Source organism: Synechococcus sp. UW69 (assembly GCF_900474185.1).
Lineage (GTDB): Bacteria > Cyanobacteriota > Cyanobacteriia > PCC-6307 > Cyanobiaceae > Parasynechococcus.
On the sequence record NZ_UCNW01000008.1, the window covers coordinates 497145 to 552572 of the forward strand.

Below are 55428 nucleotides of genomic sequence, written 5' to 3' on the forward strand. Positions count from 1 at the left end.
TCGCGTCCTGGAAGACATCGGCGCCATTCCCTGCCGCAAGGAAAGCGAACTCAATGAAGGTGAAAGCCTGGCCACCGTGTGTGAAGAGGATGGTCCGACTAGGGCTGAGATTCTGAACAGCACGGATTTCACCTTCACGGCAGGCAAAACACCAAGCCGAACGGAGCGTCAACCCGGACTACGCATTGAAACCGACACCAACTACAAATTGGTGAAATTCATTGACCCGACGGAAACTGGCGAGGGTCAAAATGAAGATACCATCACCGAAAGCTTCATCAACAAGCTCGGCGTTGGTGACAAGCAAGTGACCTACCAACCGCTTTATTTCACCGCCTTCGCACGTGCCGACAAACGCGTTGACAACTTCGGGGAAGGAGACCAAGGAGGGCCTCTTAACGGTGCTTTCTTCCAAAACATTGCGAGCAGCAATGTTCGCTTTGTGCTCGACGGATCAGGCTCCATGAGTGCCTGTGTGATGTGGGGCGATGGCTACGGGGCCTGGAGAACCTTCTACGATCCAAACAAGAAGAGATATCGCGATACTCGAAAAATTTGCGCACTGACAAGAATGGAGGCTCTTATCAGTGAGATGACAATGATCCTAGAACAATTGCCAGACAACACGAATATCGGGATCGCAGCTTTTAGCTCTGGCAGCTACCAAAACAATAAAGAGTGGGCAGAATCGTCCGACGGTTTGGTTCGCCTAGGCGACGCCGGCAAACGTGATTCAGCCTTGGCATTTGTGAACAGTCTTGATGCAGGAAAAGTCAGCAGATGGGGAGGAACAGACCCGTGGTTATCCATTGAAAATGTCTTCAACGACAAACAAACCGATACCCTTTATCTACTCACCGACGGCGAACCCGATCAAGACCCTGATGGTGGAGACTGGAAGAACAACGATCATGAGCCCACGGCCATTAAATACGCTGAATTCAACAACAACAGAAGTTACGGAGGCAAGGATCAACCGCTGATCGTTAACACCACATCAGTGGATTTAAAATCCAACTGGCTGATGAAGCTTTCAGAATTAACACGCGGTACTTATCTGGAAGTCGGGAAAGACAACAACGGCCATGGAAATAATCTCGGAGATTGTGACCCAAGCAATCCAAGCGCGAACTTCGATCACTGCAACGACGCAGACGACATTGAACTCAACGGAGGCCAAACGCCTTGAGCCTCTGCCCAACAAACGTCAGCCTCAGCTCCCCCCACCATCATTTAGCTTCAGCACCGCCATGAAGGCCTCCTGGGGCACATCGACCTTGCCCATCGCCTTCATCCGTTTCTTGCCCTTGGCCTGCTTCTTCAGCAGTTTCTTCTTCCGAGAGATATCGCCGCCGTAGCACTTGGCGAGCACATCCTTACGGATGGCGCTGATGCTGGTGGAAGCAATGATTCGGCTGCCGATCGAAGCCTGAATCGGAATCTTGAACTGCTGGCGGGGGATCAGTTCCTTGAGTTTCTCCACCAGCGCTTTGCCCACGTTGTAGGCCTTGTCTTGGTGAACGATCGTGGTGAGGGCATCGGCCCGATCTCCGTTAATCAGCACATCAAGGCGCACCAGCTGGTTCTTGCGGTAGCCAATCAGGCTGTATTCCATTGAGGCATAGCCCTGGGTGCGCGTCTTCATCTGATCGAAGAAGTCGGTCACCACTTCCGCTAGCGGCAATTCGTAGATCAACGTCACCCGATCGGTGGTGATGTACTTCATATCGATGTATTCACCACGCCGTTCCTGGCAGAGGCCCATCAGCGCGCCGTTGTATTCATTCGGTGCATAGATCTCCATCTTCACGTAGGGCTCTTCGATCGACTCACGCTTTTGCGGATCGGGAAGCGTGGCGGGGTTGTCCACCATCACCTCGGAACCATCGATCATGTTCACCTTGTAGATCACCGATGGCGCGGTGACGATCAGATCGAGGTCGTATTCGCGCTCAAGCCGCTCCTGCACGATCTCCATATGGAGCAGGCCCAGGAAGCCGCAGCGGAAACCAAAGCCCATGGCACTGCTGGTTTCCGGCTCGTACTTCAACGCCGCATCAGACAGCTGCAGTTTGTCGAGGGCATCGCGCAGATCGGGGTACTGATCAGCCTCAGTGGGGAACAGGCCGCAGAACACCATCGGCTTGGCCTCGGTGTAACCGGGCAAGGGCTCATCTGCCGGTGCATTCACCAGGGTGATCGTGTCGCCCACACGGGCATCAGCCACAGCCTTGATGGACGCCGCCAGGTAGCCCACCTCACCGGCATGGAGCTCATCCACCTTCTTCTGATCCGGCGCCATGATCCCGATCTCATCGAGCTCATAGGTCTTCTTGCTGGCCATCAACAGCACTTTGTCTTTGCAGTTGATCCGGCCACTCATCACCCGGAAGTAGACGATCACGCCCCGGTAGGGGTCGTAATAGGAGTCGAAAATCAGGGCCTTGGTGGGTTCCTCCACCGCATCCTTCGGCGGGGGCACCCGGTCCACCACCGCCTGCAGGATCTCGGGCACACCCATGCCCGTCTTGGCCGAGCAGGGGATGGCGTTGCTGCAATCGAGGCCGATGATCGCCTCGACTTCCTCCTTGATCCGATCCGGATCCGCACCGGGCAGGTCGATCTTGTTGAGCACCGGGATGATCTCGAGATCGTTGTCCAGCGCCAGATACACGTTGGCCAGGGTCTGAGCTTCCACGCCCTGGCTGGCATCCACCACCAACAAGGCCCCTTCACAGGCCTGAAGGCTGCGGCTCACCTCATAGGAGAAGTCAACGTGCCCAGGGGTGTCGATCAGGTTGAGGACGTACTCCTCCCCATCGGCCGCCGTGTAGTTCATCCGGGCGGCCTGGAGCTTGATCGTGATCCCCCGCTCCCGTTCCAGATCCATGTTGTCCAGGAACTGGTCCTGCATGTCCCGGTTGGCCACGGTGCCCGTGTCCTGCAGCAAGCGGTCGGCCAGGGTCGACTTGCCGTGGTCGATGTGGGCAATGATGCAGAAGTTGCGGATCCGTGAGACGGGGGCGTCGGTCATGCAGCGGCGGAATCCCGTCTCGGGTCCAGAGATCGTCGTTGTCACAATCCTAAGGAGTGGCGATCAATAGAAAGGCAGGCCTTACAGAAATTGGCTTGCTCGAGTGGATGTGCCGCCTGGTACGGATGAATGATCAGCTCACGTAGTAGCTGAGGGGCTCCTCCGGCGTTCCTTCCCGGTCAATCTGCATCTGGATCTTGGCCAAATAGCGACGGGCCACAAAAGCATTTTCCATCTCATAAGAAGCAAAACGCTCCAGCTGACAGCACTGGCTTACCACCACATCGGCACGATCGAAATGGAAGCCAGTCTCAGCCGCCAGGGCAATGACTGCATCCAGGTCAATGTCGAGAGGCAAATGGGTGTCTCCCCATTGGTCCACGCGAAACGTGACAAGTTGCTCCTGCAACTTGACATCCGAACGTACCCTGGCGAGAAAACCCAGAAGCTGCTTTTGACCACTCATCCAGGAGCTCCTAGAGGCAAGAAACCACCGATCCACTCGACTGCCAAATCGGAAAGCTGAAGATCACCCGAAAGACCTGACAAGTACTGATACGACGGACCATTGGTTCCACTGATGTTGGGAACAAGTAAATCTCCGACGCTAACGACAAGATTGCCGGCGTCATCAATTTGCCGCTGAAGGGCTACCAGGTTGTAGCTCTGGCCAGCTCGTGTGTTGAAGGCAAGCTCCAATGCTTGGGTTCCACCGTCTTCGGCCATTAACCGCACAATGCGATCACCATCTGTATACGCAGACTCATCTCCTGAAGAACCTCCGCGATAGCGGGTGATCGTCGGTGCCTTTGATGGCCACGGCAACAAAGGGTTAAGTCTCGACTCAATTTGCTCATCCAGAAGTTGCGACATCTGCGTATAAGCAAACCTTTGCCCTTCGGTCGCAAGAGGATCTTCACCATTGAGCACTCGCAATGCTTCTGCCTTGGGATCCAGATTTCGCAGCTCTAACGGAGCAGCCTTGAACGGATTCAATTCACCAGTGAGCGGATCCACATTGGGGTAATAGTCACCCCCTCGAGGGCGCAGGTCATAAAGCTCACCTTGCCAATTAGAAGGTTCATACTCCTGATCACCAGAGAAATAACGCACATATTTAAAGTCCTTAGTATGAACAGCCTGCAAACGATTTGGCCCAGGTAGAAGACCATGATCCCAAGCACCCTGAGGCATAGAATCGCGAGGATCTTGCCCAGCATAGATATCATCGTAGGTGTAAAGGAGCGATGACTGCACATCAAGCTGATCAAACGAAAGCGAAGAATCTGATGCAGCCCTGCGGATGATTGAGGAGTAATCGACACCACTAAAGTCATAACCATCTAATTGCTCTTCACTGGAGCCATAGAGCCCTGCAACAGTGGGGAGGAAGTCAACAAGCGAGACCAAAGCTTCACTAGACTGTCCACCTTTAAAGTATTGAGGATTCGACCAGATCATCGGGACCCTGATCGATTCGTCATAGGCATTGAACATCTTCTGCACCATGCCGCCATGCGAAAGCCCCATTTCACCATGATCACCCGTGCTCACAAACATGGTGTCGTCAACAGCCTGATGGCGAAATAGAGTTTTAATCACATCCCCCATCTGCGTATCAGCTATTTTCATGAGATTGCCATAGAAATTAAGGTAATTGAGTTTCATCTCGTCCGTCGGCAAGGGCTGTGCAGCGGCCTGCGCAAGCAGCCACTCTCTTTGCACCTGAGGCTTATAATTACCTGCAAAATCAATTCCATTTTCCACAAAAACTGGATCAGAGATAGGCTCAACAACAGTCGGAGGAAGGATATTAATATCTCCCTTAATCATGTTCTTATCGTAACCAAAATACTCATCAGGATCGCCCTCACCCCAACTCTTTGGATACGACAACACATCGTGGGGATTCACCAACGACACAACCATGGCGAAAGGTCGATCATTTCCGGAATCAAAACGATCATCAAGCCACTTATTGGCCTGATCAATAAAGCGAGAGTCATTATCTGCATACCCTCCTCCTGCATGTTTGGGATTCATGTCCTGACCAGCATCCGGCCCTTGCCAATTACTGAACCCATACGGCTGCATGTCCTGATACACCACCTCACCATCTTCAAGGGTGATGGTCTTACTTAAATGTGTTTTACCAAAGTAAGAAACGTCATACCCTTGATCCAACAGAACATCCCCAAGCGTGGACAAATCAGGATTAAGCTGAACTTGAGAATCAAGAATAGGATTGTCAATATCACTCAAGAGCAATCCAACCTCATGCTGAGCTGGAAATTTGCCCGTAAAAAAAGTAGCCCTGGCTGATGAACACATCGCTGTGTTCGTGAAGGAGTTCTCAAATGACAGACCGTTGTCGAGAAGCCACTGGCGGGTTGGGAGATTTTCCTTGGCCCAGTCGCGAGGAAGCCACAGATCCTCTGGCTTGACTTGATCCCTAATGAAAACAACAAGATTTTGAGGTCGGTCCGCCGCAGACTCAGCATCCGTGATGGCCTGACGTACCTGTTGGATTTCTTCCGAGGTGCGCAACTCCTCTAATCCGATCTGCTCGGCAACATTCAAATAATCACGGCTGGTCAGAAGCTCTGCATCGCCCAGCTGCTCAGGATTGAATCCAACCAACTCGGCAACACGCCGTTCATCGTTAGTGGCCTGCAAACCCAATGGATCTTCTTGCAAAGCCTTTTCTGCCAGAAAATCACGGATCTCTTCTACTTCGCGCCGCTTATCAAGCCGCCTGATTTCTATGTCTTTGGCAACACTCAGGAGTTCTTGCACCTCCTGAAGATATTCGTCTTTAAATGAGTTTCTTTCGTAACCGATCAGACGAGCAACTCGACGCTCATCTGAGCTGAGAGATGACCACATCAGTGAAGAGGCAACTAGGCCCGATCGACTAACTAAACAGTAGTCATAGGGACATAACTGTCAATTGGAATCTGAATAAACCAGCATTTTGTTGAATGGGTGATCTCTGCCCTGAAGTCCGATGCGTACGCCATGGACCCTGCTGCTACTTGCGATCAGCGCTGAGGTGATTGGCACCTCTTGCCTGCGGTTGTCGGAAGGCATGACCCGACCGCTGCCCACCCTTCTGGTGTTCAGCGCCTATGCCATCGCCATGGCCCTGCTCTCCAAGGTGGTGCTGAGCATTCCCTTGGGCATCACCTATGCCCTCTGGAGCGGCATCGGCACCGTGGTGATCGTGCTGGTGGGGCGCTTCGCCTACAGCCAGATGCTGCAGCCCACCCAGTTGATCGGCATCGGCCTGATCACCGCCGGGGTGGTCTTGGTGAATCTGGCGAAATGAGCTTCAGGGGGTGAGTCCCAGCAAGTTATCGCTGCGCTCCCGCATCCGCTGCAGCACCTGCGGATCCTGCTGAGGGTCTTCATTGATGCTGGGCAACAGTGCTTGCAGCCGCTGCTGCCAGGCGTCGCTGTCGAGGCGTTGCTTGAAGCAGCGCTTCAGCACCTCCAACATGATCGTCACCGCCGTGCTCGCTCCCGGGGAGGCCCCCAACAACGCCGCCAGGGAGCCATCACCGGAGGCGACCACCTCCGTCCCCAGCTGCAGCCGACCACCCTGCTTGCTGCGTTTGATGATCTGCACCCGCTGACCGGCCACCGAAAGGGTCCAATCTTCAGCGCGGGCGGTGGGCATGAACTGCTGCAGGGCCTCATGCCGCTCGGCAGGACTCTGGCGCAGCTGATTGATCAGGTATTGCACCAGTTCGAAATTGGTGGCGCCCACTTGCAGCATCGGCACCAGATTGGTGGCGCGAACGGAGGCGGGCAGATCCAGCAAGGAACCCTGCTTGAGGAACTTGCTGCTGAAACCGGCAAAGGGGCCAAACAACAGCGACCGCTTGCCATCGATCCAGCGGGTGTCGAGGTGGGGCACCGACATCGGCGGGGCACCCACCGCTGCCTTGCCGTACACCTTGGCGCGTTGCCGGTCGGCCAGCTGCGCATCGCCGCAGACCAACCAGAGGCCACTCACCGGGAAGCCAGCAAAATCGTCCGCCTCCGGAATCCCAGAACGTTGCAGCAGCGGCAGGGCTCCACCACCGGCACCGAGGAAGACAAAGGGAGCCCGCACCTCCTTCTTGCCGGAGGGCCCCTTCAGCACCACGCGCCAGTCGGCTTCGGTCATGTCGCTGCGGCGCAAGCGCTTGAGGTCTTGCACCTGGGTGCCGTACACAACAGTGAGTGCTCCGCTCTGCTGAAGCGGCATCAGATAGGCCCGGGTGAGGGTGCCGAAATCCACGTCGGTACCCCGATCAATCCGCGTCGCCGCCACCGGCTGCTTGAGATCACGCCCCGCCATCACCAGGGGCATCCATTCGGTGAGCTCGCTTTGCTCCTCGCTCCAGCGCATCCGCGCAAAGGCCGGCAGCTCCTTCAATTGGCTGAAACGCTGACGCAGAAAAGCGATGTTTTCTGGCGTCCACACCGCGCTGATGTGCGCCGCTTGCTGCAGAAAGCTGCCGGTGTCGAGCTCGCCCCGCTCCCGCAGCGACCCCCAGAACTCCAGGCTTCGTTCAAACGACGCATTGATGGCCACCGCTTTAGCCGTGGCGACGGTGCCATCCGCCTGGAGAGGGGTGTAATTGAGTTCGCAGTTGGCGGCATGGCCGGTGCCAGCGTTGTTCACCGCGGCGCTGCTTTCCAATGCAGGGGCTTCGAGCCGCTCGACAAGAAGAATCCGCAGTTGCGGGTCCAGTTCGTGCAGCAAGGCCGCCAGGGTGGCGCTCATGATTCCGGCACCCACCAGCACGGCGTCGTAACGAGCCTCTGGGTTGAACGAACCGTCGTGCTGCACCGGAGCTGGAGGGTTAACCGCTCTCGTCACCCTATGGGGCCACTCCGTAACCTTGGGACCCTGATGTCTGGTTCATCCCAATGAGCACTGAAACCATGGCCCTCACGCTGGAGAACGTGGAGAAGGTGCTGGATGAACTGCGCCCCTTCCTGATGGCCGACGGCGGCAACGTTGAAGTGGTGGAACTGGATGGCCCGATCGTGAAGGTGCGTCTGCAGGGAGCCTGCGGCAGCTGCCCCAGCAGCACGATGACCCTGAAGATGGGCATTGAACGCAAGATGCGCGAATCGATTCCCGAAGTGAGCGAAGTGGTGCAAGTGCTCTGAGAAGCATTTCGGTGAAAGCCGAATAAATTTGAAGAGGTCAAGTCGGCTGAATGGTCACCGAGGAACAACTCGCAGCACTCGATTTGACCCTATGGCTGGGCTCGACAGAGCGAGCAGCGGAAGTTGAGTTCTCGAACCAGAGCACGATTTCTCGGCGCCACCACAAGGTTCTGCGTCAATTCGGAATCGAGCTGAAACGCACCAAGGGTGAGTTGGAGGTGTCAGGCGACCTTCAGCTTCTGGATCTGGAACGCCAGGTGCACCAGATGGCTCGACTCAAACGCCGGCTAGGTCTTCGCCTCCAGGCTCCCTTCTGGCTTCAGAACAGTCCCGGCGTTGTTCCACCCGAGGGCTGGACAATGAACCCGCAGCGAGTGGACCTCAACTGCACAGATCCCGTGACGCTGTTGAGAGAACACGTCCTGGACGCCTGTCTGGCCACGCCGACGCAGATTCCCGACGATCGCGACGATCTCTTCATCCTCAAGCTGCACAACCGCCCGATCGAGCTAACCCTTCTGAACCAGAACAATCAGAGCGAATGCGACCTCGCGGATCGTTTCCAATGGAGCTTGGAAAGGGGCAATCTGCAGCTGAAGCTGATGCCCTTCCTCCCCGCCAGTTGTCGCGAGCGCTCCCAAGAGTGGTTTGAAGAGTTGCTCACGATCAACCAGCCAGAGCGGCACAGAACCATGGCCCTGCGGCCGTCAAGGCATTCGGGACAAAGCTTCCAGATGGCTTATCTCACCCCAGAGATGCGAGTAGCTCAACCACTGCCCTGGCTAGTGGATCAAAACTTCGAGCCGTACACCTACACCGAACACCTTCTGGTTTTGGCGCAACATGCCAATGAACCGGCCGTACTGGCCTTGATTGAGAGCCTTCATCAGCAAATCGGCCAATAAAAGATTGGAGTTCCAAGCAAGGCTTCTGTCTTGTCGCTGGACGTTCATCACGCTCTACGGACAGCTCCGTAGAACGAAATCGCACCCAAACACCGCTGGTTTTTGCCAGCTCAGCGGAATCTCCAGCAGATCCCGCGTGCCAGTCGCGCCCTGCATGAGAAACAACACAGCCGCCAGCACCGACGCCGTGACATGCAAACGGCGCAGGCGGAGGTCTCGCAGGATCTCAGGCAGGGCCGCTATGGACAGTCCTGTGACCGCTATGCCAGCCCAGTCATGGAACTGCCAGGGCGGGATGGAGAATCCAGAGCCAGGCGGATGTTGTCCCAAGGCTGTTGTCACAAGTGCGTTTCTATGCCCTTCAAAGCTCAAGCATGGCCAGCAGCCTTGATGCCTCAAGTGGCCGCCCTGCGAATTAAATTAATCGATCAAATTAAAATCAACAAAGCGCAAAGTATCGCACTGCATATTTACAGAAAATAAAAAATGAATGTCTTAGACCACAGGCATGCCTAGCGAGCTGAACCAATGCGGACAGCACCCAAGCCGATCAACGAAGCAGCCAGGCTGAGATCACTCAGTGAATATCGAATTCTGGGAACAAAGCCTGAAAAGGCTTTTGACAACATCACCAGAATGGCCTCAGAGATTTGCCAGTCGCCGATTGCTCTGATCTCTCTGGTGGACGAAAAACGTCAGTGGTTCAAATCAAAGGTGGGACTTGAGGCCAGCGAAACAGACCGGGACATCTCCTTTTGCGCCCATACGATTCTCGATTCCAAACCGCTTGTTGTTGAGGACGCACTTTTTCACGAAAAATTCCGCGACAATCCCCTCGTTCAGGAAGAACCCCACATCCGCCTCTACGCAGGATTCCCCCTCAAAACCGATATCAATCACCGCATCGGAACGCTTTGTGTGATTGATCGCATTCCCAAATCACTCACCAATTCGCAATACAAGGTGATGGAAGGCCTGGCTGATCAGGCCACCACTCTTTTGGAACTCAGGCGCCGCTCACTGGCCCTGATGGATGAGTTCTGCCAGATGCATCACCATCAGGGCTTGGTCACCACCTGCAGCTACTGCAAGTCCATCCGCGACAGGGAAGGATTCTGGCAACCGATCGAACGGTTCCTGATGCAGCACAGCACGCTGAATTTCAGCCATGGCATCTGCCCCGAGTGCATGAACGAGCACTTTCCAGATGTCCCAACGAGCTGACTCGATTCCTCCTCGAACAGTCTCGGTTGAGCCCATTGAAGATGAGTGATTGAGAGAAGCAACACCACGAACACTTGACATCACCGGAAAATAAACTTGATGTTCTGGTGATGCGTTATGCGAATTGCAGATTTTCTGTATCGCAAGCTCGGGCTCAATATTTTCAAAGCTGCGCCACACCTGCAAACGCAGACCCAAGATATTTCCACATCTCCAGTGGTCGAAGCAGAACGCTTGGAACCACCGACCCCAATCCACACATCGCTATCGGATGTGATTCACATCGGCCCTCGGGGTGGTCGATACAAAGTGGACGCTAAAGGTCGCAAGGTGTACCTCAAGGCCAGCTGAAGCTTTCCAGGCCCACAAGATTGCGATGCAAACTGAGTTGAAATACTGATCGATTGCGTTTGGTATCAAATAGAACCATCACGCAACCAACCTGCAAGACAGGGTTGGTTCACATCGGGATAACTAGGTGAACGCTGGTCCTACTTGCCCCATCCGATTTGCCACTCCGGCGTACCAACATGAATCGCTCGCCGATCAATGCCTGACGGCAGCTGAGATCGAATGGCGACGCTGGTCTGGATGGCAGATGGAACGCACAGCGGAAAAACTGTTCAGAAAGAAGTGGTGCTGAATTCATTGACCCAGCCCTGAAACGATCACGCAGCAGGCTCAGCGTCTAGCGCCTGGCTACGACCCAATGGTCTTGGCAACGTGGTGGCAACCCATCCTTCGGCTCACGCCAGTGCCGTGACCATGCGCGACCTCTGTCCTGCCCTGCAGAACAAGACGTACTTCAACTACGGCGGCCAAGGGCCATTGCCCAGGCCTTCCCTCGAGGCAATCACCGCGAGCTGGACACGCATTCAGGAGTTGGGACCGTTCACAGCAGATGTTTGGCCCTACATCGCCACGGAGGTGAACAGCACCCGACGCCTTCTGGCCCAGTGCTGCGGGGTCCCGGCCCATCGGTTGGCCCTCACCGAGAACGTCACCAGCGGCTGCGTGCTGCCGCTGTGGGGTCTGCCCTTCGCTGAAGACGACCGACTGCTGATCAGCGACTGCGAACACCCAGGTGTGGTCAGCGCCTGCGTTGAGTTGGCCAGGCGCCAGAACCTCGCCATTGACCTGCTGAAGGTGAAGCATCTGCGTGGTGATCAGGCCCACTGCGATGCCGCCGTGATCAAAGCGGTCGCACAGGCTCTCACCCCACGCACCCGACTGGTGGTGCTGAGCCATTTGCTCTGGAACACGGGACAGGTGATGCCGATTGCCGCCGTCGCCGAACAGCTCAATCAACACCCACAACAACCGTTTCTGCTGGTGGATGCCGCCCAAAGCTTCGGGCAGATTCCCGTCGAAGAAGCTGCTGCCGCAGCTGATATCTATGCCTTCACCGGGCACAAGTGGGCCTGCGGGCCAGAAGGCCTGGGAGGCGTGGCACTTTCAGAACGTGTGCTGGCTGAGGCTGCTCCGACCGTGATCGGCTGGCGCAGCTTGCGCGATGAAAGCAAGGCCGATCTGAACTGCAGCGATCTGTTTCACCACGACAGCCGCCGATTTGAAGTGGCCACCAGCTGCGTGCCCCTGATGGCCGGCCTGCGCTGCTCCCTTGAACTGCTGGAACGACAGGGGTCAGCCGACCAACGCTGGGACAGCATTCGAAAACTCAGCGGAAACCTCTGGCAGGCACTCCAAGGGCTAAACCACGTCACACCCCTGCTGGAAACGGCGCCCGCCAGCGGACTGGTGAGCTTCCAGATCAACGGCGAAGTATCCCCCGCTGAGCATGTGAAGCAGTTGGGTGCCCAAGGGCTTTGGATTCGCGATTTAGCCGACCCCAGTTGCCTACGCGCCTGCACCCACATCAGTACAACAACAGACGACATCAACACCCTGGTGGCAGCGATCAGCGCCCTTTGATCGCTTCACAGCAACCGCTTCAGAGCAACTTCTGGCGCAGGGCTTGTTCCGCTTCCTCGCGGTCGTCAAAGTGCACCTTCTCGGTGCCGAGAATCTGGTAGTCCTCATGCCCCTTGCCGGCCACCAGCACCAGATCATCGGCCTCAGCCTCTGCAATGGCTGAGGCGATCGCACTGGCCCGATCGCCCTCCACAAGGAGATCGATTCCGTCCGGAATCCCCGTCACCACGTCATCGAGGATCTGCTGAGGATCCTCCGTTCGCGGGTTGTCGGAGGTGACCACCACGCGGTCAGCCAGGCGGGCTGCAATCGCGGCCATTTGGGGACGCTTGCCCCGATCCCGGTCACCACCACAACCGAACACACAGATCAGCCGGCCGGTGCAGAACGGACGTGCTGCTGAAAGAGCATTGTCCAAGCCATCCGGGGTATGGGCGTAATCCACCAACACCGGCGGCAGCACTTCATCGTTAACCCCGTCCACGATCACCCGCTCCATCCGTCCAGGCACACCGCCGAAACGGCCGATGGCCTCCAGCAACACCGGCAAGGGCAACTGCTGCTGAAGCAGCACCCCAACCGCCTGAAGCAGGTTCATCAGGTTGAAGCGTCCCAGCAGGGGCGAGCGGAAGCGTCCCTCTCCCACAGGGCTGATCAAGCGTCCCTCCACGCCAGCCCCCGTCATCTGCAGGTCGGTCATGTGCAGTTCAGCCGATGGATCCTCCAGCGAGCTGCGCCAACAAGCGGAGCCCAGGCGTTCGGCCAAGCGCGCACCCCAGGGATCATCGCTATTCACGACAGCGCGCCCCCCACCATCGAGCAACAAAGGATCGGCAAAAAGCGTTGCCTTGGCCTCGAAGTAGTCCTCCATCGAGGCGTGGTAGTCGAGGTGGTCCTGCGTGAGGTTGGTGAACACGGCACCGCCAAAGCGGCAGCCCGCCACCCGCTGCTGCGCCAGGGCATGGGAACTCACTTCCATCGCCGCCAGGGAGCAGCCAGCAGAGGCAGCCTCCGCGAGTTGCCCCTGCAGACGGTCGGCAAATGCCGTGGTGTGGGTGGCCGTGATGCTGTGACCGGGCCAGCGGTTGACCAAGGTGCCGAACAAGCCCACGGGCTGGCCCGCCGAGGCGGCCAGATGCTCAATCAAATGGGTCGTGGTCGTTTTGCCATTGGTGCCCGTCACACCAATCAAGGCCATCCGGCGGCAAGGGTGATCCCAGTACGCAGCAGCAATCTCACCGATGCGGCGCGCCACCGGCTCTTCAATCACCACCACAGGGTCATCAGCTCCAGGAGGGTGCGCTGCAGCAGCCCCAGGTCCGATTACCGCGGCGGCAGCACCTGCCTCGAGTGCTTGAGCCCAGAACGTCCCCCCATCGACTTGCTCCCCTGGAAGCCCAAGAAACAGACTCCCCGGCCCAACCCGGCGTGAATCAGTCGTGATCGCTTCCAGTGTGGGATTGGCCAGGCCTTGCGGCACCGCAATCCCTGCATCACTCAACAGGGCATGCAACGCCTGAGTCATCCCCTCTCCCCGGTTCTTGAGGGAGTTTTAAGCCGTTCAGAGCGCCGTGGACAGGCAGCGTTGCAACCAATTCAACAGTCCCTCACCAGTAAGACGCGGGGAAACCCGGGGCAGCTCACAACCATCGAGCGCGAGCACAGGCACTTCGAGGTCGTAACGCGCCCTTTGTTCCTGGGGAGTTTCTGGCGCATCGATATCAATCACCTTCAACGTGATCGATATCCCCACAAGATCGAGGGCGCGCAAGCGGGATTCCAGGCCTTCACACAAACAGCATCCTGTGCGGCTGAACAGCGTGAGCTCATGCATCAATCGGGCACCGGATCACATCCGCAGGGAGTGAAGGGATGGCACCGCAGCAGCCGTTTCACGGTCAGCCAGCCTCCCTTCCAAGGACCATGCTTCTGGATGGCCTCCAAGCCATAGGCACTGCAGGTGGGCGTGAAGCGGCAACGGGGCCCGATCATCGGGGAGATGAAGCGCCGATAGAAGGCGATGCCGGCCAGGAGAACAGCAGCGAGAGCCTGATTCATCGCCCGTCGCAGGTGGTCGGCGAGTCCGCCAGATAGAATGCTCGATTCGTGCATCGCGGGAGATGCCTGGGACTGTTTCGGTTCCAGCATGCCCAACAACTGCACGATCTCAACAAACACCTTCCCACTTATGTCTCGTTACCGCGGCCCTCGTCTGAGGATCACGCGGCGCTTGGGAGACCTCCCCGGTCTCACCCGGAAGGCCGCAAAACGGTCCTATCCCCCCGGTCAGCACGGCCAAGCCCGTCGCAAGCGCTCTGAATACGCGATCCGTCTCGAAGAGAAGCAGAAGCTTCGCTTCAACTACGGCGTCTCCGAGCGTCAGCTCGTGCGCTACGTGAAGAAAGCGCGCGCCCAGGAGGGTTCCACAGGAACCAACCTGCTCAAGCTGCTCGAGAACCGTCTCGACAATGTTTGTTTCCGCCTCGGCTTTGGTCCCACCGTGCCTGGCGCCCGTCAGCTGGTGAATCACGGGCACGTCACCGTGAACGGTCGTGTGACCGACATCGCCAGCTACCAGTGCAAGCCTGGCGACGTGATCGCCATCCGCGAGCGCAAGTGCAGCAAAAAGCTGGCTGAAGCCAACCTCGAGTTCCCCGGCCTGGCCAACGTGCCAACCCACCTGGAGCTCGACAAAGCCAAGCTGAGTGCCAAGGTCACCGCCCGCTGCGAACGCGAGTGGGTTGCCCTTGAGATCAACGAACTGCTGGTGGTGGAGTACTACTCCAGAAAGGTCTGATCCAGATCCTCAGTTCACAGGCCCACGATGCGCAACCCTGGGTTCAGGGTTGCGTTTTTTTTTGGCTGATCCCTTAGCACTGCAAGCGCTCACCAGCAACGACTGGCTGGGACTGATCCATCCCGTGCTGATGATCCTGTTTGTCTACCCAGTGGTGGGGGCCACGATCCGACTGGGGATCTTGGTGCGGGAAAAGCGATTGAAGATCAACCCGATCGCCGACACCGTGCCGGTTGAGCATGCGCAGCATGGGGCCTGGGTGACCGGCGGAGTGCTAATGGCGGTGCTGATCGGCCTCAGCCACAGCCTTTGGGCCACCCATCCCCTAGGTCTGCTGCTCACTGGAAGCGCTGTGCTGTTCTGCTTTGGGCGCCTGCTCTCGAGCCGAATCGTCTGGCAGCGCCTGCTGTGGGCTGCCGCCAGTGGGGGCGGCCTGCTTCTGCTGGGACTACAACCTGCCGTGGAACGGTTCAGCGATGTTCCCTGGAGCCCCTTGTTTTGGCAGTCCCATTTCTGGATGGGCCTGTTGCTCACTGGCCTATTGCTGAGCTCTACAGCGCTGCAGCCCTTAATTGGTCATTCCGTGACTGCGCGACGCCTTCACATCAGCAGCAATCTGCTGGTGGCCTTGCTTCTGGCCATGCAAGCGATCTCAGGCACAAGGAACCTTCTGCTGAGCGGGTTCTGAAGCTTGCATTATTTGGGCGAGTAGCAAGAGGGGCGGAAAGAAAGGACTGCTTGGAAAACATGCAGCGCTACGCCCGCCTTGCCCGCATCTAGCGCTAGCCAACCCGTTACCAGAACCACCGACCCGCAATGAGTACCGCAGCACTTCACGGCAAGGACATGGAGGCGTGGTGGACTGCAACCTCACCGCTCCGACAGCTCAAAACAACGCAGGGGTGGGGATTGGCAGCCTGATTGCAGCATTTGGTACACCAGAAGCCCTAGATCGCTTGTATGGTTGTTACGTTTTTTAATAACACTATGGGCAGCAAGTTCGGCTTCTCTTCTTTCGCTGAAACCTGGAACGGTCGCCTCGCAATGATGGGATTCATCATTGGCTTAGGGACTGAGCTGCTCACTGGCCAAGGGATCCTCTCTCAGATCGGAATGGGCTGATGCCCAGAGAGGAAAGCGATGTTTGGGTGCCCGAGACACGTCTCGGGTACGTCAAGCTCTTTTACTTCGGGATGATCGTGGGAGCGATTTGCGTTGGATGCAACACTGCAATCAGCTCCCTATGGTCAGCCGTAGCCCAGTCTTCTGTGGCTTTTTAGGGCTCAACCTCAGCACCCCAACGAGGGTCAGTGGTTGACCAGCCCAGTACTCAACATCCCGTCAGCAATGGCAAGGATGTTGAGTACTACCCAGGTGGGGGAGCGAATCAATCACTCGGATTGAGCCTCGCGGTCCGACCTAATCGCTGCAGCGTTGTTGCATGCAATCCGCTCTGCCTCTGTTTTGGCATTCTCCAAACAAGCTTTGCGCTCGGGAGACAGACCTTCGCCACTGCAAGCAGCCATCAGCGAAGCAAGCAATAGGACAATCCAGGAAATCTTCATCGCAATAATGCAGAGATAATCATGTGATAGCAATCCAAAACTGAACAGCCAGGTCACGCTCTTAGGGCATCAAAAAAGCAGGATGCAACACCAGCACAGTGAGACCTAAGGAAGCGGAGCAAGCTCTGGGCACCGACCCAAGCCAGCTGAAGCAAGGGGCTAACGGGTACCGGGATCAACAACTCTTGAAGAGGAAAGGTCTAAACCGTCCGCTAATAGAACCCCACGGCGATGCAAGGCCCGGAGGGCACGGCGTTGGAATTCGCGCTCAGTGGTCCACTGCTCACCTGCTTTGGTGATCAACAACACCTGCATATGCACGCCGAGGGCAGAGGTGCGCTTCACCCCCCGCAGCACCGGCTCACTGATCAACCGACTTCCCCAGACTGGGTCGTGACGGAAGGCGTCAATCTCAGCGTCGAGAACGCGGTACACCACTTCCAGATCAGGCTGGCGATGTGAAATCAACAACGTCACCAAGCTGCCGGATCGCAGCTTGGTGTGATTGCGCATCTGCAGGATGGATGCGTTGTTGAGGATGTTGACCCGCTGATCCAGGCAGCGGATCTGGGTGCCAAACAGGCCAACATCGATCACTTCCCCATCGATGCCATCCACCTCCACCCAATCGCCGATGGCACAGCGGTCCTCCAGCAGCATCAATAGGCCAGCCGAAAAATCACGCAAAACGCCCTGAAACACGAACGCCAGTGCACCCAGCAGTGCACCTCCAGCGAGTAACAGCGATGCCGACGTGGAGCGGACACCGGGAATATCCAGCACGATCCAAAGGCTCACCAACAACACCCCCATCACATCGATCAGGCGATGGATGACCCGCACCAGACTCCGGTAGCGCTGCTGACGGCGGGCCTGCTCCTGCGGCGGCACATCCACATCGGCCATCCACTGCCGCAGCAGAAACATGCTGAGGCTGCGCAGCAGGAATGTGGCCAAGGTGAGGACCAGCAACTTGGCGACCGCCAAGGAGGGCTGAAGCATCAAATCAATACCCAAAGGGACCTGGCCGGGGATCGCACTGACGCCCAACGCCAGCATCAACACCAATTCGGTGATGATCAGCATCAGCAAAGCGATCGTGAGCGCCTGCTCGGCATGCAGGCGAATCTCCACCCGCTTTAACCGCTGCCGCTTCTCCAAGAGTTCCCGCTGCAGGCGCGTAATCCTTTGCCGCATCCGGTTCCAAAGGATTGTGGTGGCCACCACCAGCAGCCCCAACAGCAGCTCCAGCACCAACGCCATGCGGAAGCGGCGGATCAACTGAGCCGGCGCATACACCCTTCGGGCATGGTTCAAGCGTTGCTCCAAACGTGCGCGCCAGGCCTGGGCCAGCGCCAGCTCCTTGGCACCATTGATCTCGGCATCAGCGGTGGTAACCGTCAGCAACGGGAACGGCTGATCACGACCTGGCAGAAGTGCAGCCAGTTCATAGGGTCCTCGACCTTCGCGCAGCACCACCAGCTTCAGAGGATCACCCGAGCGGACCAAGCCGTAACGCTGACCGGCACTGCAGATCTGATCTTCAACCTGAAGGAGAGAATCCAGCATCCATTCGCTGACGCGCTCGCTGAAACTGCACAGCTGATTGGGGTCGTACAGGGCCCGAAGGTTGCCTTCAATCACCCGAGCTCGTGTGGATGCCGCGATGGTGGTGCGATCACCGAGAGGAACCGGGCTGGCAACACTGATCGCCGGCACTCCAAGAATGCGAACTTTGGCGAGCTCAAACTTGCCTTCCAAGGTTTGATTGAGCTGCTCCTCGACCGAACCCTGGCCTTCCAGCTGCGGCATCAAATCCATCAAGGAGGCTCGACTGGCCACAGGGCCGATCAGCAGTGCCAGCACCAAAGCCAATCCGAGAGTGATCAGCCGCCGGAACCAACGCACCACGGGCAACAACTCAGTGGAACCCCATGATGCGCACTACGCCAGCTGTTGTCCCAAGACTGTTCGGAGCCAAGGAAGGCTGAGGCCGATCACGTTCGAATAACAACCCTCCAAGCCATCAATACACAGTCCGCCGCGGCCCTCGAGGGCAAAACCACCGGCACATTGCAAGGGTTCTCCACTGGCCACATAGGCCTCGATCTCGGCCTGATTCAGCGGCGCAAACCGCACCACCGTCTCCACACACGCCAGCACGTCAGGTTGTCCTCGACGCATCAGGCAATGGCCCGTCAGCAGGGATCCACAACCACCAGCCATCCGCTGCCAACGCTCGATCGCTTCGCCTCGCCCCGTGGGTTTACCGAACACCTGTCCCCCAAAACTGAGCACGGAGTCGCATCCCAGCACCGCTGTGATCTCGGCATCGCCAACAGGATTAAGCGCCTGAGCCACCGCCTCAGCCTTGGCCTGAGCCAGCAATTTCACCAGCTCTGCTGGATCTGAATGGTGGATCTGCGCCTCATCCACACCGCTGACGCGCACCCGATGCGGAACTCCCGCCTGCTCCAGCAAGCGGCGACGCGCCGGCGAGGCGGAAGCAAGCAAGAGCACGGAAACACACCACAGAACAACGCTCCTTAGGCTGCCAGGGACGGGAGGCTTCGCCATCGCTCACCCCACAGACCTGCTGGATCAACGCAGCCGCGACCGGGCCTGCAGGGCGATGGGATGTCTGCCCTTCTCGGAGGCCCTCTACCGAGATCTTCAGCAGCAAGGCTTGGATGCTGGCGACCTCTGGAGCGAGCCGGGCCGCTACAGCCGCAAGGAGCGCTGGTTCCGCAACAGCGAGGCCCTCGAAGACGATCTCCGTTGGCTGATCAGTGTGGGCGTGCTGCGCCGGGAAGTGGATGGGCAGGGGCTGACCAGCCGCTTCAGGCTCACCCCCCTGGGTCGCCAGCTTCTGGATGAAGATCCTGCAATCCTGCAGCGTCAGATCCCAGTGCTGGATCGACTGCGTCACAGCCTGCGTCGGCACTGGCCGTTGTAATGCAAACCACTCCTCGCCCTCTCATGGTGCTTGGCACCTCAAGCGGGGCTGGCAAATCACTGATGACGGCGGCGTTATGCCGGGTGCTCCAACGACGGGGAGAGCAGGCGCTGCCCTTCAAGGGGCAAAACATGAGCAACAACGCCTGGGTGGATGCCGATGGCGGGGAGATGGCCTACTCCCAGGCCATGCAGGCCTGGGCGGCCGGTCTTGAGCCCTGCTGCGCCATGAATCCAGTGCTGCTCAAACCCCGGGGAGACAGCACCAGTGAGGTGATCCATGGGGGCCGGAGCGTGGGGACAGCCCGCGCAGAGCACTACTACCGCGACTGGTTCCGACCGGGTTGGCAGGCCATCCGGACCGGGCTGATGCAGCTCCAGCAGCAATGGCCCCAGGGTCGGCTGGTGCTGGAGGGGGCGGGAAGCCCTGTGGAGGTCAATCTGCAGCGCCGCGACCTCACCAACCTGCGCCTGGCCCAGTACCTAAGGGCCAACTGCCTGCTGGTGGCCGACATTGAGCGAGGCGGAGTTTTTGCCCAGGTCGTCGGCACGCTCGCCCTACTGCGACCGGTGGAGCGCCCCCTGATCAAGGGCATCCTGATCAACCGCTTCCGCGGCCGTCGAGAGCTTTTTGATGAGGGTCGAAGCTGGCTGGAGGCCAACACAGGGGTTCCAGTGCTGGGGGTGATGCCCTGGCTCAACGATCTGTTCCCGCCAGAAGACTCCCTCGATCTGCTGGAACGCAAACCCACCCGCGGGACCACCGATCTGGAGATCGCTGTGCTGCGGCTGCCCTCCATCAGCAATTTCTCCGACCTCGATCCTCTGGAGGCCGAACCCAGCGTGAGGCTGCGCTGGATTCAGCCCGGTGAACCACTGGGAGAGCCCAATGCCGTGATTCTTCCGGGAAGCAAACAGACGCTGCGCGATCTGGAGGCGTTGACCAACAGCGGACTCGGCGACCAACTCAAGACTTACGCCCGCGCTGGTGGCTCCGTCCTGGGCATCTGCGGCGGAATGCAGATGCTGGGCCAAACATTGAACGATCCTGAGGGGCTCGAGGGCATGGATCAGATGGGGCTACAGAGCGGATTGGGACTCCTGCCCTTGGCGACCACGTTCACCGGCACGAAAAGCCTGCGCCAGCGCAGCATCCAAAGCCTTTGGCCCATGGACACGCAGCTGACGGGATTTGAACTGCATTACGGAACCACCATCCCAGACCCCGGTCTTCAGCCGCTGAGCAGCGACCCTGGCTTGGGTTGGTGGACTCCCGGCCCGAAGGAATCGAGCGTGGTGGGCACCTACCTACACGGTCTTCTCGACAATGGCCCTTGGAGACGAGCCTGGCTCAACAGCCTTCGCCGGCAGCGTGGTCTCCAGCCGTTGCCCAACGAGCCCAAAAACCACAGCGTGCACCGTGACCTTTTGCTGGATCGATTGGCCGACGCCTTCGAGCAGCATGTGAACCTTGCACCATTGCTCCAGCCATGACCTCGATCCCCGTGCGCTGGCCCGATGGCCGCACAACTCAGGAACGCATCGGTGACGACTGGTTGGTGGCCGCCAATGGAGCAGGCATCAACATTCCCACCGGCTGCCTAGGAGGCAGCTGTGGGGCTTGCGAAATCGAGGTGAATGGAAAGGTGGTGCGCGCCTGCATCAGCACCGTGCCCGCTTCGAAATCAGCGAAACTCTCCGTTGACTTCGCCACCGACCCGCACTGGTGACTCCCTTTCGACTCAGCCTGATGGCTCTGCTCACCGGAGCCTTGAGCGGCGCCGGTGTCGCTCTTGGTATGGGCTGGATCGACAGCTTGAGCCGGATGCTCTGGGGAGACCCAATCCTGGAAGGGTTGGACCGCGGCCTGCCCCTGGGCTGGTCGCTGCTCATCTGCGGCGGCTGCGGCTTGATCTTGTCGCTGCTGCATCGACCAGGCCCCACCACATTGCTGCCTGAGCTCAGGGAGACCCTGAACGATCTGAATCATCCGGACCAGGCTCCGAAGCGCGATGAAGGCCGTGGTCTTCTTGGAGCGGCCTTGGCCCAGATCGGTGGAGGTGCCGTCGGGCCGGAGGCCCTGATGAGCCGCCTGGCCGCACTGATCAGCCAAAGGATTTGGCGCGGGCGAGACCAGAAACTCCAGGCGGCAACGGTGGCGGGAAGCCTCGGGATGTTCGGGGCGCCACTGCTCGGGGGTGCTGTTGTTGGCGAAGCCCCCCAACCGAACAGAAAACAGACTTTCCTCGACCGCTGGCTGCCAGGAAGCCTCGGCGGCCTGGCTGGTTTTGCTGCATTTCATGGCATCGGTGCCGCCAGCGGCGGATCGCTCCAACGGCTCCCCTACATCTGGCCCAGCACTCTGGGGGAAGACCTCGGCACCCTGAGCGCAGGCGCACTGGGTGGAGTAATCGGCTGCGGGCTGGGTTGGCTGCTGCTGCGCTGGCAAGGCTGGCTCAAGCGTCGCCAACTCATGGCCCACTGGCCCTGGTGGCCGCTGCTGACCGGTTTACTGCTGGGGGCCTGCATGCATTGGCTGCCATTGGTTCCCTTCGCAGGAGAAGACCAGATGCGGCCCCTGCTGGAAGGCCAGAACTCGAATGAGGCCTGGCTCCTACTGCTCTCCGCGATGGTGAAACTGCTGATGCTGGGCCTGTGTCTGGAAACCGGTTGGCGCGGGGGGGTGTTTTTTCCCCTGTTCCTGGTCGCCTGCGCGATCGGGATGGGGCTGCATCTACTCCTCCCGGATCTGGGCAGTCTTGGCAGCTGGTGCGGAGCACTCACCGGTGCCTTGTACCGCTACGTGCTTCCTGCGCCGTTGGCTGTTCTGGTGCTGGGGCTCGCCCTACTGCAGGGGCACGGCGCGGCAGGCCTGCTCATTGGCCTCTGCATGGCTCAACTGATCAGGCTTCATGTTTCCCCGGATGGTGGCCCTCCACCTCGCCATTGAACACACGACTGGCCCGGATATCTGCCGCCTCAATCGTGGTGAGATCCAGCCTGGTCAGGGACTCCCCCATCCGCGAAAACAAACGGTTGGCCTGACGAAGACGGGCCCGATCCAAGGCATTGCGTATCGAGCGCGCATTGGCAAAAAAGGGCAGTTGACGCCGGCGCGACACGTAGTCCCAGAAAGCTGTTTCGGCCTCAGCGCTGAATTGGTAATGCTGTTCATCCAGAAGCAAGCCTGCGATCGCCATCAGCTCGTCGTCGCTGTAATCCGGAAAATCCAGATGATGGGCCACCCGTGAGGACAGTCCGGGATTGGAGCTATAGAACGTCTCCATCCGATCTTTGTAACCCGCAAAGATCACCACCACGTCGCTGCGCCGGCTCTCCATCTCCTGCAGCAGAATTTCAATCGCCTCGGCGCCGTAGTCGCGTTCGTTATCCGGTTTGTAGAGGTAGTAGGCCTCATCGATAAACAGCACACCGCCCTGGGCCCGCTTGAGCATCTCTTTGGTTTTAGGGGCGGTATGGCCCACGTACTGACCCACCAGATCGTCACGGCTGGCCGTGACCACATGGCCTTTGCGCAGGTAGCCCAGGCGGTGCAGGATTTGCGACATCCGCTGCGCCACAGTGGTCTTGCCGGTACCGGGGTGCCCGGTGAACGACATGTGCAAACTCGGCGCGGTGCTGGGCAGATCCAATTGCTGTCGAGCCTGATCCACCAGGAGCAGGGCAGCGATCTCACGGATCCGCGTCTTAACAGGGGCGAGTCCGATCAGCTCTTGATCGAGTTGGTCCAACACCTCAGCCACCCCGGAATCGGCATAGGCCGATGCCAGATCAACGGAGGAGGGCATCGATCTCAGCGGCAAAGGCGCGATCGGCCTCGCTCAGCTGTGCATCGGGGCTGTCCTCTTCAGGACGAAGGGTGATGTTCACGTAGGTGCGCCCGAAGCTGATGTCGGGGAAGCGTTGGGTTGCCTCGCTGTGCTCGCCAAGCTTGTCAAGGAAATCACGGGTGGCGTCGTAGCTGTCGAACTCAAAGCGACATTCGAGGCACACGGGTCGTTTCCGCTCCTGCCACTGATTCATCAGAGCCCCCCGATCAACCTGAACCTGTTGAAAACCTAGAGGAGCGCCACCCGCTGGCAGCCCATCAAGCGCCCGGCCCAGGACTCCGCATAGGCCCGATTGGCCGCCTGCTGCTCAGGATCATCGCTGTCGAGCGGATGGGGCATCGTTCCAGCGATGGCGGCATTGGTAACGCAGAACATCGACTTCTGGAAGCTGACGCAGATTTGCACATGCACATCGGTCTGCCCCCGACCGTGGTCGTCGTACCAGAGGCTTAGTTCCTCAGGCAGATGGCGGTACATATCCTGCATGCAGAGGCTTGGGGGAATCCCCGCACCCATGCTCGGAATCGGATCGGCGTAAAGGGCGCCGTACTTGAAATCACTGATGTCTGGTGAGATCTGACGTGCCTGGGCGTTGTACGACACCGTTCCCAAGAAGGGCATGCCTCGGAAGAAGACAGCCTCCACGTAGGGCACCGCCACATCCATCAGGAAGGTGAGGCCGGCTTCGGGCGGCAACACCCAGATCTCTTCACCGCCGATCGACACCTTGTATTCAATCGGGCTTCCCGCAGCCGCCACCAAACCGTCACGGATGTGATGCACCACATCGTTGACGCAGGTGACTTCCTTAATCGCATAACGGCGCGCCAGGTCGATGAAGATGTCACTCATCACCCGCCAAAACAAGCCGAGGCAGTAGATCGTGGTGAGCGAGCGAATGGCCTCAGGCGCGAAGTCGGGATAGAGGCGGTTGTTTAGAGCAAGTAGCGGATCTCGAGCCGACTTGCGCTTGATCACCCGCTGGCAGGCCTCTGCAAATTCGGGCGTGTCCAGGTAGGCATCAAGCCCCCCGGTGCCGTGCCAGAACATCGCCTTCTGGCAGTACTCGGCGTACTCAAAATTGATCCGGTCACCCAACAGGTGCTTCCAGAGGCGCTTGACGCTGAACCCCTCATGGAAAAAGCGGAACACCGGGAAGGGGTTGAGCATCTGCTTCTCGCCCTGGTCCACCAAGTTCTTGCTGTAAGCATCGAGAACCAGGCCGTAGCTCTCCAAGACATTGACCACCTGAAGCAGATGATCGGGGGTGTCTTTGAGCAGAGGCGTATCGCTGAGCAGCCGGCGGATCAGCTCCTCCTGAGCCGGTAAAACCGGGGGCTGAACGGGGGACACGGATGTCGGGGTCATGACAGATCTCCGGTGATCAGGCTGAGGCCCGTTGTCGCCGCTTCACTGAGGTTCGAAAGCAGCTCAGGAGCAAGGCCAAGCACCAGCACACCAAGGCTCAGGGCGATGGCCGGAAACTGCTCCCGCAACGCCACGGGGTTGAGGATACGGGGATTCACGACCTCGCCGGGGGCAATCGCTAGGCGACCGAAGAAGGCACGGTTGACCAGCAACAGGAAATACACAGCCGTTAGGCCTGATCCCACCATCGACAGCAACGTGGCCAGGGGGAAAGGTTGGAGACTGCCGCGGAAAATCAGGAATTCGGAGATGAAGCCCGCCATCCCCGGAATTCCGGCGCTCGCCATAACGCCAATGATCATCAGTGATCCGGTAAGGGGCAGGCCGCGCTGGGGATTCAACAGGCCACGGAGAACATTGAGGTCGCGGGTCCCGGTTTGGGCGTAGACGACACCCACCACGAGGAACAGCACCCCAGAGATCAGGCCATGGCTGACCATCTGGAAGAGAGCACCCATCAGGCCAAGCGGTGTGGCGGCGGCGGCGGCAAGCAGCACATATCCCATGTGGCCCACGGAGCTGTAAGCCACCATTCGCTTCATGTCGGTCTGGGCGATAGCCGCCAGGGATCCGTAAAGCACGGAAATTGCAGCCCATCCCGCTAACCATGGAGCAGCCATCTGCCAGGCTTCCGGGAACAAGCCGAGGCAGAAGCGGAGCAGACCGTAAGTTCCAAGCTTCAGGAGAACGCCAGCCAGGAGAACCGACACCGGCGTTGACGCCTCAGTGTGGGCGTCCGGAAGCCATGTGTGGAAAGGGAAGAGGGGAATTTTGATGCCAAAGCCGATCAGCAGAGCCCCCATGAGAATCAACTGGGCCGTCATGCCCAATTCACCAGCCAGGATGGGGCGAAGGCTGAAGTCCATGGTCCCGGTGACCAGGGCGATGCCGAGGAAAGCCCCCAAGATCAGAACCCCTGAGACCGCCGTCACGATCAAAAACTTGGTAGCGGCATAGGCACGATTGGCACCGCCCCAAACCGCGATCAGCATCCACAGCGGGATGAGTTCCAATTCGTAGAACAGGAAGAAGAGCAGCAGGTTCTGGGCCAAGAAGGCTCCATTCACGGCGCCGGAGATCACCAACAACAGGGCGAAATACACACGGGGGCGGTTCTCGATCGTGCGAGACGCGATGGCGGCCACCAGGCAAAGCACCCCATTCATCAGAACCAGCGGCAGTGACAGGCCATCCAGCGCCAGGGCGTAATCCAGGCCAATGGCATGCACCCAGCGGGCCTGTTCCACCAGCTGAAGGCCGGCATCGGCTGCGTCAAAGGGCAACAGCAGCGCAAAGCTCACCAGGCACTGAACCACCAGCACAACGATGGAGACATCACGCAAGCGTGCGCTCGATGGCGATCCTGGCCAAAGTATCAACACGAGGGCCCCGAGGAAGGGGATCAGGAGGAGAAGGGAAAGCAGCATCTCGAGGCGATCAGGTGAGGAACCAGCTCACCGCGGTGAGGAAGAGAACGATGGCCAGAAGCACCGTGAGCACATAGGACTGGCTCTGGCCGCTGACGCTGAGCTTGAGGCTGTCGGCGCTGGCCATGGAGAAACGAGCCACACCATTGAGCAGCCCATCTACAACATTTCGGTCGAACCAGGAGGCGAGCCGGGAGAAGCCAGCCACCACATTGACGATGGTGAGGCGATAGAAGCGCTCTGTATAAAAGTCGTAGGCCAAGAGGTCTTGCCACCAGCGCAGCAGAGGATTGAGCGAACGGGACCAGGCCTTGCTCAAGGGGAGCACCGCGCCGGCCAGCAGTCCCAGCAGGCCGCTTCCCACCACAAGCGCTGCTGCCCAGAGGGGGAAGGCCAGCAAACCATCGAGAGACTCAAGCCGCACCAGCAGCAGCGGCGTGATCAGCACAATCACGGTGAGCGCCACCATCGGCAGGGCCATCTGCCAGTTGACCTCAGCAGCCCGGCGGGACTTGATCAATGCATTGCCCATGAACACATGGCGGAACAGCCGCACCAGCCCAACGGCAGTGAGGGCATTGGTGAGCAAGAACACAGCCATGAACGGCACTGAGCGCACGCTCAGCAACTCGATCGACTGAGCAAGCGCCAGGAAACCACCCAGAGGAAGGAACCCGACCAGGCCGGCACCCCCCACCAGGAAGGCTGTGGTGGTGGCAGGCATCCGGCTGCCCAGACCACCCAGCTCCGTGATGTCCTGGCAGTTGGTGGAAGCAATCACCCCACCAATGCTCATCGACAGCAGAGCTTTGGAGACGGCATGGGTGAACAGGAGCAACAGGGCCAGCACCGGGATCTGCAGCGCAATGGCGATGAAGACCAGACCCATATGAGCAGTGGTGGAGTACGACAGCGTTCGTTTGATGTCGACCTGGGCCAGGGCCACCAGGGAGCCACCGATCGCACTGATGCTGCCGATCACGAGCATCACGCCGATAGCGATGGGAGAGAGCTGCAGGATCGGCATCACCTTCAACAGCACAATCGCGCCGCAGGTCACCACAACCGAATTGCGGAGAATCGAGGCGGGATTCGGGCCCTCCATGGCTTCGTCCAGCCAGAGGTGCATGGGGAACTGGGCACATTTGCCCGTTGGGCCTGCGACCAGACCCAGGCCTAACAACGTCGCCGCCAGCGGGGAGAGGGTGTCCTGGGCGGCCCAGGCATAGAGATCGTTGAACCCCATCACGCCGGAGTAGCTGCAGAGCGCCACCACACCCATCAGCAGCAGCACATCTCCAACGCGCTTGGTGAGGAAGGCATCCCGTGCGGCGGTCACCACAAGGGGTTGGGCATACCAGAAGCCCACCAACAGATAGGTGGAGAGCGTCAGCATCTCCAGCAGGAAATAGCTTTGGAACAGGGAGTCGCTGAGCACAACGCCGCTCATCGCCCCCTCAAAGAACCCGAGCAACGCAAAGAAACGGGCCAACGCCCATTCCTTATCCATGTATCCCAGGGAATACACCTGAGACAGCAGGCTGAGGCCCGTAATCAACTCGAGGGCCACCAGATTGGTGAGCGAAAGGCTGAAGCTGATATCCAGCTCCAGGTCGGCCACAGTGAGCCAAGGGAAGGCCAGATCCACTGGCCCTGATTGGTACACCTCCTGCAGGATCAGGCTTCCGTGAACGAAGGCCACCAGGGTCAGGAAAATATTCAGATACGCCGCCGGTCGATGCGCATCACGCCGGAACCAGCCACAAGCCCAGGGCAAAGAGACCAACATCCCGATGAACCCGTAGAGCGGGATCAACCAGGCGGTCTGCTGAGGTAGCGAAAGCTCCGGAGTCAAAACAGCGAGCGGGAAGATGATCGAGCTGGTCGCTAGATGGCCGGCGAATCTAAGAGCCGGTCATCAGCAAAAGAGCTCTTTGTGAACGGCAATGAGGTGGCTTTTTGTCCCTCAGCTACGGCGAGCTGCACCACTACCGGCCAACACCGGTTCCACTTCGTTGTGGGGGCGGGCAATGATGTGAGCAGCAACGAGGCCGTCACCGACCCGCTCGCAGGCATCAGCACCAGCACGCACAGCGGCATTCACGGCACCGGTTTCACCGCGCACCATCACCGTGACGTAACCACCACCCACATATTCACGGCAGATCAGGGTGACTTCCGCAGCCTTGGTCATCGCATCGGCTGCCTCAATGGCAGGAACCATCCCGCGGGTTTCGATCAAGCCCAAGGCCACACCGGGGACTTTGGGGGAAGGCGTCGCAGCGGGTTTAGCCACCGCCGATCTGCCACCTGAACCCGTGCTGGATCCACTGCTGCGGCGCGTCGTCGTGGTCGCGCGAGAAGTTGTTGTTGCAGGAGCAGCTTTGGCGGGGGTGGATGCTGCTGCAGAAGTGCTGGCCACTGGCTTCACATCCACGGTCTTGTTCGCCGCAGCAGAGGTGCGGGTGGTGCGACGACGGGGAGTGGGGGAAGGAGTAGCCATGGCTGTGAAGGTGTGGAAACGGAACGGAAACGGCGGAGGGAGATGGGTGGTCCCTATCCGTCCGGATTCCAGAAATCGATAATTCCACCGATGGTCAGATCGGTGAGGACGGTGTTGTCAGGGCAGGCATGCCGTGCCGCCGAACCGCTGGCGGTGAACACCCAGTTGCCCTCACGGGCACCAACGGGATCGACGGCCACCAGCTTCTTACCCTTGTTGTTGCGCAGAATGCGCAGATGCATGTGATCAAGCCCTGCAATCCTGTAGGAGCAGATCAACGTGCCCATCACCTGCATGATTTCCATCAGCTGGCTTTGCCTCCTGCAGGCTTGCTGCTAGGGCTGGGCGAAGGAGAGGGCGCCGCAGTCTTCGGCGGATCAGGCTCCCAGTGATCAATGATCCCCACAATGGTGAGGTCACTTGGGTACGACTTACTTCCGGCAGCTTCGCGGGCCGCTGAGCTGCTGACGCAGATCACCCAGTCGCCAGGTTTGGCACCGACAGCATCGACGGCCACCTTCTTGGTGCTGCCATCGAGAACCACTTGGAGATGTTTGTGCTCGAAATCGGGGATCCGGTTGGTGGAGACGAGCGGCTTGATGACCTTGACGATGAGCATGATCAGTGAGCCTCCGGAAGTTGCGGGTCGAGCGTGGAACCGACGACCTCGGCCGGAGCCGTCTGGTTACGGTCGCGAATGGTGAGACAAGTGTGGAGCAAACCCTCGTTGACGAGAGCTGCATAGCGATCGGCGATGGCCTGATTCACCCGTTGGCAATCAGCGATGGCCCGTTCTCGGGCTCCTGGGACACGGCCTGAGTAGTCGAAACGCACCACGATCGGAATCGGAAGATCCCGCGCCACATTCAGGCCCTTGAAAATTTTGACCCCCACATCGAGATCAGGAGCTCCCTCCTCAACCGTGTCGAGGTGGGCGAAATAGGTGAGGTTGCGCAGATGCACCTCCTTGAAACCGATACCAACGCCGATGAAACGCTCCGCGTGGCCAGCATCCGGATAGGGACCACCGTGCAGATCCTGCACGTAATCGATCTGGGAGATGTTGTTGGCGATCAATCGGGTCAGGAAGGCCACCATCCCCGCATCCATGGGGGCAGGTGCGGAGCTTTCGACGGCTTCAGCAATTTGAGCCATGGCCTGATCGGCAGTCATGGATGCCGTGGCTGCATGCAGTTCCCTGGCGCAAAGCCAACGGTCGAGCACCATTTCGCTGTCACGGCTCGGGGGATGAACACGGATCGCATCGGTGTCGGTGTCGAGGCCGATCAAGAGAAGATCAACGGAAGCACCGCAGCAGAAGCTGTTTTCCACCGACTCACGGAAATCCAGCAGTCGCTGATGACCAGCCGAAGCCGCCAATTCATCGTTGCTGCCATGGGCAGCGCAGCCCTGGTGGGAGGGGTCGAGGGAACTGAAGTGGTAAGTCACCACCTTCAGATAGCGGGTTGGTTCGGTGGAGGGATTCGGAGCGCCTTCGCGATAACGGCGATGCTCTGTTTTGACCCAACGATTCACCGTGTTTTCCACGTCAAACATGGCGCCGGCATGGGAGCGTCGACGCACAGCGCTGAAGGGAATGCGCAGGGCGTAGGCCACGGTGTGCGCAAGGCGCCCGTCAGCACAGGGGGTCAGATCAAGAAGATGAATGCCGCAGTCGAGCAGGAACTGTTCAAACTCTCTGGAGGCATCACTGCCAGTGGCTCCACTCAGGGGGTCGTCTTGGAAAAAGCGGTCGCTGAACAAGCGATGGCTTTCAAAAACACACCACGCGAACAGGGCGCGCATGTCGAGAGGACGCACCCAAGCCCTCTGAAGGATGTGATCCGGCAAGTCGAAACCGAGTTCTGACCTGCAAAGCCGTTGGGCCTGGGGAATGAAATCGGTTTCATGCTGCAACGCTGAAACCTGCTGAAGCAGGGGAACGATCCGATCGAAACGTCCCTTGATCTCTTCCTCATAGGCCTGCAGACGGCCATTGGCCGCTGCATCCGTGAGCGGATGACGCCGATGGGTGATCGGCAGTGAGCTACGACTCAGATTGAAAGGAACAGCCCGGGTGGCTGCTTTCTCGCGCCGCACCCAACCGGGCTGGGAGGGAGCAGGACGCTGAGCGTCGTTGCTGGAGCGAATCCGGCCTGCAGCGACCGAACCACGATCCAATTGCGCTGCTTTGCCAGAGGTTGTTAAGGCACGACGCCTTTGCAAAGCAGCCTGGCGGGTCGACGACTCCATATCCGGAGCCATCTCTGCAGGATCAGTGATGTTGGCCAGCTGCTGAAGCTGGAGACGGGTTGGAGCCGAGGGGGCCTGAGGTCGCCCGCCACGGAAAGGCTTGGAGCGAACCATCAATGAATCAGCCCCGTGCGCCGCCGGAGACGGTGATCAGGGACCCCTTCTCGGTGTTACCGCTGGAACCAGTGACCCGACTAACAGGCCATTCGGTCTCTTCATTGCGCTTGCGCTCAAAAGAGGACATGGCACTCATCGGACCAGGACGGCTGGGATTGCGACGGCGCGCCGATGCACCCTCTGTACCGGTCACATGCTCCCCACGATCCCAGTCATCGCCTGTGATCTTGGTGGAAGAGCCTTCACCGGTGACCCGCGATGCGGGCTTGTCAGTGGGCTCACTGATTACAGCAACGGTGGGCTGGAACTGACGTTGTTGCTGGCGGTTTTGGAACTCGCGGTTATCGAAGCGAAATTGCTCGGTACCGGTCACCTTGCCGCCAGCCATGTCAAAAGGGCCGGTGATGCGATTCCCCTCCTCGTAAGACGTGCCGGTTACACCGGAGCGTGCATCACGCTGCTGCTGAGCAGCGCGGGCGGGAGAAACAACACTGAAACGGGTCCAGGCAGCACCCTCAGGGGATTGACCGTGGGTGTCGGTGCCGGCAGGGGCATCAGCGCCACAGGCAGAAGCCAACTGATCAGCGCCGACATAAGGAGTGCCGGTCACCGCTTCACAAGCGCCGCGTTTATCCCCAGTCATGACACCGCCGACTCCGGGTTGAATCCCAGTCATCGCAGCGGAAGGGGTTCCGGGACGCACAGGGGTGCGCTCACGAATGGCTTGGACTGCGGGAGTACCGCAGTTTTGGCCGGCCTGCTCGAGGCCTGCATAAGGAGTTCCCGTTACTGCCTGGCAGCTACCGGGCTCGTCACCTGTGACGTGCTCCGAACGGCCGGTGCGGGTTCCGCTCACCACCTGGTTGCGGTTGGTGACACTGAAACCAACTTTGGCAGCTTCAGGCTCAGGCTTGCCGCCGCAAAAGGCATTGACCTGCTCAGCACTGATGTATTGATCACCTGTCACACGGTGGCAGGAGCCGAATTCATTACCGGTGACCTGGGAGGAGCGACCCACCAAAGTTCCAGTAACTCCCGTACCCGACAGGGTGCCGGACAAACCGACTTTGGCGGCCGGACGGCCTTCGGGGAGGGGATCAGAACCGAGGTATTGATCGCCCGTGAGGCTGCGGCTTGCACCGGCTTCGTCGCCGGTGACACTGGCGGAACGACCCACCATCACGCCACTGACGGGACGACCTTGTTCCGTGAGGCTGTGACCCACCTTGCGGGGGGAACTCACACCTCCACCGCAGTAAGCAGCAGACTGGTTGGCCGAGATGTACTCGGTGCCGGTCACGCTCTTGCAGGTGCCAGGCTCATCACCGGTGACCTTCTCAGAGCGACCCACTTCATTGCCTGTGACACGGTTGCCATGGCTGGTGGCCGTCACACGCACTTTGGCTGGCGTCGTGGCAGCCGGAGCGGTCTGACAGAAGGTCTGGAAGACTTCAGCCCCCAGATACTCCGTACCTGTGATCGATCGGCAGGTGCTGGCTTCGTTACCGGTGGTTTTGACCGAGCGGTTGGCCTGGGTGCCGGTCACTGTTTGACCAGCAGTGGTGGTGCTTTCACCAACTTTCCAATGGGCATCAGCGGCAGCAGCCTGCTTGGCGCCATGGCGGTTGGGACCGGTGGGGCGAGTAACACCGGCACTCTGCTTGTTGCGTGCACCGGCCTTGGTGCGCAACTCGCGCACCTGCTGGGCCAGCTCACGGCTGGTGAGATCAGGGTTGGCCTGACGGGCAACAGCAGCGGCACTGGTGGACTGCTTACCGGCGGTTTTGCCGTGCTTGGCCATGGCGTCGCGGCGGGCCAAGACGAGGGCGCGACTGGGATTCTCGATAGCGCGACGCTTAGGGGCCGATGCGCGACGTTCCGTGCGCACGGAAAGCTTGGGAGCTGATGCACTCAATGAGGTCAGTGCAGTCTTTTCGGCAGCGCGCTTGCCTCCGCAGCCACAGCTCTTGGTGGTTTCAGCGGGTGCAGGAGCTGGAGCAGCTTTGGTTTGACGGGCCAAATCAGCGCGGTTGCGATCGCGGCTGGTGTCTGCGGTTTTGCCGCGACGGGACAGGGCCTCACGGCGTGCAAGCACCAGATCACGACTGGCATCGCGATGGGGCTTGACCTGTGAAGTGCGCCTGGAAGGAGCAGCTGTGAACGAAGTTGTTCGCTGCGGAGCTACAGCAGCGGAAACAACAGGTGCGGAAGCAGGTTCAGCAACTGCAGCCACGTTCGTGCGGGTGGGACGGGCGTCATCAACGGTGCGAACACGGTTGGCGCCAGTACCAGCTGCCGCTGAGGACTTCTTACCGGAAGTGGTCAGCGCCTTACGGCGTTCTAATGCGAGTTCGCGACTGGAGAGTCTTGCCATGTCCGCCCGAGGGAGTCGTCGTGAGGTGGAAGGGCACTTGCCCCTCCGAAAAAAGCTGGAGCCCTGATCAGGTCAGGGCTCAGAACCATGGGTCCGAAGGATCAGCGTCCTTCGAAGACCACGAAGCAGGCACCCTGGCTCTGGGTGTAGGCGTCGTAACCGACGATGCGCACGTGGTGATCGGGGTATGCGCGGTGGCAAGCCTCGAGCTCACTGACGACAACGTTCAGATCCTTCTCACCGAAGAAGGGGAGCTTCCAATAAGACCAATAGATGGCCATGGAGTTGCTGGGATGGACGTGCTCAACGAGCGGGCTCCAACCCTGGGCAATGATGTACGCGATCTGGTCGTAGATCTCGTCCTGGGTCATCGGCGGGAGGAAGCCGAAGGTCTCCAGGGTGGCGACTGTTTGATAGTCACCCACGGTGCTCTGGAAAGGCATGGGGATCCTGGGTTTAAGAAAAAGGGGTGGCCGGTTGCATCAACCGGCCGAAGAAACGATCAGTTCTGAACGTCGAGCTTGTCGACGGTGTCGAACTCGAACTTGATCTCCTTCCAGGTCTCGAGAGCGATGGCCAGCTCAGGGCTGTGCTTACCGGCTTCCATGAGGATGTCCCGGCTTTCCTTCTCGATCTCGCGACCGGCATTGCGTGCCTTGACGCAGGCCTCGAGGGCCACACGGTTGGCAGCAGCACCAGCAGCGGAGCCCCAGGGGTGACCGTGGGTACCACCACCGAACTGCAGCACGGAGTCGTCACCGAAAATGGCGACCAGTGCGGGCATGTGCCAGACGTGGATACCGCCGGAAGCAACGGCGAACACACCAGGCATGGAACCCCAGTCCTGATCGAAGAAGTTGCCGCGGCTGCGGTCTTCGGGCACGAAGGATTCGCGCAGCTGGTCGATGTAGCCGAGGGTGGTCTGACGATCACCTTCCAGCTTGCCGACCACGGTGCCGGTGTGGAGCTGGTCACCACCAGACAGACGCAGACACTTGGCGAGAACGCGGAAGTGAATGCCGTGCTTGGGATGACGGTCGATCACCGCGTGCATGGCGCGGTGGATGTGCAAGAGCATGCCGTTCTTGCGGCACCACTTCGACAGACCGGTGTTGGCTGTGAAGCCACCGGTGATGAAGTCGTGCATGACGATAGGCATACCGAGTTCTTTGGCGAACTCAGCGCGCTCGTACATCTCTTCGGGAGTGTTGGCAGTCACGTTGAGGTAGTGACCCTTGCGCTCACCGGTCTCCTGCTCGGACAGCTTGATGGCTTCCGCAACGAATTCGAAGCGGTTCTGCCAACGCTGGAAGGGCTGGGAGTTGATGTTCTCGTCGTCCTTGGTGAAGTCCAGACCGCCGCGCAGGCACTCATAGACAACACGGCCGTAGTTCTTACCGCTCAGGCCGAGCTTCGGCTTGATGGTGCAACCCAGCAGGGGACGGCCGTACTTGTTCATCCGGTCGCGCTCGACCTGGATGCCGTTCGGCGGGCCGTAGCAGCTCTTGATGAACGCCATCGGGAAGCGGATGTCTTCCAGACGGAGGTGGCGGAGAGCCTTGAAACCGAAGACGTTGCCGACCAGGGAGGTCAGAACGTTGGTGATGGAACCCTCTTCGAACAGGTCGAGGGGGTAAGCGATGAAGGCATAGAAAGACTCCTTGTCACCAGGGACGTCTTCGATGCGGTAGCAACGGCCCTTGTAGAAGTCGAGATCGGTGAGGAGCTCGGACCACACAGTGGACCAGGTGCCGGTGGAGGATTCAGCGGCCACAGCAGCGGCAACTTCTTCCTTGGGCACACCTTCTTGGCCGGTGCACTTGAAGCAGGCCAGCAGGTCGGTGTCGAGGGGGACGTAATCAGGAGTCCAGTAGGTATCCCTGTACTCCTTGACCCCAGCGTCGTACTTCTTGCTCATGGGAAAACTCCGTTAGGTCGGTGAAGAGGGTGAGACGTTCGCGTGCCTCGTCAGAGGCTCAGCGGAAGATCTCAGTCCTTCTGACCAAGGAAGTTGCCGTTGCCCAGTGCAGGCTCCACTTCGCGGTGGGGGCGGGCAATGATGTGAGCAGCAACCAGGCCGTCACCGACGCGCTCGCAAGCATCAGCGCCAGCACGCACTGCAGCGTTCACAGCACCGGTTTCGCCGCGCACCAGAACGGTGACGTAACCGCCACCGACGAACTCGCGACCAATCAGGCGCACTTCGGCAGCCTTGGTCATGGCATCAGCTGCCTCGATGGCGGGGACCAGACCGCGGGTCTCGATCATGCCGAGGGCGATGCCCATGGTTTCGTTAGCCATTGCCTACCGGGAAAAGAGGTGGAATGTTCGCTCGGGACATTGCTTTGCCGGAACCCTTCCCGTCAAGCGATTCGGAAGACTTTCTTGATCACTGTCCATAGTGAACTAAATAAGCTGGGCTTATCACGCAGTGCCTCACTGTTCCGGTCTGCTGTGGTGGTTCCTGTGATCACATCCGCACAAGTCGTTGTCGAGCGTGGTGAAACTCCATAGCTTCACGCTGCAACACGTTCCCAAAGCCTTGCTGAGGGGTGGAATGTTCAACCCAAATGCGTGTTGCTCGGTCGAATCCAGAGATTTTTAAGTCCTACCCCCCAATCAGCCCGCACAATGGAGGCCCTCATTTGTCGGCCCCCTTGTCGCTTCAGCTCACCATTGCCACGGGTAACCCCACCAAGGTTGCTGAAATTGAGGCCATGCTGGGTCCGCTTCCCATCCACGTTCAGCGTCAACCCGATGATCTGGATGTTGAGGAAACGGGAAGCACCTACCGGGAAAACGCCGAGCTGAAGGCCACCGCAGCAGCACTGCGAACTCAAGGTTGGGCGCTTGCAGACGATTCCGGGCTTGAAGTTGATGCACTCCAGTGCGCGCCTGGCCTGTTTTCCGCCCGATACGCCGAAGGCAACGACGCCAAAGTGCAGAGAATCCTTGCGGAGCTTGGCCCGTCCCTTTATCGCAGCGCCTGCTTCCGCAGCACGATGGTGCTGAGCGACCCCACAGGGACGTGCCGAGCGGCGGCAGAGGGCATTTGCTGGGGTGAGCTCCTCAGCGCACCGGCCTACCCAGGTGGCGGCTTTGAATCCTTGCTCTGGGTGCGTGAAGCCCGTTGCACCTATGGCGAACTGAACCCGGCACAACTCAGCCGACTGGGCAGTCGTGGCAAAGCAGCACGAGCTCTGGCACCTCAATTACGCCAACTTCTTGACCTGAACTGAGTTCAACGATCAGCGAGCAGAGCGATCAGCGCAATCGTGCGTTGCGGTTGACATGGTCGATGGCGCGCATCGCTGCTGCCGCCGCTTCCTCAACATCACCTTCACGCCCCGCCAGGGTGAGGCGTCCAAAGGCACCCACAGCTTTCACGTCCACCAAAGTGATATTCGAGGATTTTTCAGCCTCATTGGCAGCAATCAGCACATACCCCGCCGGCTCAGTCTCCAGGATGAACATGCTCATCCCGGCCTCAATCATGGAACCGCGTCGGTTGAGGCGGTTAATCAACACGGCGTGGTCCGGCGTAATTGCTCGAATGACTTCGGTCCAGCTCACCTCTGCTGGAGAACGCTGCTCAATCGTGCTGCCAATCGCTTCCAGCACCACATCTCCGGAATGGAGAACAGTGCTCTGGTCGCGGTGATAAAGGGCCATCGAACCAAAAGCCCGCTCCACCACCATCTGGCCGAGGCGAACATTGCTGGCTTTCAGAGCAATGTCGGTGACGCGGTGAACCGCCATGCCCGGAGAAACCTCCATCCAGAGGCAGGCGTCTCCAGGAATGGGCAGGAATCCTTGACTCACCGACCCCATGTAGGCCGCAAGTTGAGGTTGCAGCGAGTCGATGAACACGTGGGTGCGCAGTTCGATCGACTGCACTTGGCTGTTTTGGCGAAGCAGCCGGGGAGACTCAGAATCCGTCGTGACAACACAACTTGCCCCTCCCTGCTGGGAGGTCACCTCAGTCCCGGTGACGAGAGCACTACCGCCGCGTCGCCGCTCCCGAGCATCGAAGCTGGCAAAACGGGTCATGGCGGGGAGTGTACCGGACGAATCCGGGGCAAACGGGCCCTCAAAGAGTTAGAGCCAGCGGTCTTGCACCTTGAAAGACAGCCGATACCGTCCAGAAAACCTCTCGAGATCCTGCAATGACTGAGCAGTCTTCTTTAAAACCAGTTGATCTCAACGCTGATCAAGCCCTTGGGATGGTGAGCTTCGGCCTGATGCAACGCCTCGCGCAGGATGGGCAGGTGGATCTGCCCTGGCTGGAGGCATCAGGCAATCAAGACAGAGATCGTCTGCGTCAGCTGCGTCAACGCCTAGAGCTGACTGCATTGGCCATCGAAACAGGTGCCCCCCTGACCACGGCTGAAGTGAGCATGCTTCTTGGCGCCCGACCGGGAACGGAACGGGCAGAACGCGGCGGCCTCGTTGCCCGTCGGGTCAGCCGCAACGTTTGGCGTTTGAGCAAAACAGAGGAGAGCGACCGTTCAGAGCGTTACGACGGATTCCGCCGCCGCCTTTGATCGCAAAGCAAGCTCTGTCGGCCAGGCCTGATCCCGAAGAGTTTGCGCTGGGTTTGGCATCCAAGCCCCAATCTTTTGCAGCTTGAGGGGCGAACGTCGCATGGAGCGGCCATGGCCGGGCCCACCCTGTTAAAGGAATCAGGACCACGGGAGGTGTTCTGTGGACTGACCTCGATCGTATGGCTACATCGGCGCATGCCCGATGCCTTCTTTCTGGTGGTGGGATCCCGCACCTGCGCCCATCTGATCCAGAGCGCCGCTGGGGTGATGATTTTTGCCGAACCCCGTTTCGGCACCGCGATTCTCAACGAACGGGACCTGGCCGGCCTCGCCGATGCCCACGACGAACTAGATCGCGTCTGCAAGGAACTGCTGCAACGCCGTCCCGAGATCCGCACGCTGTTTCTGGTGGGTTCTTGCCCCAGCGAAGTGATCAAGCTGGATCTAGCCCGGGCCGCCGAACGGCTGAACGACGAGCTCTCCGGCCGAGTGAGGGTGGTGAATTACTCCGGGAGCGGCATTGAAACCACCTTTACCCAGGGAGAAGACGGGGCGCTGGCGGCGCTGATTCCGCTCCTCCCCGCTAGCGACGAGCGGCAGTTGCTACTGGTGGGCACCCTCGCCGATGCGGTGGAAGACAGGCTGATTCATCTGTTCCAGCGGATGGGCATCGAGACAATTCACAGCCTGCCTCCGCGGCAATCGACTGACCTGCCTGGGGTGGGAGCGGGAACCACGGTGCTACTCACCCAACCCTTTCTCACCGAAACCGCCCGCTTGCTGAGCGATCGCGGCGCCACAGTTCTCACGGCCCCATTTCCCCTGGGAGCCGAAGGCAGTCGCCGTTGGATGGAGGCTGCTGCCAATGCCTTCCATCTCCCGGACGAGCGGATCGCCGCAGTGCTCGATCCGTTGATGGAACGGGCCCAAAGCGCCCTGGCCCGCCACCGCGCCGTGCTGGAGGGCAAGCGGATCTTTCTTCTCCCCGAATCCCAACTCGAACTGCCCCTAGCCCGGTTCCTGCAACGCGAATGCGGCATGGAGTTGGTGGAGGTGGGAACGCCTTATCTGAACCGTGAACAGATGGCCGCTGAGCTGGCCTTGCTCCCCGACGACACACCGGTGATGGAGGGGCAGCACGTGGAGCAACAGCTGGACCGGGTGCGCGCCAGCCAACCGGACCTTGTTGTCTGTGGCATGGGCCTCGCCAATCCGCTCGAGGCCGAAGGCATCGCCACCAAATGGTCGATCGAATTGGTGTTCAGCCCGATTCACGGCATCGACCAAGCCGGAGACCTGGCGGAACTGTTTTCCAGACCGTTGCGTCGCCGGCAAATGATTCGACCCGGCCTACATCCGAGCAACCCCGACCAAACCGTGCACGCCTGATCCCATGCAACTAACGCTCTGGACCTATGAAGGGCCACCCCATGTGGGGGCCATGCGTATCGCCGCCTCGATGCACGGCGTGCACTACGTGCTCCATGCCCCCCAGGGGGACACCTACGCCGACCTGCTGTTCACGATGATTGAGCGGCGCGGGCAACGTCCGCCGGTCACCTACACCACTTTCCAGGCCCGAGATCTCGGGGGTGACACCGCAGAACTGGTGAAACGGCATGTGCGCGAAGCCGTGGACCGCTTCCAACCCGATGCCCTGCTGGTGGGTGAGAGTTGCACCGCGGAGTTGATTCAGGATCAACCGGGCGCCCTGGCCCAGGGCATGGATCTAACCATGCCGGTAGTGAATCTTGAGCTGCCGGCCTACAGCAAGAAGGAGAACTGGGGAGCTGCGGAGACCTTCTATCAATTAATCCGCAACCTGCTCAAAGCGCAGGCCCCCACAGACATCAACCATGACCCCCAGGCATGGAAAGAGGAGGGCCGTCGACCCCGGGTGAACCTGCTGGGGCCGTCTCTGCTCGGTTTCCGCTGCCGCGACGACGTGCTGGAGGTGCAGAAGCTGCTCACCTTGCACGGCATCGATGTGGGCGTGGTGGCACCGCTCGGTGCGGGGGTGGACGATCTGAAGCGCATCCCCGATGCCGATCTGAACGTTTGCCTCTATCCGGAGGTAGCCGAATCCACCTGCAGCTGGCTGGAGCGCAACTTCGGCATGCCCTTCAGTCGAACGGTACCGATCGGTGTGGGCGCCACCCACGATTTCCTCGTCGAAGTGCACACCCTGCTGGGGCTCGAGGCACCCGCTGCTGACGAGGGCTACAAACGCTCACGCTTGCCTTGGTATTCGGAGTCTGTGGACTCCACTTATCTCACCGGCAAGCGGGTGTTCATTTTCGGCGACGGCAGCCATGCCATTGCAGCAGCACGGATCTGCAGCCAAGAACTGGGCTTCAGCGTTGTGGGGCTGGGAACCTACAGCCGGGAGATGGCCAGGCCCGTCCGGGCGGCCGCCAAGGCCCTGGGCCTGGAGGCCTTGATCTGTGACGACTACCTAGAAGTGGAAGCCGCCATGGCCGAGGCAGCGCCAGAACTGGTGCTCGGAACACAAATGGAACGACACAGCGCCAAGCGGCTGGGGATTCCCTGCTCCGTGATCAGCACGCCGATGCATGTTCAAGACGTGCCGGCCCGGATGAGCCCCCAAATGGGCTGGGAAGGGGCAAACGTGATCTTCGACGACTGGGTGCATCCGCTGATGATGGGACTAGAGGAACACCTGATCGGAATGTTCCGCCACGACTTCGAATTCGTGGATGGCCACCAGAGCCATTTGGGCCATGCCGGTGGTGCCGGAGCAGCAGACATTTCCGCATTGAGCGACGTCCCGGAGGACGGCCAAGATTGTCTGCAATGGACAGCCGATGGGGAAGCCGAACTGAAGAAGATCCCCTTCTTCGTACGGGGCAAGGTGCGTCGCAACACCGAGGCTTACGCCCGCGATGTGGGCTGCCGGGAGATCAGCAGCGAAACGCTCTATGACGCCAAAGCCCACTTCAAGGCATGAGCAATTGCACTCATTTCTTTTTATTTAATTGAAAGAAATTCTGCTCTTGCCACCTAGCCAAGGGCCAGATCTTTCATTTCTTAGTGAAAACCAACCACTGCACATCTGCTGCTGTTGAATGAAAATGACTTCTCTTGCACAGGTCGCTGAATGACCACGACTCTGACGCGACCGGCGGACGGCGAAGGCAGTGTTCAGGTCCACCAGGACCCAGCACTGGACATCCAGGAGGAGACCCTGGTGATTGCCGTCTACGGCAAAGGTGGGATCGGCAAATCCACTACCTCATCAAACCTGTCAGCCGCCTTCTCAAAACTGGGCAAGCGGGTGCTTCAGATCGGCTGCGACCCTAAACACGACAGCACCTTCACCCTCACCCACAAGATGGTGCCGACGGTGATCGACATCCTCGAGGAGGTGGACTTCCACAGCGAAGAGCTGCGACCGGAGGATTTCGTCTTCACTGGCTTCAATGGTGTGCAGTGCGTTGAGAGTGGTGGCCCGCCAGCAGGAACTGGCTGCGGCGGTTACGTCACCGGACAGACCGTGAAGCTGCTCAAGGAGCATCACCTTCTGGAAGACACCGATGTGGTGATCTTCGATGTACTCGGCGATGTGGTGTGTGGTGGCTTTGCCGCCCCGCTGCAACACGCCAACTACTGCCTGATCGTGACGGCCAACGATTTCGATTCGATCTTCGCGATGAATCGCATCGTTCAGGCGATTCAGGCCAAAGCCAAGAACTACAAGGTGAGGCTGGGCGGCGTCGTCGCGAACCGCTCTGCTGACACTGATCAGATCGACAAGTTCAACGAACGCACCGGCCTGCGCACCATGGCCCATTTCAGGGATGTGGATGCAATTCGTCGGTCGAGGCTGAAGAAATGCACCATCTTTGAAATGGATGATGACGATGAGGCAGTGGAAGCTGTGCGCAATGAATACCTGCGGTTAGCCCAGAACATGCTCGACAAGGTGGAGCCCCTGGAGGCCGTATCCCTCAAAGACCGCGAAATCTTCGACCTGCTGGGCTTCGACTGAAGAGATTATTTCTGCGTCCTGGAGCAATAAAACCAGCCCAACTTGGCCATTTAACTTCAGCCCTTCCTGGAGTGTGATCCTGAATGTGATTGCACTCCAGAGAAATAAATCGAATATCTAGGCAACGACCACCTCAATCAAACCACCGCTTCGAGGCTCATCGCCTGGATAGAGAGCCGATACGAGCAAGCAAGCTTTTAGCCCCCTGCTAATCAGGCTCAGGCCAAACCCACCAAGGCCATGGACAACTCCCACACCCGCCGGGCCGTCTCCGGATCGGTGGCCTTGTCGGATAGTTCCTGGCTGAACTGCTGACCATCCTTCTTCTGGCGGTTGCCCCAGCTCCAGTGCACACCGGAATCAGCAAAGTCGGGATTGGCCACCACATCTGCCACCCGTTCTCCGGCTAAAGCCTGGGAGACGTAGCCGCCAGTGATGTTCTTCTGGAACCAGGGGAAGATCGTCTGAAAGGCCTTGGGCGTGTTGCGGAACAACGGGGTATCCGCCACGCAGCCGGGGTAGAGCGAGGTGAAGGTGATTCCCGTGTCTCCGTGCAGGCGGCGGTGCAGCTCCTGGGTGGTGATCATGTTGCAGAGCTTGCTGTCTTTGTAAGCCTTGCCAGGCTTGAACGGCTTGCCACTGGCCATGGCGATGGGGTCTTTGAAACCGCCCTCAAACCCGGAGAGATCCCCCAGATCCGCCGGCGCAGGGATGGGAATCTTGCCTCCCAGTTCCTTGGAGTTGGCGGTCACAGTGCCCAGGATCACCACCCGCTTGGAGGGGTGGGTGGACGTCTTGAGCCGACCCAACAGCAGCTGCACCAGCAGGAAATGACCAAAGTGGTTGGTGGCCATCGAGATCTCGTACCCCTGGGGAGAGCGCTCCGGCTGCTTCAGTTTCGGTTTGTAGACCGCCGCATTGCAGACCAAGGCATCCAACCGCTCGGGCAAGGCATCAACCGCTCGGCGCACACTGTCGAGATCACCCAGATCCATCAACACGTGCTGAAGCCGCTCCTTGGGGAGGTCCAGTTCATCAGCGGCAGCCGCTGCTCGCTGCGGACTGCGATTGGCAGTGATCACCGTCCAGCCCCGCTTCACCAGAGCGCGCGTGGCATTCAGGCCGACACCTGATGTGGTGCCGGTGATCAGAACGGTGCCGGGCGTGGACATCAAGACAGAGCCAGGAAGGATGTCAGTCTGCCGGTCAGCACTCAATCTCAACGCCGCTGGTCACGAATCTCAGCGCCAGATCACACGTAAGCGATTGGGGCCGATCCACTGATCCTGCTCGCTGATCAGGCGCTTCTCTCCTCCAATACTGAACAGACGATCAAACCGCTGCTGCAGCGTGTCCAATTTGGCCGTCTCGATGGACACCACTGCCGAAATTTCACTGTGACGGTCCATCCGTTCCTGATAGGCCACCGACAAGCGGATCAAGCTCACACAGCCCAACAAAACAAGACCTGCCTTGGCAGCCAGGGCGAGAAGGCTGCACTGCAGTTCTTGTTGGTCGGTCTGTCGCTGAATTGCTGCAGCCATGGTGGCTGCATCCGTGCGGGGAGCTGAACTTTGAGCCTGACTGGCGGTCACCGCATCAGCACGAACATCCGCTTTTAACGCAATCCGTTGACGGTGCCAAGACCAGCTCCACGCCCGTTGATATCACGAGCCGATTGAAATCAGGCTTCGTAGAGGCTGATGGAGAGACGCAGGGCCAGAACAGCGGCATGGGCAGCCACCACGAGGGCAATGAACACCTCAGGTGCAGAGAGAAGGGTTTCCATGGGAACCATGCATCAAACGCTCCCATTCTTCTCCGAGGGAGGGGCTGCAGGCCATCATTCGCAAAGGCCTGTCACACCAGCCCATGGATTCGGTTCTGATCGATGCCCCTGCAATCCGGTCGTTGGATCTGCGGCCGCTGGAGATCTGGAGCGATCAGCCGCTGAACACACTGCTCGGCCAAGGGCCAGTGCTCGAGCTCCGTTTCGACTGGCCCCGAGCCCAGGATGACCCGCGCGAACTACCGGAATGTCCGGAACCTCGCCTCTGGGCCCTGCGGGCGGATGCACGGTTCCCTTGGCTGCCACTGTTGCTTGAACGCGACCAGGGCAGCCTGATCCGCCATGTCGCCCTGGTGGTGCCCCACAGTTTCAGCCGCAGCGAAGGCCTGCGTTTTGATCCTGAGGCCTTGGAGCTCTGGGTGACGCATCGCTTGATGCTGCTGGACGACCTCTGCCAACAGCAGCTGGGACGGCCGATGCGAGGCAACCTCTCCCAGATGGCCGCAGCCCTGGGTTATGAGCTCGATGCAGGGTTCTGGTCATTACTGAACTGAACTGAACTGAACTGAACTGAACTGTTGAACAGTTGGCCATTCAGCTCAGCAAGAGCTGCAGGGCCCGCCTTGAGCTGTCGATCGCCAGGATGATGGCGAGAGCCTTCAGGCAGCGAACCAAAAGAGCTGCGTCAAATTGATCGAGACGGCTGGCTGCCCATTGGGCGGCAATGGCCGCCACCCCACCCAGCAGCAACCCCATCAGAGGAACCCCGCGGCCCTCATGCAGGAACTGCAGAGACGCTGCGCTGGCTGAACAGAGCACCGCTACCGTGCTGAGCCGCACAGCCTGATGAATCGGCACGGATAACGGACCGCTCATCAGCGGCACCATCACCAGCCCCCCGCCTAGGCCCAACATCCCGGCGGTCCAGCCGGCGATGCAACCCACACCAGCCAACTGCGGTGCGCTGCTGTCATCGACGTCCTCGCTTGCATCTTCCTCGGCCCGTTCCCGAACGCAGAACGCCAGCACGATGTACATCAATGTCTGCATCGCCAACAGCATCCATCCCGCCGCAAAGCCAGCCAGGCCACCGAACAACAGGGCCGAGCCAAAGGCCGCCAAGCCGATGGCGAGCCCGGGCCGTGTCGGTACCCGCCCTTGGCGCAGGTGAGTGATGGTGCCCGCCAGCGCCGTGGGCACAATGGCGAAACTGCTCGTGGCCAGGGCCTGATGGGGCGGGAGATCGAGCCAAAGCAGGAGCGGCGCAAAGATCAACCCGCCGCCAATGCCCAGCAGGCCGGCCAGCCCCCCCGCCAGCAGACCGAGGGCAATCAAGATCGGCACATCCCACCAGGGCACCATGGCGTGCGATCGATGCTTCCTTCCAGCATGCCCGCAACCGGGCGCCTGCTTCCCACCCAGCAAGCAGATGGACACACCCAGATGGCCTTGGATGCCTGGCTTCTGAAGCGGAGCAATGGTCCGGCGCTGCGTTTTTACCGCTGGGATGGGCCCTGGCTCTCACTTGGACGCCATCAACGCCAATGGCCTGAGCACTGGAATGATTTAGCCCGTCGCGGCCGCCTCAGCCTGGTGCGACGTCCCAGCGGCGGTCGGGCAGTGCTCCATGCCGGCGGTCTCACCTACGCCTTGATCTGGCCTGATGCACCACGACGTCGCCAGGAGGCCTACCGCCAGGCCTGTCAGTGGTTGGTTGATGGCTTCAAGGGACTCGGTCTTCCGCTGCACTTCGGATCAGACCCGGCTGGAGCCGAAGCCAGCAACTGTTTCGCCAGTGCAACGGTGGCCGACCTGGTGGATGGATCCGGAGTCAAACGGGTCGGCAGCGCCCAGCGCTGGCAGAACGGTCGTCTGCTTCAGCACGGAGAAATCCTGCTGGATCCGCCCGCCGACCTTTGGTCCGAGGTGTTTGGGGAAGCGGCACCGGCAGTAGCCCCGACGCAGATCAGCCGACTGGATCTGGATCAGCAGCTGCGCCAGAGCATGATTCAGTCGTGGCCTGACTTCTGTTGGCAAATGCAGCCCCTGAACACCAAAGAAGTTCAGGAGTTGGACGACGAACTGGCGTCCTGGTCGGAGCTCTGAGCCTGCATCGTCTGGACCATTTGAGGGAGCATCGCCAGCCCCAGGGGATAGCCATTGCGCTTGCGCGCCTCCTCAAGGATCGCGGAGGGGAGGCTCACCCCAAGACGCTTCAGCACCGCATCCCCCACATCCATACGATCGAGAGTGCCGGAGGGAAGCCCCGCAGCACTCATCACCAGAAGGCGTCCCTGGGATGCCTTCTCAACGGCCGGCACCGCTTCCACCAGAGAGGCGGAACACACGATTGAGGGCAGTTGAGAGAGGGGGCGCAGATGATCCTCGAGTCGCTGCTGGTCCCATTGCTGCACCGGCAAGAGCTTCAATGGCTGATCGTCAATCCAGCCCACCCAACGACCGCTCTTGCAGACGAGCACCCAATTGGCGGGTCCCTCCCCCTCGCTGGCGGTTAGCCGCAGCTGGCTGAGGCGCCGCAACGTCTGATCCGCCTCCAGCACGCGAAAGCGTCGGCCCGCTGCGGCCTCCACCTTCAACTCCCGCAGCACGTTCTGCAACTGCAGCATCTGGGTCTGACTGCGGTTGGCACTCAGCCCGAACCAGCCGATCAACATCAACAGGATCCCGTTGATCCCCCAGCCCTGCCAGAGCAGGACACCGCCCATCAGAATCATCAAAATCGACAACGCACGACCGGACGCCGACGCCACCTGAACGCCCTTCTGCTGACTGCCACTGATCTGCCAGACCAGGGCCTTCAGGATCAGCCCGCCATCGAGAGGAAGACCTGGCAGGAGATTGAACAGACCCAGCATCAAGTTGAGCAACCCCACCTGGCTCAACAGCTGCGTCGCCAAGGGCTGGGTGTCTGAGAGAGCTGCAGCACCCACCAGCATCCCGAAGGCCAGCAAAAGGCTGACAATCGGGCCAGCAGCAGCAATGCGCAGATTCCCCATCGCTGTGGGGCATTCCTTCTCAACCCGGGCGATACCGCCCAGATGAAACAGGGTGATGCTCAAGACCTTCACCCCTTCCCGCAGGGCCATCAGGGCATGACCCAGCTCATGCAGCAGAACGGAGCTAAACAGCAGCAAGGTTGTTAGAAAAGCCAGACCCCAGCTGGCTGTTCCCGAGGTCGTGGCGGCATATCGAGATTGGAACAACGTGGTGAAGATCGCCACAGCGAACAACCAGCTGGGCTGGAGCCGCAGTGGAATTCCGCCGATCTTGAGCAACTGCCAGCCCTCTCCCACCGCCAATTCCGTCGTGTGCCGCTGTCGCGGGCTGTCATCCACGATCCTAGGGAGAGCAATCGATGCAGCCCTTGCGTGATCCCCGCCCCACTCCAGACCTCAAGATCTGTGGGATCACCGACCTTGAGCAAGCACTCGCCATTGCGCGCATGGGCGTACAGGCGATTGGCGTGATCGGCGTTGAAGACACGCCGCGCTACGTCGAACCATCCCAACGCAGGGCCTTGTTCAGTGTGCTCGAGCAGCAGCATCCGCCACTGCATCGGGTTTGGGTTGTCGCAGATCCCGACGATGCGGCTCTTGAGGAAGCGCTGAGCGGTGCAGGCCAGCCCTCCGTGGTGCAGCTCCACGGCAGCGAATCAAGCGATCGCTGCCGGATCTTGAAACAGCGCTATCCCCAGCAGCAGTGGTGGAAAGCGTTGCGGGTGCGCGAGCCCGACGATCTCAAGCAGCTCGAGCACTACGACACCCATGTGGACGCCTTGCTCCTCGATGCCTGGAGCTCCGATCAACTGGGCGGCACCGGCCACCGGTTGCCCCTCGATTGGCTCAGTGAGACCGAGCTATCAGTGCCGTGGTGGTTGGCCGGGGGCGTGAGTGCGGAGTGGGTTCCAGAACTGCTCAGCAGAGTGAACCCTCAAGGTCTGGATGCCTCGAGCCGACTCGAAGAACGACCTGGATGGAAAAACCTCGACAAGGTTCAGGCCCTTGTCGAGGCAGTACATCAGGGTTGATTCAGACCTGATCAGTTGCTGAGCAGCGCTTCTTGCTGACGCACTAGCTCGAAGAACTCCTGCTTGAGGCTTGGATCGTGGCGGAAATCACCGCGCACCACCGAGTTCACCATGCTGGTTTGGGGCTCCTTCACACCACGCCATTTCATGCAGTAGTGCTGAGCCTTGATGATGATGCCAAGCCCCTGAGGCTCGCAGAGCTTCTCAATTTCATCGGCAAGGATCATCACCGCTTCCTCCTGGATGTGCGGGCGAGAAAACACCCAGTCGGCGACACGCGTGAACTTGGAAAGACCGATCACCCGAGCTCCAGGCTTGATCCCGATCCAGCAGTTGCCCATGATCGGCACAAGATGATGGGAACAGGCGGAGCGCACCGTGATCGGACCAACGGTGTAGATCTCATCCAACTGCTTCACATTGGGGAAGCTGGCCACTTTGGGTTGCTGGTGGTAGCGCCCTTTGAACACTTCCTGCAGGTACATCTTGGCGACCCGCTCGGCCGTCTCATGGGTGTTGTGATCGTTATCGATATCGATCACCAAGCTGCGCAGCAGGTCGCGAACCTTGTCTGCAACTTCAACCTGCAACTGATCCAGTTCTCCGGGGTGGAGGTGATCAGCAATGTTGTCGTTGGCCAAGAAGGAAACACCAGATTCGACCAACCGTTCACGAATACGGGCTGAGACCTGGGGCTTTAAGAGCTTGTTGCCGTTGCCGTTGGAAACGCCGTTGGAAACGCCGTTGGAAACGAAAGGGACTGTAGTGGTCATGGTGTTCGTTTAAAAGGCGCCGGCGGCCGGCATAAGGGTGAGGTCTTCGATCAACTGGTTGCTGGGTTGCATCGCCAGATTCGCCAGTGTCTCTGCTGCCTGATCGACAGAGAGCATGGCACGACGATCGAAATCGCTTTGTACGGTTTCCGCGTCCCAAAGCGGTGTGTTGACGGCTCCGAGGGTGAGGGTGCAGGCACGAATGCCATGGCCTCGCTCCTCTTCTGCCAGACAGCGGGTGAAGCTGGCCAACGCAGCCTTGGTCACGCAATACGCTCCCCATTGGGGGAAGGCATTGCGGGCCGCATGGCTGCTGATGTTGATCACCAGTCCGCCGTTCTCACGCATGGAGGGAACGACAGCAGAACAAACCTGCATCACGCTGGTGACATTCAGCTGTAGCAGCCATTGCCAACGCTCCAGCGGCATGGACAGAAGTTCACCGGTGTAAGCAGCACCGGCGTTGTTGATCAACACCGAAGGGGTCGCCCCCCGCTGCAATAGATCAGCCATCGCCAAAGCGATCGCATCGGGCTGGGTGAGGTCAATGGCTGCAGACGCCACAGAGACGCCCTGCTCACTGAGCTGTGCAGCGAGCTGATCAAGTTGATCGGCACTACGGGCCGTCAGCAGAAGGTCCCAACCCTGTTGAGCCAGAAGTTCGGCTGTGCGGCGACCAATGCCTCGGCTCGCACCCGTAATTAGAGCCGTTGGCAAAAACCGTTAGCAAACCGCGATACTTTAAGCCGCTTTCTCGACATCCTGTGACGTTTTTTCGAGAAAGCGCCCCATCGCCCTGAATTTGGAGTAGCGGGCATCGCGGAGCTCCTGTTCCGACAGGCTCAACAATTCATCGAGATGCCGGTCAATCGCCGCCCGCAGAATTGCGCCGGCCTCCAACGGTGCCCAGTTGTTGCCACCGGATGGCTCCTCGAGAACCTCATCCACCACCCCCAGCTCCAATAAATCGCGGCCGGTGATTCGCAAAGCCGCCGCTGCATCCGGCGCCTTCGCTGCATCACGCCAGAGAATGGAGGCGCAGGCTTCAGGGCTGGCAACGGTGTAAACGCTGTGCTCGAACATCAGCAATCGGTCCGCAACCCCGATCCCCAACGCACCGCCGGAACCGCCTTCGCCGATCACAGTGGCGATCACCGGAACGCGTAAGCGGAACATTTCACGCAGGTTGACTGCGATTGCTTCACCCTGGCCCTGCTCCTCCGCTTCGAGTCCGGCATAGGCGCCAGGAGTATCGATGAAAGTGAGGATGGGCAAGCGAAAGCGATCGGCGTGGTCCATCAACCGCATCGCTTTGCGGTAACCGCCCGGAGCGGCCATCCCGAAATTGCGGGCAACATTTTCCTTGGTGTCGCGTCCTTTCTGATGGCCGATCAACATGATCGGTCGATCACCCACCCGTCCAACGCCGCCAATCAACGCCTGATCGTCATTGCCACGACGGTCTCCATGCAGTTCGACCCAGTCGTCACAGAACATCTGAATGAAATCCAGCGTGCTCGGACGATGCGGGTGGCGGGCGACCTGAATCTTCTGGGCGGGAGTCAGACCTTGAAAGATCTCCTGACGCCGACGGGCTGCGAGGGTCTCCAGCTGCTGCAGCTGCTGCGACACGTCAACTTCGGAATCCCTGGCCAACTGGCGGATTTGCTCAATCTGCTGCTCCAGCTCAACAAGCGGTTTTTCGAACTCAAGCAGGGGGCGACGGGGCATGGCTCTCCGGGGGTCAGGCGGCAGTGGCCTGCAGGTTGGGATGGAGGTTCAGGGTGCTGAACCCATGGCGGACCGATGCCGCACCGATGAAATCCATCTTCTCGAGGGTGATGTTGTTGCGCCCCCAGCTGAAGTTGGTGTGACAGCGCTCGAACTCGAGCAGCATGGCCTCTGCGAAACAAGCAAACATCTGGCGCTGAGGTTTCTCCATCTCGGCGATGGCCATCATCGACCAACCGATGTCGCGGCAGAACTCAACGATTCCACCCTTCAAGACGTGAATCCCGCCACCAGCGACCTTGGTATCCAGATTCTTGGGGTAGCCCCCATCAATCATCAAACAAGGCTTCTTCAGGCTGTTGTGGTCGATCTCAAGCGTCTTAGGCATGCTTGCCACCCAGACGACCACATCCGCCTCCGGCAGAGCCTCATCGAGCGTCAGGATCCTTCCACCGCCGAGCTCCTGTTGCAGGTCCAGCAACGGTTGCTGCTGTCGCGCCACTAGTAACAGTTCTTCGACGCCGGTTCGCGCCTGCAGCCAACGGCAGACGGCGGAACCGATGTCACCGGTTGCTCCAACAACGGCGACCTTGGCCTTACTTAGGTCGATACCGAGAGTTGGCGCGTTGTTCTCCACCTGGCGGCAGATCACCCAGGCCGTGTGAGTGTTCCCGGTGGTGAACCGCTGCCAATCCAGGGTGGTGCTGCGCACCGTCTGGTGCTGCAGGAGATTGAAGTTCTCAAAAATGATCGAGGTAAAACCGCCCAGGGCGGTGATGTTGATGCCCTTCTTCTGGGCAAGTTCCATCGCGTTGAGCACCTTGCGGCGAGCCGTCTTGAAACGGCTCAACATCTCGGGCACAAAGCAGGAATCGATGTAGGCACCCTCGATGGTCGTGCCCGTTGGACTGGTGACTTCAACGTGCTCCACAAGCTGCGGAGGTGCGCTGCACCACACATCAAGATCACCATCCGAGATGTGATCGAACCCGAGTTCCATTGCCTTGCGGCGAGCGGCCTCAAAACTCGTTGAATGTCCGATCAGACCAAACATGTACTACTGCTGACGTCTCAAAGAACACCTCAAGGGACCATGCTCCCACGCCAACCGGTATCGACGGCAACGTGCCTGTCGAAAAACCGGCGTCAATTGGGTCCCGAACTGGCTTAAACGGCCAGAGCTGCCGCCGCCATCCGGGCGATGTCACGGGAGGTGAAACCGATTTCACCCAAAGCTTCTTGGTAGGCAATCAGGAAGTCTTCGATCAGGTCTTCCTTTTCCATATGGAGGACGGCAGCGTCAGCAGCCACGTCTTCCAGCATCGAGCGGATTAGGGGAAGGTTGGCCTTGTTTGCTTCGAACAGCTCATCCTTGCTGGTTTCGAAGTTGGCCTTCAGCCATTCCTGGCCATAGTTCAGATGGGTGTACTCATCTTTGACAACACCCTCAGTGATCTTGCGAGCGAAGGGATCAGCAACGGGGATATAGATGTGATATGCCGAAATGGCAAACGCTTCGATCAACAGAGCCTGGATCAACAGGCAAGTAACCACCTTGCCTTCCTTGAGCGCAGCCTGGAAGTTGCCGTGAAGCGGTTCGAAGAACTTCTTGGCGAAAGGCAGGTCAGCTTCAACGCCCAGGTTCCGGCCGCAGGAGGTGAAGCCCTTCATATGCTTCATTTCCATCCGAGCCAGGCGCTTGAGCTCCTCAGCCTGGTCAGGGATCAGCGTCCCGAGAGAGATGTAGTTGTCGTGAGCTTCCTGCTCGCCCTCGATCACGATGGCGTTGATCCGGCTGTAGGCGTCCTTGTAGGCAGCGGTTGTGAAATCGGGCAGTGCGTCTTGGCCCTCCAGCACAGGTGCTTCAGGTGCGTTGAGGGTCGTCATAGGACGCTTGCTACCGCTTTAGTGGGACCGACAATAACCAGTGCCCCAAGAGTTGGGGACACATGCGTTCAAAGTTCAGGACTTGGGCGCGCCATTTGACGGGTTGGCGAGCAGGCTTTGGGAGGGGGGCCAGTCACTTGCCATAAGGGTTTGAAAACGCGCCTGCCAATGGCGAATCAGACGTTCCTCCAAGCGGCGGCCCAGATCTACCGATGCCGGACGCGCATCCCCGATCACTCCCGACACGCTTAGATCGTCGGTGAGCCAAGCGCAGGGTGCCGCTCCTTCGAGGCTCCACCCCTCCGGCGGTTCCTGAGAGGAGCCAGACGATACAAGTCCATCCACAGGGCGGGCAGAACCGACCAGGTCTGGCTCCAGCTGCAACATCAAGCTGGTTTCGGCTTGCCCGGCATGCAGACCATGGAGCAACTCCTCTTCTGGCAGCAGAGCAGCCAACCCTTCCACACCACTCCAGAGGAAACAGGGAAGAACAGCCAGCGACGGACAGCGGGCCCGCAGCTGGCGGGCCGCAACCTGCAACAAACCGATTTGGCCGCCGTGGGCATTGAACAGAACGAGACGTTGCATCCCCATCGCCGCCAATTGCATGCCCACCTGATCAACCAATTCGAGGATGAGAGGAGCCGAAAGGCTGAGAGTGCCTGAGAAATTCTTGTGCTCGGGCGAAAAGCCAAGGGCCTGACAAGGCAGCCGCCAAAGCGGCAGAGCTGGATCAAGCCCGAGCAGAACCGCATCAAGGATGCTTTCAGCGAACACGGCATCCGTCGACAGCGGCAGGTGAGGTCCGTGTTGCTCACAGGCTCCGAATGGCCAGATCACCGTGGCACCAGGCCGGCTGGCAGCATTTCTGGCCTCGGGCCATGTCAGCTGATCAAATCGCTTTCGGAGCTGGTCCATGGAGTTGCACAGGCAAGGGGGTGCTGATCCCAGCCCAGCCTGTCAAAATGGTCGATCGATGACCCCGATGGTCCATGCCCGCAGCCGGCAGTCCGCAGCCCAACCGCCCCAAGGCACCAAAGCCGGCAGCGACCAAACCGCTGCAGGTCATGCAGATTAATCGCCGTGAAGAGCAGGAGCAGCTCGCACGGGAGGCAGCAGAAGCGCGCGCGGCAGCCGAGGCAGCGGCTGAAAAAGCACGAATCCTGGAGGAGCGGGCTGGTCTGGCCATGCCGCCAAAGCCGGCCCAACAAGACGGAAGAACGTCTCCCAGCACGGACGATGACGCCCGGTTCGACATGGGTGCCATGGAAGGCATGACCATGGCCGACTTGATGGGTGCGCCTGATCAGCAACCCAAGAAGGAGCAGCGCAATCAACCGCGCAGCGTTGATGATTTCGATTTCGATGAAGAAGCCTTCCTCGCCGCTCTGGACGAGAACGCTCCTGTGGGCACGACAGGGGAGGTGATCAAGGGCACGGTGATCGGTATCGAAAACGATGGCGTGTATGTCGATATCGGCGGGAAAGCTCCTGGCTACATGCCCAAGAGCGAGGCAGGGCTTGGCGTTGTGACCAACTTCCGGGAACGCTTCCCGAAAGGCCTGGAAGTGGAGGTTCTGGTGACCCGTGAGCAGAACGCTGATGGGATGGTCACAATCAGCTGCCGCGCCCTGGAGCTGCGCAAGAGCTGGGACCGGGTGAAGGAGATGGAGAAGCAGGGGAAAGTCGTTCAAGTCATTGTGAATGGCTTCAACCGCGGCGGTGTCACCTGCGATCTCGAAGGACTGCGCGGCTTTATCCCCCGCTCACAACTCCAGGACGGTGAGAACCATCAGGAGCTGGTGGGCAAGACCATGGGAGTGGCCTTCATCGAGGTCAATTCCGAGACACGCAAGCTGGTGCTATCCGAGAAACGTGCTGCCGTTGCTGAACGGTTCCAGGATTTGGAAGTGGGGCAATTGGTGGAAGGGCAGGTTGCAGCGGTCAAGCCCTATGGCCTGTTCATTGATCTCGGAGGCATCAGCGGTCTGTTGCATCAATCGGCAATCACCAATGGCAGCCTGCGCTCGATCCGTGAGGTTTTCGATCAGGGTGATCGGGTGTCGGCCCTGATCACAGAACTGGACCCGGGACGGGGACGCATCGGCCTCAACACAGCACTGCTGGAAGGCCCCCCCGGAGAGCTACTCATCGAAAAAGACAAAGTGATGGCTGAAGCAGCCGATCGCGCCAGCCGAGCACAAAGCGTTTTGAAACAGCAGGAGCAATCTGCCGGATGAGCACTGCTGCCCTGACAGCCGCTGAGGACTGGGAACTTGACTTCTATTCCCGACCGATCCTGGAGGCCGATGGCCGAAAGCGCTGGGAACTTCTGATCACCTCCACTCCTGCTGTGAGCGGCGACGCACCGTTTCGCTTCGCCAAGGTTTGTCCCTCCGGTGAGGTGAATTCACTGTGGTTAAGCCAAGCCCTAGCAGAAGCCAAGGAGGCGTCCGCCAGTGGGGGCTGGGGATCCCCCGTACGCCTGCGTTGCTGGCGCAGTTCAATGCGAACGATGGTGCAACGGGCCGCCACCGAACAAGATCTTGAAGTAATCGCAAGTCGCCGCACCTTCGCCCTGCTCGATTGGCTCCAGCAGCGCGAAAGGGAGGTGTACCCACAGGACGAGGGGTTCATGGCAGGACCACTCGCCCCCCCGCCGGCTCCCGTTACGACTCCACCGGTGCCCCTGCCGGAAGAGGTTCAAGGAGATGCCTGGAGCTGGGCCGCCTTGCCGGCGAGCCTGCTGCTGGAGGCATCGGAATGGCCAATGAGTTTCAGCGGGCTTCTGCCGGTGCCCGATGGCATCGATCCCGATGCTTCCGTCCCGGGTTTACGCCTGTTCAGCCAAAGTCGATCTCTGGCCATGGCGGGCTGGTTGGGGGGTCTCGAACCGGTGCGCATGGTCGTTGAAGACCGGCAGCTGGTGCTGGAAGCCGGTCAGGACGACCGCTGGCTGGTGAGTGACCTCGAATCGGGTGTTGCCACTGAAATCGCCGAAGCACTCATGACCTCACAACAGCAGGTGCGCGGCCTGCAATTCATCGCCATCCAGGCCAGCCCCGAGGAGCAGACCTTTGGCGGCTTCTGGATGCTGCGGGACATCCCGATGGCCT

58 protein-coding genes and 1 pseudogene (2 of these 59 running past the window's edge) are annotated in these 55428 nt (G+C 59.6%); 23 read left to right on the forward strand and 36 right to left on the reverse strand.

The window, feature by feature from the left end:
• Window positions 1–1189, forward strand: partial view of a VWA domain-containing protein gene (locus DXY29_RS06400; RefSeq protein ID WP_244279332.1) — the 3' portion only. 503 nt of this gene lie to the left of the window's left edge; 1189 of the gene's 1692 nt are visible here — the last part of the coding sequence; its start codon lies beyond the left edge, outside the window; its stop codon occupies window positions 1187–1189.
• Between the two features lie 24 nt (window positions 1190–1213).
• On the opposite strand, the gene lepA is transcribed toward DXY29_RS06400, so the two are convergent.
• The 3 genes from lepA to DXY29_RS06415 all read right to left on the reverse strand — a co-directional run bounded on the left by lepA (window position 1214) and on the right by DXY29_RS06415 (window position 5920).
• Window positions 1214–3034 (reverse strand): translation elongation factor 4, encoded by a 1821-nt coding sequence (gene lepA, locus DXY29_RS06405; protein WP_115024318.1) that lies wholly within the window; start codon window positions 3032–3034, stop codon window positions 1214–1216.
• Window positions 3035–3167: 133 nt separating this feature from the next.
• Window positions 3168–3500 carry a Nif11-like leader peptide family natural product precursor gene (locus tag DXY29_RS06410; RefSeq protein WP_115023840.1) on the reverse strand — a complete coding sequence of 111 codons (333 nt, stop codon included), beginning with the start codon at window positions 3498–3500 and terminating at the stop codon, window positions 3168–3170.
• On the reverse strand, window positions 3497–5920 hold the full coding sequence (locus tag DXY29_RS06415; RefSeq protein ID WP_115023842.1) for a sulfatase-like hydrolase/transferase: 2424 nt from the start codon (window positions 5918–5920) through the stop codon (window positions 3497–3499). The genes DXY29_RS06410 and DXY29_RS06415 overlap by 4 nt, the downstream gene beginning before the upstream one ends.
• A 121-nt stretch (window positions 5921–6041) precedes the next feature.
• On the opposite strand from DXY29_RS06415, the gene DXY29_RS06420 reads away from it, so the two are divergent.
• Entirely contained in the window at window positions 6042–6362 is a 321-nt protein-coding gene (locus DXY29_RS06420; RefSeq protein WP_115023844.1) for a multidrug efflux SMR transporter, read from the forward strand.
• Window positions 6363–6365: 3 nt separating this feature from the next.
• On the opposite strand, the gene DXY29_RS06425 is transcribed toward DXY29_RS06420, so the two are convergent.
• Window positions 6366–7874: a malate:quinone oxidoreductase gene (locus tag DXY29_RS06425; protein ID WP_115023845.1), complete on the reverse strand. Its 1509-nt coding sequence runs from the start codon at window positions 7872–7874 to the stop codon at window positions 6366–6368.
• Window positions 7875–7954: 80 nt separating this feature from the next.
• Between DXY29_RS06425 and DXY29_RS06430 the strand changes: the two genes are divergently transcribed.
• Together DXY29_RS06430 and DXY29_RS06435 are read left to right on the forward strand one after the other, a co-directional pair.
• Window positions 7955–8200, forward strand: coding sequence for a NifU family protein (locus DXY29_RS06430; protein ID WP_011128549.1), 246 nt, complete (start codon window positions 7955–7957; stop codon window positions 8198–8200).
• 50 nt (window positions 8201–8250) lie between these two features.
• Window positions 8251–9105 carry a hypothetical protein gene (locus DXY29_RS06435; protein ID WP_115023847.1) on the forward strand — a complete coding sequence of 285 codons (855 nt, stop codon included), beginning with the start codon at window positions 8251–8253 and terminating at the stop codon, window positions 9103–9105.
• 54 nt (window positions 9106–9159) lie between these two features.
• Here the strand turns inward: DXY29_RS06435 and DXY29_RS06440 are convergent.
• Window positions 9160–9393 (reverse strand): annotated as a pseudogene (locus DXY29_RS06440) (DUF4079 family protein); the annotation flags it as partial.
• A gap of 240 nt (window positions 9394–9633) precedes the next feature.
• Here DXY29_RS06440 and DXY29_RS06445 point away from each other — a divergent pair.
• Together DXY29_RS06445 and DXY29_RS06455 are read left to right on the forward strand one after the other, a co-directional pair.
• Complete coding sequence (locus DXY29_RS06445) at window positions 9634–10329, forward strand: GAF domain-containing protein (protein WP_115023848.1); 696 nt, start codon at window positions 9634–9636, stop codon at window positions 10327–10329.
• A gap of 765 nt (window positions 10330–11094) precedes the next feature.
• Complete coding sequence (locus DXY29_RS06455) at window positions 11095–12261, forward strand: aminotransferase class V-fold PLP-dependent enzyme (protein WP_115024320.1); 1167 nt, start codon at window positions 11095–11097, stop codon at window positions 12259–12261.
• Between the two features lie 19 nt (window positions 12262–12280).
• Here the strand turns inward: DXY29_RS06455 and DXY29_RS06460 are convergent, their stop codons facing one another.
• Genes DXY29_RS06460 through yidD form a run of 3 tightly spaced genes read right to left on the reverse strand, consistent with a single transcriptional unit; the run spans window position 12281 to window position 14373 of the window.
• Window positions 12281–13786, reverse strand: a complete 1506-nt coding sequence (locus DXY29_RS06460) for a UDP-N-acetylmuramoyl-L-alanyl-D-glutamate--2,6-diaminopimelate ligase (protein ID WP_115023852.1) — start codon at window positions 13784–13786, stop codon at window positions 12281–12283.
• A gap of 36 nt (window positions 13787–13822) precedes the next feature.
• The gene (locus DXY29_RS06465; RefSeq protein ID WP_115023854.1) at window positions 13823–14095 is read right to left on the reverse strand and encodes a glutaredoxin family protein; all 273 of its coding nucleotides are present in this window, start codon (window positions 14093–14095) and stop codon (window positions 13823–13825) included.
• Window positions 14095–14373, reverse strand: a complete 279-nt coding sequence (yidD, locus tag DXY29_RS06470) for a membrane protein insertion efficiency factor YidD (protein WP_115024322.1) — start codon at window positions 14371–14373, stop codon at window positions 14095–14097. Before yidD ends, DXY29_RS06465 begins: the two co-directional genes overlap by 1 nt.
• Window positions 14374–14449: 76 nt before the next feature.
• Between yidD and rpsD the strand changes: the two genes are divergently transcribed.
• The 3 genes from rpsD to DXY29_RS13700 all read left to right on the forward strand — a co-directional run bounded on the left by rpsD (window position 14450) and on the right by DXY29_RS13700 (window position 16180).
• Window positions 14450–15058 (forward strand): 30S ribosomal protein S4, encoded by a 609-nt coding sequence (rpsD, locus tag DXY29_RS06475; RefSeq protein ID WP_115023856.1) that lies wholly within the window; start codon window positions 14450–14452, stop codon window positions 15056–15058.
• A 61-nt stretch (window positions 15059–15119) separates the two neighbouring features.
• Window positions 15120–15746, forward strand: coding sequence for a DUF4079 domain-containing protein (locus tag DXY29_RS06480; protein ID WP_244279333.1), 627 nt, complete (start codon window positions 15120–15122; stop codon window positions 15744–15746).
• A 299-nt stretch (window positions 15747–16045) separates the two neighbouring features.
• Window positions 16046–16180 carry a high light inducible protein gene (locus tag DXY29_RS13700; RefSeq protein ID WP_226408308.1) on the forward strand — a complete coding sequence of 45 codons (135 nt, stop codon included), beginning with the start codon at window positions 16046–16048 and terminating at the stop codon, window positions 16178–16180.
• Between the two features lie 269 nt (window positions 16181–16449).
• Here the strand turns inward: DXY29_RS13700 and DXY29_RS06490 are convergent, their stop codons facing one another.
• The 3 genes from DXY29_RS06490 to DXY29_RS06500 all read right to left on the reverse strand — a co-directional run bounded on the left by DXY29_RS06490 (window position 16450) and on the right by DXY29_RS06500 (window position 19143).
• Window positions 16450–16680: a hypothetical protein gene (locus DXY29_RS06490; RefSeq protein ID WP_115023859.1), complete on the reverse strand. Its 231-nt coding sequence runs from the start codon at window positions 16678–16680 to the stop codon at window positions 16450–16452.
• A gap of 102 nt (window positions 16681–16782) precedes the next feature.
• The gene (locus tag DXY29_RS06495; RefSeq protein WP_244279334.1) at window positions 16783–18534 is read right to left on the reverse strand and encodes a mechanosensitive ion channel family protein; all 1752 of its coding nucleotides are present in this window, start codon (window positions 18532–18534) and stop codon (window positions 16783–16785) included.
• A 33-nt stretch (window positions 18535–18567) separates the two neighbouring features.
• The gene (locus DXY29_RS06500) at window positions 18568–19143 is read right to left on the reverse strand and encodes a nucleoside triphosphate pyrophosphatase (protein WP_170952162.1); all 576 of its coding nucleotides are present in this window, start codon (window positions 19141–19143) and stop codon (window positions 18568–18570) included.
• 112 nt (window positions 19144–19255) lie between these two features.
• Here DXY29_RS06500 and DXY29_RS06505 point away from each other — a divergent pair, with 112 nt between their 5' ends.
• The 4 genes from DXY29_RS06505 to DXY29_RS06520 are packed head-to-tail and all read left to right on the forward strand — an operon-like array spanning window position 19256 to window position 22528.
• Complete coding sequence (locus DXY29_RS06505; protein WP_226398824.1) at window positions 19256–19579, forward strand: Npun_F0494 family protein; 324 nt, start codon at window positions 19256–19258, stop codon at window positions 19577–19579.
• Entirely contained in the window at window positions 19579–21072 is a 1494-nt protein-coding gene (locus DXY29_RS06510) for a cobyric acid synthase (protein ID WP_370631255.1), read from the forward strand. The genes DXY29_RS06505 and DXY29_RS06510 overlap by 1 nt, the downstream gene beginning before the upstream one ends.
• Window positions 21069–21308: a 2Fe-2S iron-sulfur cluster binding domain-containing protein gene (locus tag DXY29_RS06515; RefSeq protein WP_115023866.1), complete on the forward strand. Its 240-nt coding sequence runs from the start codon at window positions 21069–21071 to the stop codon at window positions 21306–21308. Before DXY29_RS06510 ends, DXY29_RS06515 begins: the two co-directional genes overlap by 4 nt.
• Entirely contained in the window at window positions 21305–22528 is a 1224-nt protein-coding gene (locus tag DXY29_RS06520) for a chloride channel protein (RefSeq protein ID WP_115023867.1), read from the forward strand. Before DXY29_RS06515 ends, DXY29_RS06520 begins: the two co-directional genes overlap by 4 nt.
• On the opposite strand, the gene cbbX is transcribed toward DXY29_RS06520, so the two are convergent.
• The 13 genes from cbbX to DXY29_RS06585 form a co-directional block, all read right to left on the reverse strand.
• Window positions 22482–23387, reverse strand: a complete 906-nt coding sequence (gene cbbX / locus DXY29_RS06525; protein ID WP_115023869.1) for a CbbX protein — start codon at window positions 23385–23387, stop codon at window positions 22482–22484. The two genes, DXY29_RS06520 and cbbX, sit on opposite strands and share 47 nt — an antisense overlap.
• Window positions 23371–23622 (reverse strand): 4a-hydroxytetrahydrobiopterin dehydratase, encoded by a 252-nt coding sequence (locus DXY29_RS06530; RefSeq protein WP_115023871.1) that lies wholly within the window; start codon window positions 23620–23622, stop codon window positions 23371–23373. Before DXY29_RS06530 ends, cbbX begins: the two co-directional genes overlap by 17 nt.
• 35 nt (window positions 23623–23657) lie before the next feature.
• Window positions 23658–24797 carry a CO2 hydration protein gene (locus DXY29_RS06535; protein ID WP_115023873.1) on the reverse strand — a complete coding sequence of 380 codons (1140 nt, stop codon included), beginning with the start codon at window positions 24795–24797 and terminating at the stop codon, window positions 23658–23660.
• Window positions 24794–26284, reverse strand: a complete 1491-nt coding sequence (locus DXY29_RS06540) for an NADH-quinone oxidoreductase subunit M (protein WP_115023875.1) — start codon at window positions 26282–26284, stop codon at window positions 24794–24796. Before DXY29_RS06540 ends, DXY29_RS06535 begins: the two co-directional genes overlap by 4 nt.
• A gap of 10 nt (window positions 26285–26294) precedes the next feature.
• Window positions 26295–28139 (reverse strand): NAD(P)H-quinone oxidoreductase subunit F, encoded by a 1845-nt coding sequence (locus DXY29_RS06545; protein ID WP_115023876.1) that lies wholly within the window; start codon window positions 28137–28139, stop codon window positions 26295–26297.
• A gap of 111 nt (window positions 28140–28250) precedes the next feature.
• Window positions 28251–28787: a BMC domain-containing protein gene (locus DXY29_RS13885; protein WP_115023878.1), complete on the reverse strand. Its 537-nt coding sequence runs from the start codon at window positions 28785–28787 to the stop codon at window positions 28251–28253.
• Between the two features lie 53 nt (window positions 28788–28840).
• Complete coding sequence (locus tag DXY29_RS06555) at window positions 28841–29092, reverse strand: carboxysome peptide B (RefSeq protein WP_115023880.1); 252 nt, start codon at window positions 29090–29092, stop codon at window positions 28841–28843.
• Complete coding sequence (locus DXY29_RS06560; protein WP_115023881.1) at window positions 29092–29406, reverse strand: carboxysome peptide A; 315 nt, start codon at window positions 29404–29406, stop codon at window positions 29092–29094. The genes DXY29_RS06555 and DXY29_RS06560 overlap by 1 nt, the downstream gene beginning before the upstream one ends.
• Window positions 29407–29408: 2 nt before the next feature.
• Window positions 29409–31154, reverse strand: a complete 1746-nt coding sequence (locus DXY29_RS06565) for a carboxysome shell carbonic anhydrase (protein ID WP_115023883.1) — start codon at window positions 31152–31154, stop codon at window positions 29409–29411.
• 7 nt (window positions 31155–31161) lie between these two features.
• The gene (locus DXY29_RS06570) at window positions 31162–33531 is read right to left on the reverse strand and encodes a CsoS2 family carboxysome shell protein (RefSeq protein ID WP_115023885.1); all 2370 of its coding nucleotides are present in this window, start codon (window positions 33529–33531) and stop codon (window positions 31162–31164) included.
• A gap of 101 nt (window positions 33532–33632) precedes the next feature.
• Window positions 33633–33974 carry a ribulose bisphosphate carboxylase small subunit gene (locus tag DXY29_RS06575; RefSeq protein ID WP_115023886.1) on the reverse strand — a complete coding sequence of 114 codons (342 nt, stop codon included), beginning with the start codon at window positions 33972–33974 and terminating at the stop codon, window positions 33633–33635.
• Between the two features lie 59 nt (window positions 33975–34033).
• Window positions 34034–35449 carry a form I ribulose bisphosphate carboxylase large subunit gene (locus DXY29_RS06580; RefSeq protein WP_115023888.1) on the reverse strand — a complete coding sequence of 472 codons (1416 nt, stop codon included), beginning with the start codon at window positions 35447–35449 and terminating at the stop codon, window positions 34034–34036.
• Window positions 35450–35520: 71 nt separating this feature from the next.
• Window positions 35521–35832: a BMC domain-containing protein gene (locus DXY29_RS06585; protein WP_006169870.1), complete on the reverse strand. Its 312-nt coding sequence runs from the start codon at window positions 35830–35832 to the stop codon at window positions 35521–35523.
• Between the two features lie 416 nt (window positions 35833–36248).
• Here DXY29_RS06585 and DXY29_RS06590 point away from each other — a divergent pair, with 416 nt between their 5' ends.
• A complete protein-coding gene (locus DXY29_RS06590; RefSeq protein WP_244279349.1) occupies window positions 36249–36770 on the forward strand; it encodes a non-canonical purine NTP pyrophosphatase in 522 nt (173 codons plus the stop codon).
• 25 nt (window positions 36771–36795) lie between these two features.
• Here the strand turns inward: DXY29_RS06590 and DXY29_RS06595 are convergent, their stop codons facing one another.
• The gene (locus tag DXY29_RS06595) at window positions 36796–37581 is read right to left on the reverse strand and encodes a BMC domain-containing protein (RefSeq protein WP_115023891.1); all 786 of its coding nucleotides are present in this window, start codon (window positions 37579–37581) and stop codon (window positions 36796–36798) included.
• 116 nt (window positions 37582–37697) lie between these two features.
• Between DXY29_RS06595 and DXY29_RS06600 the strand changes: the two genes are divergently transcribed.
• The 4 genes from DXY29_RS06600 to bchL all read left to right on the forward strand — a co-directional run bounded on the left by DXY29_RS06600 (window position 37698) and on the right by bchL (window position 42084).
• On the forward strand, window positions 37698–38075 hold the full coding sequence (locus DXY29_RS06600) for a hypothetical protein (RefSeq protein ID WP_115023893.1): 378 nt from the start codon (window positions 37698–37700) through the stop codon (window positions 38073–38075).
• Window positions 38076–38186: 111 nt separating this feature from the next.
• Window positions 38187–39464: a ferredoxin:protochlorophyllide reductase (ATP-dependent) subunit N gene (locus DXY29_RS06605; protein ID WP_115023895.1), complete on the forward strand. Its 1278-nt coding sequence runs from the start codon at window positions 38187–38189 to the stop codon at window positions 39462–39464.
• 4 nt (window positions 39465–39468) lie between these two features.
• On the forward strand, window positions 39469–41043 hold the full coding sequence (locus DXY29_RS06610) for a ferredoxin:protochlorophyllide reductase (ATP-dependent) subunit B (protein ID WP_115023896.1): 1575 nt from the start codon (window positions 39469–39471) through the stop codon (window positions 41041–41043).
• A gap of 150 nt (window positions 41044–41193) precedes the next feature.
• Entirely contained in the window at window positions 41194–42084 is an 891-nt protein-coding gene (gene bchL / locus DXY29_RS06615) for a ferredoxin:protochlorophyllide reductase (ATP-dependent) iron-sulfur ATP-binding protein (RefSeq protein ID WP_115023898.1), read from the forward strand.
• Between the two features lie 218 nt (window positions 42085–42302).
• Here bchL and DXY29_RS06620 read toward each other — a convergent pair whose 3' ends face one another.
• The 3 genes from DXY29_RS06620 to psaM all read right to left on the reverse strand — a co-directional run bounded on the left by DXY29_RS06620 (window position 42303) and on the right by psaM (window position 43873).
• Entirely contained in the window at window positions 42303–43256 is a 954-nt protein-coding gene (locus DXY29_RS06620) for a protochlorophyllide reductase (protein ID WP_115024327.1), read from the reverse strand.
• Window positions 43257–43325: 69 nt separating this feature from the next.
• A complete protein-coding gene (locus tag DXY29_RS06625; protein WP_115024328.1) occupies window positions 43326–43628 on the reverse strand; it encodes a hypothetical protein in 303 nt (100 codons plus the stop codon).
• Between the two features lie 140 nt (window positions 43629–43768).
• Entirely contained in the window at window positions 43769–43873 is a 105-nt protein-coding gene (gene psaM, locus DXY29_RS06630; protein WP_170951253.1) for a photosystem I reaction center subunit XII, read from the reverse strand.
• Between the two features lie 83 nt (window positions 43874–43956).
• On the opposite strand from psaM, the gene DXY29_RS06635 reads away from it, so the two are divergent.
• Window positions 43957–44427, forward strand: a complete 471-nt coding sequence (locus tag DXY29_RS06635) for a CRR6 family NdhI maturation factor (RefSeq protein ID WP_115023902.1) — start codon at window positions 43957–43959, stop codon at window positions 44425–44427.
• 40 nt (window positions 44428–44467) lie between these two features.
• On the opposite strand, the gene DXY29_RS06640 is transcribed toward DXY29_RS06635, so the two are convergent.
• Window positions 44468–45235 carry a sulfite exporter TauE/SafE family protein gene (locus DXY29_RS06640; protein WP_115023903.1) on the reverse strand — a complete coding sequence of 256 codons (768 nt, stop codon included), beginning with the start codon at window positions 45233–45235 and terminating at the stop codon, window positions 44468–44470.
• Window positions 45236–45247: 12 nt separating this feature from the next.
• On the opposite strand from DXY29_RS06640, the gene DXY29_RS06645 reads away from it, so the two are divergent.
• Window positions 45248–45979 (forward strand): lipoate--protein ligase family protein, encoded by a 732-nt coding sequence (locus DXY29_RS06645; protein ID WP_244279335.1) that lies wholly within the window; start codon window positions 45248–45250, stop codon window positions 45977–45979.
• Here DXY29_RS06645 and DXY29_RS06650 read toward each other — a convergent pair.
• Complete coding sequence (locus DXY29_RS06650) at window positions 45937–47187, reverse strand: site-2 protease family protein (RefSeq protein ID WP_115024330.1); 1251 nt, start codon at window positions 47185–47187, stop codon at window positions 45937–45939. The two genes, DXY29_RS06645 and DXY29_RS06650, sit on opposite strands and share 43 nt — an antisense overlap.
• A gap of 62 nt (window positions 47188–47249) precedes the next feature.
• Between DXY29_RS06650 and DXY29_RS06655 the strand changes: the two genes are divergently transcribed.
• The gene (locus DXY29_RS06655; protein WP_115023905.1) at window positions 47250–47921 is read left to right on the forward strand and encodes a phosphoribosylanthranilate isomerase; all 672 of its coding nucleotides are present in this window, start codon (window positions 47250–47252) and stop codon (window positions 47919–47921) included.
• 11 nt (window positions 47922–47932) lie between these two features.
• On the opposite strand, the gene folE is transcribed toward DXY29_RS06655, so the two are convergent.
• The 6 genes from folE to DXY29_RS06685 all read right to left on the reverse strand — a co-directional run bounded on the left by folE (window position 47933) and on the right by DXY29_RS06685 (window position 53230).
• Window positions 47933–48694 carry a GTP cyclohydrolase I gene (folE, locus tag DXY29_RS06660; RefSeq protein WP_115023907.1) on the reverse strand — a complete coding sequence of 254 codons (762 nt, stop codon included), beginning with the start codon at window positions 48692–48694 and terminating at the stop codon, window positions 47933–47935.
• Window positions 48695–48703: 9 nt separating this feature from the next.
• Window positions 48704–49411, reverse strand: coding sequence for an SDR family oxidoreductase (locus tag DXY29_RS06665; RefSeq protein WP_115023908.1), 708 nt, complete (start codon window positions 49409–49411; stop codon window positions 48704–48706).
• A 24-nt stretch (window positions 49412–49435) separates the two neighbouring features.
• Complete coding sequence (locus tag DXY29_RS06670) at window positions 49436–50425, reverse strand: acetyl-CoA carboxylase carboxyltransferase subunit alpha (RefSeq protein ID WP_115023910.1); 990 nt, start codon at window positions 50423–50425, stop codon at window positions 49436–49438.
• 13 nt (window positions 50426–50438) lie between these two features.
• The gene (locus DXY29_RS06675) at window positions 50439–51479 is read right to left on the reverse strand and encodes a long-chain acyl-[acyl-carrier-protein] reductase (RefSeq protein WP_115023911.1); all 1041 of its coding nucleotides are present in this window, start codon (window positions 51477–51479) and stop codon (window positions 50439–50441) included.
• 113 nt (window positions 51480–51592) lie between these two features.
• A complete protein-coding gene (locus tag DXY29_RS06680; RefSeq protein WP_115023913.1) occupies window positions 51593–52312 on the reverse strand; it encodes an aldehyde oxygenase (deformylating) in 720 nt (239 codons plus the stop codon).
• 75 nt (window positions 52313–52387) lie between these two features.
• Window positions 52388–53230, reverse strand: a complete 843-nt coding sequence (locus tag DXY29_RS06685; RefSeq protein WP_115023915.1) for a creatininase family protein — start codon at window positions 53228–53230, stop codon at window positions 52388–52390.
• A gap of 74 nt (window positions 53231–53304) precedes the next feature.
• Between DXY29_RS06685 and DXY29_RS06690 the strand changes: the two genes are divergently transcribed.
• Both DXY29_RS06690 and DXY29_RS06695 read left to right on the forward strand, forming a co-directional pair.
• Window positions 53305–54552: a S1 RNA-binding domain-containing protein gene (locus DXY29_RS06690; protein ID WP_115023916.1), complete on the forward strand. Its 1248-nt coding sequence runs from the start codon at window positions 53305–53307 to the stop codon at window positions 54550–54552.
• Window positions 54549–55428: the 5' portion of a Tab2/Atab2 family RNA-binding protein gene (locus DXY29_RS06695; protein ID WP_115023920.1), read on the forward strand. It continues 2 nt past the right edge of the window; 880 of the gene's 882 nt are visible here — the first part of the coding sequence; its start codon is at window positions 54549–54551; only part of the stop codon is in view: it crosses the right edge, with 1 base visible at window position 55428. The genes DXY29_RS06690 and DXY29_RS06695 overlap by 4 nt, the downstream gene beginning before the upstream one ends.

Coding starts and splice junctions, on each gene's coding strand:
- lepA (WP_115024318.1), bottom strand. CDS start 3,034: ATGACCGACGCCCCCGTCTCACGGATCCGCAACTTCTGCATCATTGCC.
- DXY29_RS06410 (WP_115023840.1), bottom strand. CDS start 3,500: ATGAGTGGTCAAAAGCAGCTTCTGGGTTTTCTCGCCAGGGTACGTTCG.
- DXY29_RS06415 (WP_115023842.1), bottom strand. CDS start 5,920: ATGTGGTCATCTCTCAGCTCAGATGAGCGTCGAGTTGCTCGTCTGATC.
- DXY29_RS06420 (WP_115023844.1), top strand. CDS start 6,042: ATGCGTACGCCATGGACCCTGCTGCTACTTGCGATCAGCGCTGAGGTG.
- DXY29_RS06430 (WP_011128549.1), top strand. CDS start 7,955: ATGAGCACTGAAACCATGGCCCTCACGCTGGAGAACGTGGAGAAGGTG.
- DXY29_RS06435 (WP_115023847.1), top strand. CDS start 8,251: ATGGTCACCGAGGAACAACTCGCAGCACTCGATTTGACCCTATGGCTG.
- DXY29_RS06445 (WP_115023848.1), top strand. CDS start 9,634: ATGCGGACAGCACCCAAGCCGATCAACGAAGCAGCCAGGCTGAGATCA.
- DXY29_RS06455 (WP_115024320.1), top strand. CDS start 11,095: ATGCGCGACCTCTGTCCTGCCCTGCAGAACAAGACGTACTTCAACTAC.
- DXY29_RS06460 (WP_115023852.1), bottom strand. CDS start 13,786: ATGACTCAGGCGTTGCATGCCCTGTTGAGTGATGCAGGGATTGCGGTG.
- DXY29_RS06465 (WP_115023854.1), bottom strand. CDS start 14,095: ATGCATGAGCTCACGCTGTTCAGCCGCACAGGATGCTGTTTGTGTGAA.
- yidD (WP_115024322.1), bottom strand. CDS start 14,373: ATGCACGAATCGAGCATTCTATCTGGCGGACTCGCCGACCACCTGCGA.
- rpsD (WP_115023856.1), top strand. CDS start 14,450: ATGTCTCGTTACCGCGGCCCTCGTCTGAGGATCACGCGGCGCTTGGGA.
- DXY29_RS13700 (WP_226408308.1), top strand. CDS start 16,046: ATGGGCAGCAAGTTCGGCTTCTCTTCTTTCGCTGAAACCTGGAACGGT.
- DXY29_RS06505 (WP_226398824.1), top strand. CDS start 19,256: ATGGGATGTCTGCCCTTCTCGGAGGCCCTCTACCGAGATCTTCAGCAG.
- DXY29_RS06510 (WP_370631255.1), top strand. CDS start 19,579: ATGCAAACCACTCCTCGCCCTCTCATGGTGCTTGGCACCTCAAGCGGG.
- DXY29_RS06515 (WP_115023866.1), top strand. CDS start 21,069: ATGACCTCGATCCCCGTGCGCTGGCCCGATGGCCGCACAACTCAGGAA.
- cbbX (WP_115023869.1), bottom strand. CDS start 23,387: ATGCCCTCCTCCGTTGATCTGGCATCGGCCTATGCCGATTCCGGGGTG.
- DXY29_RS06530 (WP_115023871.1), bottom strand. CDS start 23,622: ATGAATCAGTGGCAGGAGCGGAAACGACCCGTGTGCCTCGAATGTCGC.
- DXY29_RS06535 (WP_115023873.1), bottom strand. CDS start 24,797: ATGACCCCGACATCCGTGTCCCCCGTTCAGCCCCCGGTTTTACCGGCT.
- DXY29_RS06540 (WP_115023875.1), bottom strand. CDS start 26,284: ATGCTGCTTTCCCTTCTCCTCCTGATCCCCTTCCTCGGGGCCCTCGTG.
- DXY29_RS13885 (WP_115023878.1), bottom strand. CDS start 28,787: ATGGCTACTCCTTCCCCCACTCCCCGTCGTCGCACCACCCGCACCTCT.
- DXY29_RS06555 (WP_115023880.1), bottom strand. CDS start 29,092: ATGGAAATCATGCAGGTGATGGGCACGTTGATCTGCTCCTACAGGATT.
- DXY29_RS06560 (WP_115023881.1), bottom strand. CDS start 29,406: ATGCTCATCGTCAAGGTCATCAAGCCGCTCGTCTCCACCAACCGGATC.
- DXY29_RS06565 (WP_115023883.1), bottom strand. CDS start 31,154: ATGGTTCGCTCCAAGCCTTTCCGTGGCGGGCGACCTCAGGCCCCCTCG.
- DXY29_RS06570 (WP_115023885.1), bottom strand. CDS start 33,531: ATGGCAAGACTCTCCAGTCGCGAACTCGCATTAGAACGCCGTAAGGCG.
- DXY29_RS06575 (WP_115023886.1), bottom strand. CDS start 33,974: ATGCCTTTCCAGAGCACCGTGGGTGACTATCAAACAGTCGCCACCCTG.
- DXY29_RS06580 (WP_115023888.1), bottom strand. CDS start 35,449: ATGAGCAAGAAGTACGACGCTGGGGTCAAGGAGTACAGGGATACCTAC.
- DXY29_RS06585 (WP_006169870.1), bottom strand. CDS start 35,832: ATGGCTAACGAAACCATGGGCATCGCCCTCGGCATGATCGAGACCCGC.
- DXY29_RS06590 (WP_244279349.1), top strand. CDS start 36,249: ATGCTGGGTCCGCTTCCCATCCACGTTCAGCGTCAACCCGATGATCTG.
- DXY29_RS06595 (WP_115023891.1), bottom strand. CDS start 37,581: ATGACCCGTTTTGCCAGCTTCGATGCTCGGGAGCGGCGACGCGGCGGT.
- DXY29_RS06600 (WP_115023893.1), top strand. CDS start 37,698: ATGACTGAGCAGTCTTCTTTAAAACCAGTTGATCTCAACGCTGATCAA.
- DXY29_RS06605 (WP_115023895.1), top strand. CDS start 38,187: ATGGCCGGGCCCACCCTGTTAAAGGAATCAGGACCACGGGAGGTGTTC.
- DXY29_RS06610 (WP_115023896.1), top strand. CDS start 39,469: ATGCAACTAACGCTCTGGACCTATGAAGGGCCACCCCATGTGGGGGCC.
- bchL (WP_115023898.1), top strand. CDS start 41,194: ATGACCACGACTCTGACGCGACCGGCGGACGGCGAAGGCAGTGTTCAG.
- DXY29_RS06620 (WP_115024327.1), bottom strand. CDS start 43,256: ATGTCCACGCCCGGCACCGTTCTGATCACCGGCACCACATCAGGTGTC.
- DXY29_RS06625 (WP_115024328.1), bottom strand. CDS start 43,628: ATGGCTGCAGCAATTCAGCGACAGACCGACCAACAAGAACTGCAGTGC.
- psaM (WP_170951253.1), bottom strand. CDS start 43,873: ATGGAAACCCTTCTCTCTGCACCTGAGGTGTTCATTGCCCTCGTGGTG.
- DXY29_RS06635 (WP_115023902.1), top strand. CDS start 43,957: ATGGATTCGGTTCTGATCGATGCCCCTGCAATCCGGTCGTTGGATCTG.
- DXY29_RS06640 (WP_115023903.1), bottom strand. CDS start 45,235: ATGGTGCCCTGGTGGGATGTGCCGATCTTGATTGCCCTCGGTCTGCTG.
- DXY29_RS06645 (WP_244279335.1), top strand. CDS start 45,248: ATGCTTCCTTCCAGCATGCCCGCAACCGGGCGCCTGCTTCCCACCCAG.
- DXY29_RS06655 (WP_115023905.1), top strand. CDS start 47,250: ATGCAGCCCTTGCGTGATCCCCGCCCCACTCCAGACCTCAAGATCTGT.
- folE (WP_115023907.1), bottom strand. CDS start 48,694: ATGACCACTACAGTCCCTTTCGTTTCCAACGGCGTTTCCAACGGCGTT.
- DXY29_RS06670 (WP_115023910.1), bottom strand. CDS start 50,425: ATGCCCCGTCGCCCCCTGCTTGAGTTCGAAAAACCGCTTGTTGAGCTG.
- DXY29_RS06675 (WP_115023911.1), bottom strand. CDS start 51,479: ATGTTTGGTCTGATCGGACATTCAACGAGTTTTGAGGCCGCTCGCCGC.
- DXY29_RS06680 (WP_115023913.1), bottom strand. CDS start 52,312: ATGACGACCCTCAACGCACCTGAAGCACCTGTGCTGGAGGGCCAAGAC.
- DXY29_RS06685 (WP_115023915.1), bottom strand. CDS start 53,230: ATGGACCAGCTCCGAAAGCGATTTGATCAGCTGACATGGCCCGAGGCC.
- DXY29_RS06690 (WP_115023916.1), top strand. CDS start 53,305: ATGCCCGCAGCCGGCAGTCCGCAGCCCAACCGCCCCAAGGCACCAAAG.